Raw genomic sequence first — 57,671 nt, forward strand, 5'->3', positions numbered from 1 at the left:
CATCGCCGACGGCTCGATCATGCCGGAGATCACGACGGGCAACACGATGGCGCCCTGCGCGGTGATCGGCGAGCGCGCCTCCGCCTTCCTCCGAGAGGCCCACGGCCTCGCAGCAGACGCAAGCGCGTGAACACGTTCCAAGAGGTACCTTTCATGAATGTCCATGTTCCCGGGCTCTCCACGCCCGCCCAGAGCTTCATCGACGCGGCCCACGGGCTCTATATCGGCGGCGCCTGGACGCCCTGCGACAGCGGCGAGACGATCGACGTGCTCGATCCCGCGACCGGCGCGGTGATCGCCAGATCCGCGGCCGGCGGCGCCTCGGATGTCGACAAGGCGGTCGCCGCGGCGCGCCAGGCCTTCGAGTCCGGCCCCTGGGCCGCGATGACCGGCCTGCAGCGCGGGCGGCTGATCACCAAATTCGCCGAGCGGCTCGAAGAGCTGGCCGACGAACTGGCCGAGATCGAGGCCGTCGACTGCGGCAAGCCCGTCACCTACGCCAAGTATGTCGATGTCGGTCTGACCTCGACCATCTACCACTACTATTCCGGCTGGGCCTCCAAGGTCTCCGGCGAAACCGTCGGCGTGTCGATGCCGGGCGATTTCCATGCCTATACCCTGCGCGAGCCGGTGGGCGTCGTCGCCGCCATCGCGCCCTGGAACTTCCCGCTGGTGCTGACCGCCTACAAGCTGGCGCCGCTGCTGGCGGTCGGCTGCACGGCGATCATCAAGCCCTCGGAGCTGACCCCGCTCTCCACGCTGCGCCTGGCGCAGATCGCCGAGGAGGTGGGCTTCCCGCCGGGCGTCATCAATGTCGTGACGGGCTACGGGCACGAGGTCGGCCAGGCGCTGGCCGAGCATCCGGGCGTCGACAAGGTGGCCTTCACCGGTTCGCTGGAGACCGGGCGCAAGATCGTCCATGCCGCCACCGGCAATCTCAAGCGCGTGACGCTGGAGCTCGGCGGCAAATCCCCGATGATCGTCATGCCCGATGCCGATCTGGAGAAGACCATCCCCGGGCTCGCCCAGGCGATCTTCTTCCACCAGGGCCAGGTCTGCACCGCGGGCACCCGGCTCTATGTCCACAAGTCGATCCACGACCAGGTGCTCGAGGGCATCGCGGAATGCTCGAAGGGGCTGAAGATCGGCCACGGGCTCGACCCCGAGACGACGATGGGGCCGCTGATCTCCTCGAACCAGCTGCAGAAGGTCATGGGCTATCTCGACGAGGGCCGGGCCGAGGGCGCGGAGATGGTGACCGGCGGCGGGCGCATCGGCGAGGCGGGCTATTTCATGGAGCCCACCATCCTGGCCGGGACGACCGACGAGATGTCGGTGTCGCGCAACGAGATCTTCGGCCCGGTGCTGGCCGCGCAGGGCTTCGGCGACGACGATCTCGACGCCATCGCGGCGCGGGCGAATGACAGCGTCTACGGGCTCGCCGCCTCGATCTGGACCCGCGACATCTCGGCGGCGCACAAGCTGGCGAAGAAGGTCAAGGCAGGCTCGGTCTGGATCAACCAGCACAACTTCTACGACCCGGCGCTGCCCTTCGGCGGCTACAAGCAGTCCGGCTGGGGGCGCGAGGAGGGCGCCGAGGCGATCCGCACCTTCACCGAAGTGAAGGCGGTCTGCGCCGCCCTCTGACGCGCGGCCGGGGGCGCGGAACCAGGCGCCGCGCCCCCGGCAGGTTTTCCGTCCGGATGTCCGGACGGGCGGTAACGAGTTTCCAAGTCATCCAAGGACCGACATGACCCTTCGCAGTTCCCTCTTCCTGTCCGGCTTCGCCCTGCCGCTCCTGGCCGCGGGCAGCGCTTCGGCGCTCGATTGCACGGCCGGGGCCGCGGCCGCCCTGGCCGTGCCCGGCGTGACGGTCTCCGCCGCCGTCCCGGCCGGGGACGGCGCAGCGGCCTGCCTCGTCTCGGGCAGCGTCGCCACCAGCGGCGACGGCGCGCCCGACGGGTCGGCGCGCTTCCAGATCCGCCTGCCGGAGGACTGGAACGGCCGCTTCGCGATGATCGGCAATGGCGGGCTCGCCGGGACGGTCTCGGCCTCGGCCAACAAGGCCGACATCGCCTATGCCAATGGCACGGGCTATGTCACCGCGATGACCGATCTCGGCCACGAGGCCGAGAGCAGCCTCGACGCCCGCTTCGCGCTGAAGGAGGACGGCACCCCCGACGCGGCGGCGATCGCCGACTACTACTACCGCGCCAGCCATGCCGTGACCGGGGCCGCCAAGGCGATGGCCGCGGCCGCCTATGGCCGTGCGCCGGACCGCTCCTACCTGACCGGATGCTCGACCGGCGGGCGGATGGCGCAGGTGGCCGCGACCCGCTATCCCGGAGATTTCGACGGGGTGATCTCGGGCGCGCCCTTCATGGACATCTCCTCGATGCTGAAGATCCAGCATTTCCAGATCAACCAGCTCCTGGCCCCGGACGCGCAGCTGCTGCCCGCCAAGCTGCCCGCGATCCAGGCGGCGGTCATGGCGGCCTGCGACGCGGCCGACGGCGTGGAGGACGGGCTCGTCCAGGCGCCGGCCGCCTGCTCCTTCGAGCCCGAGAGCCTGATCTGCACCGGCGCCGAGAATGACAGCTGCCTGAGCGCGCCGCAGGCGAAGGCGCTGCGCGGCTATTTCACGGCGCTGCACACCGATGACGGGCAGCTGGTCTATCCGGGCTATGCGCCGGTGCTCTTCGATGGCGGCTTCTCGCTCTTCCAGGGCGGCCGCGAGGCGGCGGCGGATATCGCCGCGGCCGAGCCCTGGGGCAATGACGGCTTCGCGCCCGCGCCGCTGGAATGGGCCTTCTCGGACCATATCATCCAGTATCTCGTGAAGCAGGACGGCAGCTATAACGTCCGCGATCTGGGCATCTCGCCCGATGGCACGGTGCCGCGCGCGGTGGTCGAGGAGTTCGTCGCGATGACCCGGGACGGCAACGGCTCGGATCTGGCGGCCACGCAGGCTTATCTCGACGGCGGCGGCAAGATGATCTTCTACCATGGCTGGGGCGATCACGCGCTCTCGCCCTTCCGCACGACGCGGTTCCTCGACGACCTCGGCCGCCGCGAGGGCGGGCTCGATGCGCTCTCCGGCAAGGCGCGGCTCTTCATGGTGCCGGGCATGGGCCATTGCAGCGGCGGCACCGGGCCCGACCGGTTCAACACGCTCGCCGCGCTCGAGGCCTGGGTCGAGGAGGGCACCGCGCCCGCCACGCTGGCCGCCGAGAAGCGCGACGGCGAGGGGGCGGTGACCCGCTCCATGCCGCTCTGCCCCTATCCGGCCAAGGCGGTCTATTCCGGCGAGGGCGATGTGCTGGAGGCGGCGAACTGGAGCTGCACCGGCAACAGCGCGCTGCTGGAGATGGGCAGTGTCGGGATCGCGGCCGGGCTCCTGACCGGCGGAGAGCCGACCCAGTGAGGCGGCCCGGGGCAACCGGAACGGCGCGCCTGCCGCGCCCCGGCCCCCCGGCGGCGGGCCTGGCGCTCGCGGTCCTGGCGGCGCATCCGGCGGGGGCTCATGAGGCGGGCGGCGGCTTCATCCTGCTGATGCCGACCGGCGTCTGGACCTTCGGCGCGGCCCTCGCCGTGGCGGCGACCTTCCTGGCGCTGGCCTTCGCCCCGGACCGCTGGTTTGCCGCCAAGGCGCCCGTGCCGGAGACGGCCGCGGCGCCGCGCTTCGGGGCGGCGGATCTGCTCTCGCTCTGCTCGGCGGCCTTCACCGGCTTCCTGCTCTATGCCGCGCTGGCGGGGAAGGATGATCCGCTGTCGAACCCGGCGCCGCTCGCGGTCTGGACGCTCGGCTGGATCCTGATGACCCCGGCCTGCGCGCTCTTCGGCAATCTCTGGCGCGGGCTGAACCCCTGGACCGGGCTCCTGCGGCTCTGCGGCCTGGGCGCCCGGCCGCTGCTGCGCCTGCCTGCGCGGGCGGGCTTTTCCATCGCGGTGCTGCAGCTCGGCTATCTCGTCTGGATCGACCTCGTGTCGCTCCATGCCACCGATCCCGAGCATCTCTTCGCCGCCCTCCTGTGGTTCCTGGCGCTCAACGGCGCGGGCATGGCGGTCTTCGGCATTGCCGACTGGACCCGGCGGGCCGAGCCGCTGCATGTGGCCTTCCGGCTGCTATCGGCGCTCGCCCCGGTCGGGATCGCGCATGGCCGCCCGGTCTTCCGCCTGCCCGGGGCGGCGGCGACGGAACGCCCGCCGCTGGCCCCGGGCGAGGTGCTCTTCATCCTTGTCCTGCTGGCCTCCGGCACGTTCGACGGGCTCTCCTCGACCTTCCGCTGGCTCGGGCTGATCGGGGCGAACCCGCTGGAATTCCACGGGCGCTCGCAGGTGATGCTGCCGAATTCGACCGGGCTCGCCGCGGCGGTGGCCTGCCTGGCGGCGGTCTTCCTCGGCGCGCTGGCGCTCGGCAACTGGCTGGCGCGGACGCGGGCGCCCCTGGCCGAGCTGGCCGGGCGCTGCGCCTGGTCGCTGCTGCCGATCTACGTGGCCTACATGCTGTCGCATTTCGCGACGCGGCTGGTGATGGATCTGCAGTACCTGTGGAAGACCGCCTCCGACCCGCTGGGGCGCGGCTGGGACCTGTTCGGGACCGCCGGGCATGCCGCCAGCGCGTCGCTCTTCTCCACCAGCTCGGGCGTGGCCCTGATCTGGAGCCTGCAGGTCGCCGCGATCACCGCGGGACATGTAGCGGCGGTGCTGATGGCGCATGCTGCCGCGCTGCGCTGCTACGGCAGCGGACGGGACGCGCGGGCCGCGCAGCTGCCGCTGGCCGCGATGATGGTCGGCTATACCTGGCTGGGGCTCGCGCTGCTGGCGGCGCCCCGGATCTGACAGGCCGGAATTCGACAGACCGGACCCGCGGGTCCGCAAGGCAAGGACGACGACATGGACGACATTCAGAGGATCGACATTGCAGTGGTGGGCGCGGGCCTCGGCGGCGCGGCGGCCGCGGCGCTTCTGGCCAGGGCCGGGTTCTCGGTGCACAGCTTCGAGCAGGCCCCCGAATTCACCCGCCTCGGCGCCGGCATCCATATCGGCCCGAACGTCATGAAGATCTTCCGCCATCTCGGGCTCGAGGACCGGCTGGCCGCAATCGGCTCGCATCCCGGCCACTGGTTCTCGCGCGACGGCATGACCGGCGAGTACCTCTCCGAGATCCCGCTGGGCGAATTCGCGCTGAAGGAATACGGCGCGCCCTACATCACCATCCACCGCGGCGACATGCATGCCGTCCAGATCGCGGCGCTCGATGCCTCGCGGGTGCATTTCGGCCATCGCCTGACCGGGCTCGAGGACCGCGGAACCGACGTGCTGCTGTCCTTCGAGAACGGCCGCCAGGTGGCTGCCAGCCTGGTCATCGGCGCGGACGGCATCAATTCGATGATCCGCGAGACGCTGCTCGGCCCCGAGAAGCCGCGCTATTCCGGCTGGGTCGGGCACCGCGCGCTGGTCGACATGGAGAAGCTGCGCGGCTCTGGGCTCGCGCATGAGCGCTGCGTCAAGTGGTGGTGGGAGAAGTCGCGCCACATCATGGCCTATGCGACCAAGAATGACGGCTCGGAATACTACTACGTGACGGGCGTGCCGGAGGCCTCCTGGGATCACGCCGGCAGCTTCGCCGAGAGCTCGCGCGAGGAGATGGAGGCGGCCTTCGGCGGCTCGCACTCGATGGTCCAGGCGCTGATCGACGCGACCGGCGCGGTCACCAAATGGCCGTTCTGGAACCGCGATCCGATGGGGCTGTGGTCGCGCGGGCGGCTGGTGATGATCGGCGATGCCTGCCACCCGATGCGGCCGCACATGGCGCAGGGCGCCTGCATGGCGATCGAGGATGCCGCCATCCTCGTGCGCTGCCTCGAGCTGACCGGGATGGAGGACTACGCCACGGCCTTCGGCCTCTACGAGCGCGCCCGCAAGGACCGCGCGACCAAGGTGCAGACGATCTCCAACGCCAATACCTGGCTGAAGGAGCCCGAGGACCCGGCCTGGGTCTATGCCTACGACCCCTTCGCCGTCGAGCTGGCCTAGAAGGCGCGTCGCCGGTCTTTTCCGCGCGGGCGGCGTCAGGCCGGTCCCTGCGGCCGGACGCTGACGGGCGCGGGGCAGGGAGGCCGGGCGCCCCGGCCGGAGGCCCGGTCCGCACTGGCGCCCGTGCAGGGGCCGCCCTCGCTGGCGGTCCGCGTTCCGGATGGCGCCGTCGCGGTGCATTCTCGCCGACGGCCCTGCGCGGCCGCTGGAGTGCACAGAGCTGCCGCGCGGATTGGCCCGGAACCGCGCCCGGCGGATGCGGCGCCGCCCGGGCGGGGCGGCGCCCATGGGATCAGCGCAGGCGCTGCGGTGTCGCCTCGGGCGGGATCAGCGGCACGTAGCGCTCGCCGCCGAGCTGCGCGGCATGCTCGCGCCGCGCCGCGCCGAGCAGCTCGGGATCGGTCAGCGCCCGGACCGCGGAGGCCGCCAGCACCTTGCCCGCCTGCAGCATGCCCTTATGGGCGTAGCCGCTCGTGCCCTGGCTGACCATCTGCCAGGTATGGGGCGGCGTGCCATAGGCTTCGGTCGCGACATAGACCTGCCCCGTCGGCACCAGCCAGCTGACATCGCCGACATCGGTGGAGCCGTGCAGGAAGGCGGGCTCCTCCTCGAACGGGTTCAGCTCCTCCGAGAGGATCTTGCCGCGCTTCGCGATGCGGGTCCGGACCTCGGGCGCGAAGGTCTCCTGGATGCGGGCGGCGAAGTCCTTCTCGCTGTTGGAGAAGGCGGCGGTGCCCAGCTGCTCGAACTGGGCATGCATCATCCGCGCCAGCGTCACGTTCGGCACGAGATCGGCAGAGGCGGCGTCGAAGGTGATCTCCAGCTCCGTGCCGGTCATCAGCGCGGCGCCGCGGGCGACGTCCTTCACCCGCTCGGTGATCTCGCGGACCTGGTCCATGCGCGGCGCCCGCACCTTGTAGAGCACCTGCGCCTGCGCCTGCACCACGTTCGGCGCGCGCCCGCCGGCATCGGTGATCGCGTAGTGGATGCGCCCGTCCTGGATGATGTGCTCGCGCAGGTAGTTGGCGCCGACATTGGTCAGCTCCACCGCGTCGAGCGCCGAACGGCCCAGATGCGGTTCGAACCCGGCATGGGCGCTGGTGCCGCGGAAGGTGAAGTAGAGCTGGTTCGTCGCCAGCATCCGCGCGTTATAGGCCAGGTTCTCGTCCCAGGGATGCCAGGTGAAGGCCGCGTCGACCCCGTCGAAGAGCCCGGCGCGCGCCATGTAGGCCTTGCCGCCGCCGCCCTCCTCGGCCGGGCAGCCGTAGAAGCGGATCGTGCCCCCGAGCCCCAGCGCGTCCTTGCAGGCCTTCAGCGCCAGGATGCCCGCCAGCGCGCCGGTCCCCAGGAGGTTGTGGCCGCAGCCATGGCCGTTGCCGCCGGGCTCGACCGGCGCGTGCCGGGCGACGCCGCCCTGCTGGCTGAGGCCGGTCAGCGCGTCGAACTCGCCCAGGATGGCGACCACCGGTTCGCCCGCGCCGTAGCTGGCGACGAAGGCCGTGTCGATGCCCCCGGCCTTGCGCGCAACCTCGAAGCCGGCCTCTTCCAGCGTGTCGGCCAGCAGGGCGGCCGAGCGGGTCTCCTCGTAGCGGATCTCGGCGAAGGACCAGATCCGGTCCGAGATCGCGGTCAGGGCGGCGGCATTCCCGGCGACGCTGCGCTCGATGATGTCGATATAGGTCATGTCAGGCAGCTTGCTCCGTGCCGGTCTTTGCGTGGATGGCGGGGAAGGTCGCCGCGATTGCCAGGATCACCAGCGCGCAGGCGACGATGACGCTGAAGGCGATGCCGTAATTCTGTCCGGTCGCGGCCAGCACCCAGCCGATCAGCATCGGCGAGGCGAAGGAGCCGAGCTGCGCCAGGGAGTTGATCAGCCCGGTCGCCGTGCCGACGGAATTCGACGGGAAATGCTTCATGATGGTGGTGAAGACGCTGATCGAGATGGCGTTGAGGAAGACATTCGATACGGTCAGGTAGGCGAAGGCCACCGGGATCGCTTCGGCCTGCGCCATCAGGTAGATGCAGACCGCCGAAACCGCCGCGCCGATGCAGATCAGGTACTTCTCCTTCTGGTGGAAGACCCGGTCGAGCAGCCAGCCGCAGGCCAGGAAGGAGACGAAGCCCATGGTCGGCGGGATCATCGAATAGACGCCCATCTCCATCATGCTCATGCCCTTCACCTTCACCCAGTAGGAGGGCAGCCAGGACTGCAGGCCCCAGAAGACGATATTGGTGAAGAAGTAGCAGCCGGCGATCTTCCAGGTCAGCATGTTGCCCAGCAGCGCCTTGATCCGCTGCTTCTCGGACTGCTTCGGCGCGCCGTCGCGGGCCGCCAGCGTCTGCGCGCGCGGCGGCATGATGCAGTAGAGCGAGATCGACATCACGATGCCGACGAGGCCCAGCACGGCGAACATCATCCGCCAGCTATGCAGGGCGATGAGGCCGGTGATGACGACGGAGCCGAGCGCGAAGCCGACCGAGGCGCCCGATTGCAGCACGGATTTGGCACGCGCCATTTTCGATTTCTCGAAATTCTCGGTGATCGCGACCGAGCCCCCGGCCGGGAAGACCGCCTCGCCCGCGCCGGTGAGGGCGCGGGCCACGGCCAGCCCGGCGGCAGTGCCGACGAAGCCGCAGGCGACGGTGCCGAGCGACCAGACCGCGACGGCCGAGGACAGGACCCGGCGCGATCCCAGCCGGTCGACGAGATAGCCGCCGACGAGCTGCGTCATGGAATAGGCGAGGAAGAAGGCGGAGATGATCATCCCCTGGCGGTCCGGGGGAATGCCGAACTCTTCGCTGATCGGGATGATCGCGATGTTGATGGCGGTCTTGTCGAGGAAGCCGACGACCCAGCAGAGGAACAGCATTCCTATGATGACGTGGCGGCGCTTGATTTTAGAGAGCATGAGCGACCCTGTTGCGTTGGTTTTCCCTGCTCTGTGACGGTTTTCCAGGGCAAGCTATGGAGCTTTCTCCATAATGATGCATAAAGTTATGGGGAACCACACATGGCCCGATAATGCAGACCGATTTCCTCTCCCATCCGCTGCTGCGCGATCTCGCGCCTGCCGCGGGGCTGGCAATGACCCATCGCGACGTCGCGGCCCGCGCCGATCCGGCCGTCGCGATCACCGCCTCCGGGGCCGATGGCGGCGGCTGGCGCGTCCTTGCCGATCACTCCTACCACTCTGGAAGGGCGACGGAATTCAGCTTTGAGGCCACCGATCCCGCGGCGGTCTGCGCGGCGATCGAGGCGGCGGTGCAGGCCGCCGTCATCGACCATCAGGGGCGGATGCTCTCGATGCTCGCCACGATCAATGCCGAGGTCATCAACTCGCTCGACGGGACCGAGATCGTGCGCAACGTGCTCGGCGAGGTGCGCCATGTGCTCGGGGCCTGCGACTCAGGGGTGCTGCGGCTGCTTGATGAAAAAAGCGGCTATCTGGAACCCGTCGCGCGGGAGGGGCTGCCCGAGGACTACCGCCAGTACCGGCTGCTGCCCGGCGAGTCGATCTCGGGCGAGGTCTTCTCGACCCAGCGCCCGGCGCTGGTGAACGGCCGCGGTGCGATCATCGCCGCCCATCGCGTCATGCGGCCGGAAAGCCAGTCCTTCATGGACCGCTCCGAGATCGCCAATGCGCTGATGTGCGTCCCCGTCGTGACCGAGGGCCGGTGCCTCGGCACGCTGACCACGCTCAGCTTCTCGCCCGGGGGCAGGTTCGCGCCCTTCGACCTGGCGATCCTCAAGGCGCTGGCCGCGCAGATCGCCATCGGCTACCGCCGCTCGCAGAGCTACCAGGAGGCGCTGGCCACGGCCCGCCGGCTGGAGGAGGCGCGCCAGGCGCTGACGCGCAAGAACCGCGATCTCGACCGCGCGGTGTCGCTGCACGAGACGCTGCTGCGCATCTTCGCCGCGGAAACCGGGCTGGCGGCGCAGCTCGATGCGGTGGCCGAGCTCTACAGGGCGGCGTTCCGCTTCGAGAGCGTCCTCGGCCATGCGCATCGCAGCGGCGGCTGGTCCGACGCGGACGAGGAGGGCGCGCTGGTCCAGACGGTCGAGGCGGCCGGGCTGGCCGTCGGCCGCTTCCTCGTGCGCAGCGAGGGCGATGCGGGCGTGCTGCGCAGCCTCTTCGGCACGGTGGCCGCCTTCACCGCGCTGGAATTCATGCGCAACCTGTCGCAGCTCGACCTGCTCAACGCCCGCAAGAGCGACTGGTTCGACGCGCTGGCCGCCAGCGGCGAGCGGCCCCGGCCCCAGTTCGGCTTCTCGCCCGAGCGCCATGTCCAGGTGATCGCCGCGGCGCTGCCCGGGGACCGCTCGATGCTCGGCCCCTACCGCGTGCTCTCCGGCCTCCAGGCGGCGCTGCCGGCGCGCAACGCGCTGGCCTTCCACCGCGATGACCGGCTGGTGCTGGCGCTCTCGGCCCCGACGATGGCGGCGCTGGAGCGCAATCTCGCCGCAGCCGCACGCGCCGCGGCGGAGATGGACCTGCAGATGGGCGCCAGCGCTGCGCGCGATGACTGGGCGACGCTGGGCGAGGCGCTCGACGCGGCGTCTCAGGCGGCCGCGGCCCAGGCGCGGCGCGGCCGGGCGGGGCTCCTGCGCCATGGCGACATGGGGATCGAGCAGCTTTTCGCCGGCCGCAGCCGCCGCGAGATCCTGGCCTTCAGCCGCCAGGTGATCGCGCCGCTGGCCGAGCCGAAGCATCGCCAGCTGCACGAGACGCTGCAGCGCTATGTCGCCGAGGGGAAATCCGCCTCGCGGACGGCGCAGGCGCTGAACATCCATCCCAACACGCTCTACCAGCGGCTGCAGCGGATCGAGACGCTGCTGCGGCGCAGCCTGTCGGACCCGGCGGACTACACCTTGCTCAGCCTCGCCTGCCAGCTCGAGGCCGATTACGCCGCGCCGCCGACCGAGGACTGAACCGGCGCCCCTCGGGCGCCGGGCTCTCCGGCAAGTCCTGCTGCGGTGTCCGGCGGGCTTCCGGCCTGGCGAGGCTCCGGCCCGGCGCGCGGCGGCTGTTCCCCCGTGGCGGTCCCCGCGGTGTTCGGGAAGTTCGCGGCGGCGACCGCAACTCCGGCGTCCCGCCCCGGACGGATGTGCCGACGGGCCCCGGGGAGGAAGGCTGATCCGGACCTGCCCCTGTCTCCGATCCGGGCTTTGCCGCGATCCGCATCGCAGGGCCTTGCCCGTGTTTGCCGGGCGGAAGCGCCGCCGGTCCATGGGGAGCGGTGAGCCCGCGCCGTCGTCAGCCGGGGCCGCTGGAAGCCGGGATCATCCGGTCGGCGGGCACGTCGCGCGACCGGCCGGACAATGACAGGCGGATGGCGCGCGGGGCCGCTCCGTCGGATGGGCTCCGGCTCTGCCGCAAGATGTCAGGCGTCGCCGGCCGGCCGGACAGGCGCCGTTCCCGAGCAGGCCGCCCCCGGAACGCGCATCCGCCGGGCCCATGGAGCAAGCCGGATGCAGGGACGGGAGCGCTCGGCGATGCGCCGGTGCCCGGCTCAGGCCGCCGCGTCCCGTGCCCGCAAGTCGGCCAGCAGGTCCGGCCCCGTCGGCTCCCAGCCGAGCCGGTCGCGGGTCCAGGCGCTGCTGGCAGGCATGTCGAGCCGGGCGAAGCCCGCGAACCAGCCCATCTGCGCATCGGCCTCGGCGGCTGCGAGCGAGACCAGCGGCAGGCCCAGCCTTTCGGCCAGCGCCCCGGCCACTGCGCGCATCGGCACGCCCTCCTCGGCGACGGCGTGATAGCGCGTGCCGGGCGCGCCCTGGTCGAAGGCCATCGCGTAGAGCCGCGCGACATCCGAGACATGGGCCGCGGGCCAGCGGTTCGTCCCCTCGCCGATATAACCGACGGCCCCCGCCTGCCGGGCGATGTCGGCAAAATAGCTGATCAGCCCCTGCCGGTTGACGTCATGCACCTGGGGCAGGCGCATGACCTTTGCGTTCACGCCCTGCTCGAGCAGTTTACCGGCCGCAATCTCGGTTGCCACGCGCGGATTGGGATGGGCCGTGTTGCAGACCGCCTCCGTCGCGGGCCGGCCGTCCCCGGCATCGCCCATGCCGGTGCCCGAGGTGACCATCAGCGGCCGGTCCGAGCCCCTGAGCACCTCGCCCATGGCCGCGATCACCCTTGCGTCCTTTTCGCAATTTGCCGCGAAATTCGAGAAATCATGGTCGAAGGCGGTGTGGATCACCGCGTCGCACTCTGCCGCGCCGCGCGCGACCGTGCCGGGATCCTCGAGCGTCGCGCGAAAGGGCACGCCCCCCGCGGCGGCGATCGCGGCGGCGCCCGCATCCGAGCGGGTCATGCCGAGCACCTCATGGCCGCGGGCCAGCAGTTCCGGCAGGATCCGGGTGCCCAGGAAGCCGGTGGCACCTGTCAGGAAGATACGCATCTGGGACTCTCCTTGATTGTCCGCAGAGGGATATCGGCCTAAGCTCTATCCTGTTAAATGAGTGACTTTATCGTGGTATAGAAACCAACAGGATCGCCATGCCGAAAGACGATAACGGGCTGGGCCAGTTCCTGCGCGACCGCCGCACGCGGCTCGACCCGGCGAGCTTCGGCTTCGCCGCCGGGCGCAGGCGCACCCCCGGGCTGCGCCGCGAAGAGGTCGCGCTGCGCGCCAATATCAGCCCGACCTGGTACACTTGGCTGGAACAGGGGCGCGGCGGGGCACCCTCGGCCGATGTGATCGACCGCATCGCCCGCGGGCTGATGCTGACCGGACCCGAGCGCGAGCACCTGCATGTGCTGGCCTTCGGCCATCCGCCCGAGGCGCGCTACCAAGCCGAGGACGGCATCACCCCGCGGCTGCAGCGGGTGCTCGACGCGATCCCGGGCGGACCCGCGATCGTCATCAACGCGACCTGGGACGTCCTTGCCTGGAACCGGGCGGCCGCGCGGCTGCTGACGGATTACGCTAAGGTGCCGGAGGCAGAGCGCAACGTGCTGCGGCTGGTCTTCTCGCGTGCCGGGCAGGCCGCCAACGGCGCCGACTGGATGGACGTCGCGCGCTATCTCGTCGGCACGTTCCGGGCCGGCGTGGCGCGGGCCGGGGCCGGGACGGACGTCGCGCGGCTGGTCGAGGACCTCTCGGAGCTCAGCCCGGTCTTCCGCGATCTCTGGGCCGAGAACGCCGTGGCCGCGCGCGGCGACGGCATCAAGCGGCTGCATCATGCCGATCTGGGGTTGATCGAGATGGAGTTCTCCACCTTCACGGTCGACGGGCGTGCCGATCTGAGCCTGCTGGTCTACACGCCCGCCAATCCCGGCACCGCCGCGCGCATCCGCAGCTATCTCGCTGCGCGCTGAACGCGGGCGGCTGCCGCCGAAGCCGCAGCGCCGACAGGCAAAGCGCATTCCGGCAGCAAGGCCGTCCGGGGGCCGGGCCGCCGTCACACGGGGTCCGTGCCCCGCCGATCTGCCTGCGTCTGTCTCTGGCCGGGCTCGTCGCGGATATAAGCGCTCGCGGCTTCACCGGCGCGCCTGCGGCTGCGATCGGATGGCGGCATGGCTCCCTGCGAGTCCTTCTCCTTGTGCGCAGCGCCCGCCGGCATCAAGGAGCGCATCTCGTGCAGATGGCGTTCTGCGCGCATCCTGCCGAGCGCTCTGGCGGCGATCGTTCCGAAGAAAAGGGCTTGGCTGGTCAAGAAGCAGGGGAGGGCCGGTCGCGGCAGCCAGCCGGGCGGGGTCTTCGGTTTCCAGCTTCTGCTGGGTCATGATGCTGGTCGGCGCGGCGCTGTCCCGAGCGCGCTGCCAAGCGGGGATTTGGACCTGCCGAGATCGTTGCCGAAATACGGGCGCAGTCGATGCCGATCTCCTTGTCGGCCGTTCCGGCGGTCGCGGTTCGGGCCTGTCATGCAGGACAGCGCGGGACCGGGACTGCGCCCGCAGGTTGCAGCAAGCGTCGGCTATCCCGGGAGGATGAGGCATGGCGGGGGGGGGGCGATCGGCATGATGAAGGCCGGAACGGCAAGCACCAATCAACACGTGGCGACGTCGGCTTCTTTCCCGGCCCGGTGCATGCCGCCGCCTGCAAATGCCGCGTCAGCCGCTGTCCGGCCCGTCGAAACGGCCTTCATTGCGGATGAGAGCGGCAAGGAGCCGGTCGGCACCGCCATGCAGAGGCGCAGGTCGGCATCGTCCTGTTGGGCAGGACGAAGACGGTAGGCGAAGGGAGGGCGCCGCGCTCCGCGGGAACCGGAACCGGCCAGGTTGCCCCCTGCGGCACGCCGCAGCAAGGCGTCGGAGTTCCGCCTCTGAACCGCTCTGCGCATGCCGGAACGCAGAGCCGCGCGGCCCTTCGTGTTCGACACTGGGCGCCGACGCCGCAGTCGAGCTCAGCCGTGGTGCAACAGAGAAAGAACAGTTCCAGCTGTCGAAGCTTGTCCCCAGCCGGATCTGCCTGTTGCCCGGCGCGCCCGGGCTGTTCCTGCTGCGAGAGGATGCTGGAGGCGCCCGGCGCGGGGACCTCGCCAGCCGGGCAGGCCGCCTGCAGCCCATGCATTTTCCCGCGCCGGTTTTCCGGCGGGACTGGGAGGAGGATCACTCGGCGGCGCGATCACCTGCGGATGGTGGCCGCGCGGCGTCCCGATCGCACATGTCGCGTCAGGGCCGGGGCGCGAGGGGCAGAGCAGCACGACCGCCATCTTCGCACGGGCTTCCAGCCAGATGGCGGTCGCCATCCTCGGCCCTGGCTTTCGGAACCCGACCAGCGCCGGGCGAGTGGCCATGAAAAGCCGGCTGCGGTGCGAATTGCCGGGAAATCGCCCTGTTGCCTGCGGCACGGCCCTATTCCAATCGGTTGCCCCGGGCGATGACGTTAGGCTATGGAATGTCCCGCACCTTTCGCGGCTCTCTTTTTAACCGCCAGCGCAAAGCCGGAGGACGAATATCCTGATCGCGCCCTTGCGCGGAAGGATGCGGTCCATGGGCGGAGACCGAAATCTGATCGGAGGGACATGGCCGGAGGCATCTGCCACTGGTCCGGGTCGGCGCATGCCGACAGTCTCTGCTGCGCCTGTCGCCTTGCAGGGACAGGCGCAAGGGAGGGAGCGGCATCTTCAAGGCGGCCCTCTGCCAAGGCAGGTCTAGCCGGCCTCGCGCATGCCCTCGGAGGCAGGCGCCGCGCCGCTTCCCAGCTCGAAGATCCGGATCGCCTCGGCAAGGCTCTGGGCCTCGCCCTGCAGCGATGCGACGGCCGCGTTGGTCTCCTCGAAGATGGCGGCGTTCTGCTGCGTGGTCCTGTCCAGCTCCGACGTGGCCGTGGTGATCTCGCCGATTCCGCCTGACAGCTCGGAGGCGGATTGCGCCATGGCGCGGATCATCTCCGCCACCGTCGTGATCCCCTGGACGATCTCGGTCAGGGCCGCGCCGGAAGCATCGACCATCTCGACGCCCTGGCGGACATTGCTGTCCGATGTCTGCACGATCCCGGCGATTTCGCGGGCCGCCTCTGACGAGCGCTGCGCCAGGCCCCGGACCTCGGAGGCGACGACGGCGAAGCCGCGCCCGGCTTCCCCGGCCCGTGCCGCCTCCACGCCGGCATTCAGCGCCAGCAGGTTGGTCTGGAAAGCGATGTCGTCGATGACCTGCAGCACCTTGGCGATCGCCGCCGAGGATCTCTGGATCTCGGCCATCGCGCCGACGGTCCGGGTCACCACGTCCTGGCCCTGCGCGGCCTTGACCGAGATCGTCTCGATCGTGCCTCCGGCATCCTTGGCGGCGGCGGCCGCCTGGGTCACGGTGGCCGACATCTCCTCCAGTGCGGCGGAGGTCTCTTCCAGCATGGCCGCGTTCCGCTCGGTCCGGCGGGCGAGGTCGTCGGCCGTGGCCGCGATTTCGCGCGCCGAGCCGTCCACCGACCCGGAGGTGGACGCGATGCCCGAGAGCGTCTCGCGCAGGGTGTCGTTGGTCCGGTCGACGGCTTCGGCGATTTCGCGGAAGACGCCGGAGAAATGCCCGGGCATCCGGTAGGTCAGATTGCGCCCGGCCAGATGTTCTAGCGCGGCCGTCACTGCGCCCAGGCCCTCGTCGGCCGCCTCGCCGACCCGGTTCGTGCCGCGGCAGATCTCGGCCAGCAGGCCGGTCTTGCCCTCGAGGTCGATGCGCTGGGAGAAGTCGCCCTCGGCGCAGGCCGAGACCACGCGCCCGATCTCCTCGGCCACCGCGCGGTCGGCCGCCGCCTGCTGCTGCTGCTCGGCGCGCTCCCGCTCCGCCCGCTGCGCATCCTCGGCGGCGCGCTGCCGCTCCTTCTCCGCGATCTCCGCGCGGGTCGCAGCCTCGCGCTGTTCGGCCTCCCGGGCGGCCTCCTCCGTTGCCTTCTGCCGTTCGAGCACGTCGCGGAAGGTCACCAGCGTGTCGCGCAGATCGCCCAGTTCGTCCCGGCTCTCCCAGGCGGGCAGCGGCGCCGAGAGGTCGCCCTCGGACAGGGTCCGGATGCTGCCGGTCACGTCTTCCAGCCGGGTCACGAAGCGCCGTTTGACGAGGAAGAAGGCGGCAAGCGCGAAGACCACCTGAAGGAGCGCCGCCACCGCCACGCCAGAGGTCGTCGTCGCCTTGGCACTGGCGAGCATCGACAGACCGGTATTCATTTCCTCGTGGAGATCTGCCGCGAGCCTGGCGGATTCGGCCCGGAACTCGGCATAGACGGCGTCGAAGCGCTCGGCAGCCTCGCCGCTCTGCGCCGCCACGAGCCGGGCCGTCTCGTAGCGTTCGGTCGCAGTGCGTCCGAACAGCGCCATGTCGGCGAGGAGCTCCGCGAGCCCGGCGGGCGGAGACGCGCCGCCAAGCGTTCCTGCAAGCTCCGCCGCCCGTTCGATGTCGCCCACGGCCATCGAGAAATCCTCGCCCGCGTCGCCGCCCAGCACCTCTTCGACTTTCAGGTGGCCCAGGGTGACGAGGAACAGCGCCTGCCCGATCGTCTTCTGCGCCAGGGTGCTGTCGACGGCGGGCAGGGCCGAGATCGAGGTGAAGGCGTCCGTGATCCGGTCGAACAGCGCGTCGAAGGTCTCGTCCGCGCCGGAGCCCGCCCCCTGGCGGTTCGCGGCTCCGTCGATCCGCTCCCGGGCCTGTTCGCGCAGGGCATCCAGCTTGCCGTCCAGGGTCTCCATATCGGCCTTGATGGTGCTGGCGCGCGGCGGCGGCAGGACCAGGCCGTCGGCTTCGCCCCCGTTGATCATCGCATGCAGCAGGGTGTCGCCCAGCTCGAACGCGGCCCAGATCTCGGCATCGCCGTTCTCGCTGTCGCCGCCCAGGAATTCCTCGAGATGCAGATGCGCCTTGGCGATGGCCTGCTCGATCCGCATCGCCGTCTCGATCTGCGGCGCCAGCCTGCTGCCGACATGGTCGCCGACCGCCGAGAGCCGTCCCGACTCCCAGATGGAGAAGGCTCCGCTGAGGATCGTGATGCCGAGAAACAGCCCGAATCCGAGCTTTACCTGGCTTGAAATTCTTGCACTCGCCATACTTACCGCCCTGCAGTCCTGTCCGGAACGTCGCCGCAAAGGGTGAAGATTCATTTTCCCGCGCCGGCCCGGCCGGTCCGGGGGAACGGAAAACGCTGATAAATTGATGTATTTCACGGCGCCGGGACTGGCGGACGCTGGCGCGGGACGGGCGGAACGCGCTGAGAGAAGGCTCTTGGGCGCCGTTGGAGATCAAGGCCCGGCACGGGCGGAAGGTCGCTGGCAAGCACTCGCAGATGGAGGCGGCGGCCGTCGCCGGAGAAGCGGCCAGCGGGACCCTCCTGCTGGCCGCTGGGTGGAGATGACGGTGACGGCCCTGGCGGCGCCGTCTTGCGGCTGCGGAGCCTTCGATGCCCGGACCGAGGGGGCGATGTCCGCCAGATCGGCGATCTCCCGGCGGGGCTTTCGGCGGCTCGGCCTTCCGGTGCTGGCGGGCGGCAACGCTCGGAGTTCGGCAATGGATGGCGGTCGGGACCGAGCCTTTACTCCGTGGGGCAGATCGCAGCAGCCCGCGGAGCGGCAGGCCGCGCCAAGGTCGGCAAGCCATCTTCCGCGGGGGCCATGCCAATCCCGTGGCCGCGCGCCGAGTGCACCGTTTCCGCGCCGGTCCGCCTTGGGCGCAGGGGAGTTGCAGGCGCGGGGCCGAAGGGCAGTTTCCGGCCCGAGGTGAGGCGATCCCGGGCCGGCGGGGGCCGGGGACAAGAGCGCCGCTGTGCCATGCTCCCCCGGTGCCTCTCCCGAGCCTGGCCGCGCCGCCTGGCCTTGGCTGCACCGGCGCCGGGCGGTTCCGTCCTTGTTCCCTTTCCGTCCCGCGGCGAGGAGGCGGGCGGGTCAGCTGTCCTCGGGCATGGCGGGGCCCGCCTGGCTCGGGCTGCGGCCTGTCCATCTGCGATAGGCGCGCCAGAAGGCCGTGCCATCGGCATAGCCGAGCGCCTCGGCCACGGTCTCGACGCGCGTCCGGCCGTCGCCGAGAAGCTGCTCCGCCCGCTCCTGCCGCACGGCCTGCAGCAGGCCGCTGAGCGTCGCGCCCTCCGCCGCAAGCTGCCGCTGCAGCGACCGCCGGGAGGTCCGCAGCAGCCCCGCCATCATGTCGAGATCGATCGGCCGCGCGCCGAGATTGAGCGCGATCAGCGCGCGGACCTGCTCGTGCACCGAGAGATCGCGATGCGCCTCGCCGAGCAGCCCCGCGAGATGCCGGTCGATCAGCTCCAGCATGTCGGGATCCTCCTCGCGGCGCTGCCGCGCGGCCTCCCGCCCGTCGAGGACCAGCATGTTCGCGGGGCGGGAGAACAGCACCGGCGCGTCGAACCAGCGCTCGACCTCGCCCTGCGCCGCGGGGGCGGGGTGGGAGAAATGCACCTCGAGCGGGCGCCAGCGCAGGTCGAAGCCCTTGCGGATCAGGCTGCATATGCCGGCCAGGGTGAATTCGCTGTCCTGCCGCGCGGGCGCCACCTGCGGCGCGGTGATCATGTAGCGCAGGCACAGATCGCCCTCCGCCTCCTCGAGGCTCACGAGCGTGCCGCTCTGCAGTGCCGCGCTGAACCGCACCAGGCTGTCGAGGCCGCGGCGGATGGTGGCGCATTGCGCGGCGCGCAGCCCCATCGGCCCGAAACTGCCCGGCCGCACCTGCGCCCCCAGCCGCAGTCCCAGATCGGGATCGCCCAGATGCGCCGCCGCATCTTCGAAGAGGCCCAGATAGGCGGGCAGGGGCACGGGGGCATAGCGGTCCTGCAGCACCCGCGAATCGATGCCGTGGCGCTGCAGAAGATTTCGCAAACCGCCCATATCATCATCGAAGAGCGCGAAAATCGGCTCAAGAATTATCGCCCTGACGGACAGGAATTCCGGCAGCGGTCCGGTTCCGGTCGACATTCTGCACGGATCCCCGTTCTGAAGCGCCATCTGGCGCAGACTATCGGATTCATGGCGCGGGCTGCAATGGCCCGGACGGCCCCCCCTGGCGCTAACCGAGTCCCATTCACGGCAAACGTGCAACAGGGACAACAGAACATGACCGACATGACCGGCGAGAGCCGACTCCAGGGCAATTCCATAGGCCTTGCCCATATCGTCTTCTTCGTGGTGGCCGCCGCGGCGCCGATGACCGCGGTGGTGGGGGCCACGCCCCCGGCCTTCGCCTTCGGCAATGACGCGGGCGTTCCGGGCGCCTTCGTGCTGGCAGGCGCGCTCTACCTGCTCTTCTCCGTCGGCTACACGGCGATGACGCCCCATGTCACCGGCGCGGGCGGGTTCTTCAGCTACATCTCGCGCGGCTTCGGCGGCGCCGCCGGGATCGCCGGGGCGGTGATGGCGCTCATGGCCTATTTCGCCATCCAGATCGGCATCTACGCGCTCTTCGCCGTCTTCATGTCGGCGACGATGGCGCCCCTGGGGCTCGACCTGCCCTGGTGGGGCTGGGCGCTGGCGGTGCTGGCGGCGGTGGTCTTCTTCGGGCGGCGCAACATCGCGATCTCCGGCCGCATCCTCGGCGCCTGCATGCTGGCCGAGCTGGCGATCCTGCTGCTGCTCGACGGCGCGATCATTCTCAATGGCGGCGGCCCCGAGGGGATGAGCCTGGCGGGCTTCCGCCCCTCGGAGGTCTTCGCCCCCGGGCTCGGCGTCTCGATGGTCTTCGTGCTCGGCGCCTATGTCGGCTTCGAGGCCACCGCGATCTTCGCCGAGGAAGCCCACCGCCCCGAACGCACCATCCCGCGCGCGACCTATGTCGCGGTGCTGCTGATCACCGGCTTCTACGCGCTCTCGACCTGGGCGATCTCGCAGCATTACGGCCCCTCGGGCGTCCGCGCGGCGGCCGGGGCATCGCTCGAGGGCTTCTATTTCGACGCGGCGGCCGAGCTTCTGGGCCCGTGGTCGGTGCAGGTGATGAACCTCCTGCTGCTGACTAGCCTCTTCGCCTGCCTGCTGTCCTTCCACAACACGCTGAACCGCTACTTCTACACGCTGGCGGCCGAGAGCCTGCTGTGGCGGAAGATGGCGCATGTCCATCCCGCGCACGGCTCGCCGCATGTCGCGGGGCTGGTCCAGGCCGGGCTGGTGGCGGCGATCCTGGCCACCTTCGCCCTCGGGCGCGCCGATCCCTACACGGTGGTCTTCTCCTGGATGGCCGGGCTGGCGGTGCTGGCGATCCTCGCCACGCAGATCCTCGTCTCGGCCTCGGTCATCCGATTCTTCCTCCGGGACCGCCGCGGCCGCTCGCCCCTCGTGGTGCTCGCCGCCCCGGCGCTGGCAACGGCCGGGCTGGCTGCCGCCTTCGCGCTGGTGGGCGCCAATATCTCGATGCTCACCGGTAGCGACAGCGCCATCGTCCTGGCCTTCCCGCTCCTCGTGATTGCCACCGGCCTGGCCGGCGGGCTCGCCGCGCTGGCGATCCGGCGCCGCGATCCGGCGCTCTATGCCGGGCTCGGCCGCGGCCTCGACTGACCCTCTTCCCGACATTCCGACCCAGAAGGACCAAGCAGATGAAAGACCTGCAGACCCGCTCCGCCCTGCCGAAGATCGACTTCCTCTACCTCTCCGAAGAGGACATGATCCGCGCCGGCGTCACCGACATGCCCGCCTGCGTCGACTGCATGGAGGAGATGTTCGCGCTTCTCCATCACGGCGACTACCGCATGGCCGGCCCGAACAGCGACAGCCATGGCGCGATGGTGACCTTCCCCGAGAACTCGCCGTTTCCGTCCATGCCGAAACCCACCGCCGACCGCCGCTTCATGGCGATGCCCGCTTATCTGGGCGGCAGCTTCGGCACCGCCGGGGTGAAATGGTACGGCTCGAACATCGCCAACCGCGACAAGGGCCTGCCGCGCTCGATCCTGATGTTCACGCTGAACGACGCCGATACCGGCGCGCCCCTGGCCTACATGTCGGCGAACCTGCTCTCGGCCTACCGCACCGGCGCGGTCCCGGGCGTCGGCGCGCGGCACCTAGCGCGGAAGGACTCGCGCGTCGTCGGCATCTTCGGCCCGGGCGTCATGGCGCGCACCGCGCTGGCCGCCTTCATCGCCGCCTGTCCCGGGATCGACACGGTGAAGGTCAAGGGCCGCGGCCAGAAGAGCCTCGACGCATTCATCGCCTGGGTGCGGCAGACCTACCCGCAGGTGACGACCATCGAGGTGGTGGACGATATCGAGCAGGTCGTGCGCGGCTCCGACATCGTGACCTACTGCGCTTCGGCCGAGGTCGGCAGGCCCGGGGACTACCCGCTGGTCAAGCGCGACTGGGTCGCTCCCGGCACGTTCCTTGCCATGCCCGCCGCGACGAATTTCGACGCCGGAATGGAGGCGCCCGGGATCCGCAAGGTGCTCGACAATACCGGGCTCTACGAGGCCTGGTACGAGGAGGTGCCGAAGCCCGCGCATGTCCATATCCCGCTGATCGGGGTGAAATTCATGGACATGATCGCCGCCGGAGCGATGGACCGCTCCGCGCTAGAGGATCTGGGCGCGATCGTCGCCGGCGCCGCGCCCGGCCGCCAGAGCGAGGACGAGATCGTCATGATGTCGGTCGGCGGCATGCCGGTCGAGGATGTCGCCTGGGGCACGGTCCTCTACCGCAATGCGCTCGAGCGCGGCATCGGCGTGCCGCTCAACCTCTGGAGCGAACCGGCCCTGCGCTGACCCGTCCCGCCCCGGCGAAGGCCGGGGCCTCCCCCTCTCCGACAGAGACATCCCCAGCAGAGACCTCCCATGACGCAAATCACCAAGATCAAGACCGGCTCGAAATTCGAGGACTACGCCAGCTATTCGCGCATCGTCGCAGTGGATGACTGGATCTTCGTGTCGAACACCGCCGGACGGAACCCCGAGACCAAGGAGATCCCCGAGGACGTCGGCGATCAGACGCATCAGGTCTTCGCCAATATCGAACGCGCGCTGGCCGCGGTCGACAGCTGTCTCGGCGATGCCGTCGCCAGCCGCATCTTCATCCAGGACCCGGCCGATACCGAAACGGTCATGACCATCGTCGGGCAGAAGTTCCGCGGCATCGACCCCGCGGCCACGGTGACCTGCCCGCCGCTCGGATCGGAGATCTACAAGGTCGAGATCGAGGTCACGGCCTATCGCGGTGCCGCTCGGGCCGCGGCGGACCGCCGGACCCTCACCCTCTGAGCGCAGCCGAGGAGCATCGAGATGGCCCCGAAAATCGCCCCCGTAAAGACCAGCCCGGACCTGCCCGGCCAGAGCGAGACCGTCGTGATCGGCGGCGGCATCGTCGGGCTGGCGGCCGCGCTGGTGCTGGCCGAGCGCGGCATTCCCGTCACCGTGCTGGAAAAGGGCCGGATCGCGGGCGAGCAGAGCTCGCGCAATCTCGGCTGGGTGCGCAAGACCTCCCGCGCGCCCGCCGACGTGCCGCTGGCGCTGGCGGCCGACCGGCTCTGGGCCGGGCTGCCCGCGCGGACCGGACGCGATGCCGGCTACCGCCAGGCCGGGATCATGTTCCTCGCCCGCAGCGGCGCCGAGCTCGCGGCGCAGGAAAGCTGGCTCGGCTCGGTGGCGGGGCTCGGCCTTGGATCGCGGATGCTCTCCGCCGCGGAGATCGGCGCCCTGGTCCCGGGCGGGACGGGAGGCTGGGCCGGGGGCGTGATGACGCCCTCTGACGGGCGCGCCGAACCGGCGCTCGCCGCCAGCGCGCTCGCCGCGGCCGCAATCGCGAAAGGCGCGCGGATCGTGGAGGGCTGCGCCGTGCGCGGCCTGCAGACCTCCGCCGGACGGGTCAGCGGCGTGATCACCGAGCGGGGCGAGGTCGCTTGCAGCCAGGTTCTGCTGGCCGGCGGGCTCTGGTCGCGGCGGTTCCTCGGCAATCTCGGCATCCCGCTGCCCGTGCTGCCTCTGACCTGCTCGGTCTTCCGCACCGCGCCGATGGAGGGCCCGTCGGAGATCGCCGTCGGCGGGCCGGATTTCTCCTTCCGCAAGCATGTCGATGGCGGCTATGTCATCACCCAGCGCGGCGCGCTCTCCTGTCCGCTGGTGCTCGACCACCTGCTGGTCGGCCCGCGCTACCTGCATCTGCTGCGCGACCAGCGCGGGCTCCTGCGCATCACCGTCAACCGCCAGAGCCTGGCCGATCTGCGGCTGAAGCGGCGCTGGCGGACGGACCGGCCCTCGCCCTTCGAGACCGTCCGGGTGATGGACCCGCCGACGCTCCCGGCGCTTAACCGCGAGGCGCTGGCCAATCTCTCCGCCGCCTGGCCCGCATTCGCCGGGGCGCGGATCGAGGAGGCCTGGGCGGGCACGATGGACATCACCCCGGACTCCAATCCGGTCATCGGCCCGGCTGCGAAGCTCCCCGGGCTGACGCTCGCGACCGGCTTCTCCGGGCACGGTTTCGGCACTGCCCCGGCGGCGGGCCAGCTGGCCGCCGACCTGATGACCGGCGCGGTGCCGCTGGTCGATCCCGCGCCCTACAGGCCGGACCGGTTCTGACCGCCGGGCGCCGGGTCGAGCGCGTCATGCCCCGCGGTGGCGAGGCGCAGCAGGTCGCGCGGCAGGGTCTCTCCGGCCTTGTCGAGCTCGACGGCAAGGGTGACCAGGCGGCGGCCCCAGATCGCGGGCCAGGGGCGCCGCGCCGCCGGGGCGGGACTGCGCGACAGGCGGCGGATGTCGCGGGCCAGTGTCCCGCGGGTGCGGGCGATCAGGTGCCGCCCCGGGCGCGGCACGGCCATGTAGCAGGCGGCGAGCGCAAGGGTGCCTGCGGCCATGGAGAGGCCCGCGACCAGCACATCCGCCGCCGGGGCGGCCGCGGCACCGGCCTGGCTGGCCAGCATGAAGCACATGTTGGCATCGAGCGCATAGGGCGCGCTGCGCGGCGTCGCGCGGGCCAGCGCCCCGAACGCGATGAAGGGCAGGATGGTCAGGACCAGCGCCGCCCAGCCGTCTGCATGGGGCTGGATGCCCAGCCGGTAGGCCGTGCCCGCCGCGGCGCCCAGCAGCACGCCGGCCGCGAGCTTCGGCGCAAGCACATGCGGCAGCGGCACCGAGCCCAGAACCAGCGCGAAGATCGCCATCGAGAAGGCGGTCAGCTCGGCGGCAAAGCTGCCGGTGAGGATCAGCATAGCCGATCCCGCCAGGCTCGCGAGCCCGGCCAACAGCGCGGCGCGCAGCGCCATGGCGGGATTGCCCGGCGGCGCGATCCGCGGCAGGGCGCGGCCAGAGGGCGCAAGCGACTGCAGCTCTGCATCCGCACGGGCCAGCGCCGCCCGCGCCGCCGCGAGCCGCGCGAGCGGGCCGGAGGCGGGCAGTGGCACCGGCGCGCCCGCCATCAGGCGCTGCGCGTCGGCGCGCGCGCCGGGATCGGCCTCCAGCGCGCCGGCCGCCTCGAGGAGCGCCAGCCCGGCCGCGAGGCCGGCATCGAGCGCCGCCATCCGCCGGTAGCCGTCGCGCGATCCGGCCGCGACCAGCCGCGCCCTGGCCTCGAGCGCCGCCCCGGCATGGACCGCCTCCGCCACCGCCGCGTCGCGCGCCTCGGGCGTGGCCGCACTGCCCAGCAGCAGATCGGCTGCCGCCTCGAAGCGCCGGACCAGCGCGGCGCCCTCGGAGCGGAAGCCGGGCGTGTCGGCGCGGGGGGTGAAGAGCCCGACGATGACCGCGACGGCGATGCCGCCGATCAGCGTGCAGGCCAGCCGGTCCAGCGCCAGATGCAGCCCGCCCGCGGGGTCGAGCATGGCCGGAAGGACCACGACCGCGACGGTGATGGCGCTCATCAGCGGCAGGTAGCTCGACACGCCCTGGCGCAGATGCATCAGCGCCGCGCCGGCCGCGAGCAGCAGCGCCATGCCGAGCGCCGTGGCCCAGGGCGCGGGCGAGACCGCGAGCAGCGCCAGCCCGGCGGCGCCGCCGATCACCGTGCCGAGCAGACGCCAGAGCGCCCGCTCGAAGATCACGCCGCGCCAGGGCTGGGCGACGACCCAGACCGGCATCGCGGCCCAGAAGGCATGCTCGATGCCGAGCGCCGTTGCCGCCGCGAAGGCCGTCCAGGCCGCCAGGCCAAGCCGGAAGGCCTGCCCGAAATCCGTTCCCGTCATCTGCCGTCCGTGCCTTTCGTGTCCTTGCTGCCTCCCTGTTTCGCGTTGTCCGGCCGGCCGGGTCAGTCCTGCGGGCCGAGCGGGTCCATATTCGCGTCGAGCCGCGACAGGAGCCTGAGCGCGGCGTCGATCTCCTCCTCGGGGACGCCTGCGAATATCTCGTCGCGGAGCTCGCCCAGCCGCCCGGCCAGCAGGCCGAGGAAGGCATGGCCCTCCGCGGTGACCGATACCAGCTTCGCCCGCCGGTCGGCCGGGTCCTCGCTGCGCCGGACGAAGCCCTGGGCGACGAGCGTGTCGAGCACGCGCACCAGCGTCGGCCCCTCGATGTCGAGCACCCCGGCCAGCTCCTTCTGGCGGTAGGGGCGGTCCTGGCGGGCCAGGAAGCGCAGCGGCAGCGTGGAGGCATAGCTCAGCCCGTGGCCGGCGAAGACCCCGTCCATGATCCTGCGGTAGCGCCGCGAGACCGTGATGAGCTGGAGGCCCAGATCCTCCCGCTTTCCCGGGCGGGGCATGGCCGTTCTCCTTTTCGATAGGTCGCCTATCTAAATCCGCCTTGGCGCGCGGGCAAGCCCTGCCTGCGGGCGAAACCTGCCGGCATCCCTGAGTTCGCCGGAAAAACGTCTATTTGTCAGTTGGTTGCCTCGCATCTCCCGCTGGGCCCGCAAATTTGCACAGGGCGATGTGAATAAATAGCATTGCTAATAGATAGCTAAGCTATTTAATTATCGCCAACGGTATGCGCCGGGATACAGCCGCAACTGCCAGGATCCCGCGCCGTCATTGCAGGAAAGGGATGTCCCATGTCCAAGGACGCATTCGACTACATCATCATCGGCGCGGGCTCCGCGGGCTGCGTGATCGCCTACAACATCCTCTCGCGCGGCCGCGGCAGCGTGCTGCTGCTCGAGGCCGGGGGCAGTGACGGCAACCTCTTCATCAAGGCGCCGGGCGGCATGGCCAAGGTGATCCCGACGAAGTCCTGGGCCTACATGTCCGACCCCGAGGCGCCGACCGGCAACCGGCCGATGACGGTGCTGCAGGGCAAGGTGCTGGGCGGCTCCTCCTCGATCAACGGCATGGTCTATGTCCGCGGGCACAAGGCCGATTACGATGCCTGGGAAGAGGAATACGGCGCCACCGGCTGGAACGGCGGCGAGATGCTGCGCTATTTCCGCAAGGCGGAGAACAACGAGGCAATGGCCGACGGCTACCACGGCAACGAGGGCAGGCTGCATGTCAGCGAGAACCGCTACCGCCACCCGCTGAGCGACGCTTTCGTGCGGGCGGGCCAGCAGGCCGGCTACGACTACATCGTCGACCATAACGGCGCCCAGATGGAAGGCGTCGGCTTCTACCAGACCACCACCCACAGGGGCGAGCGCGCCTCGACCTCGCGCAGCTATCTTGCGGCGGTCCGCAGCGACCGCAACCTGAAGCTCGAGCTCGACGCCATGGTCGAGCGGATCGAGATCGAGGACGGCCGAGCCACTGGCGTCACCTATCTCAAGGGCGGCCGCCGGACCGTCACCGCGCGCAAGGAGGTGATCGTCACCGCGGGCGCCATCGGCTCGGCCAAGCTGCTGCAGCTGTCGGGGGTCGGGCCGGGCGCGGTGCTGCAGCGCGCGGGCGTCGCGCAGAAGGCCGAGCTGCCGGTCGGCCGCAAATTCCACGACCACCTGCACCTGTCGATCAACGCTGCCATCAAGCAGCCGATCTCGCTCTATGGCGAGGACCGCGGATTGAAGGCGCTGCGCCATGGTCTCGAATGGACCCTGCTGCGCTCGGGCGTGCTGACCTCGCCCATCCTCGAGGCCTTCGCCTTCGCCGATACCTGCGGCCAGGGGCGGCCGGACGTGCAGTTCCACTTCCTGCCGATCCTCGACACCTGGGACGACCCGGACCTCGTGCAGCAGGGCCAGCGCCACGGCATCACCATCAAGGCCGGGCACCTGCAGCCGAAATCCCGCGGCGAGGTGGAGATCCGCTCGGCCGATCCGGCCGCGATGCCGGGGATCCGCGCCGCCTACCTGGAGGACGAGCGCGACGTCCAGGGCCAGATCCGCGCCGCGCAGCTGGCGCTGAAATTCTTCGCCCAGCCCGCGCTGAAGGCGCATGTCGCCGATCTCTTCTCGCCCGCGGTGGAAGCCGATGACCTGGCGGGGCTCGAGGCCTTCGTGCGCAAGGGCGTGAAGACGGTCTACCATCCGGTCGGCACCTGCCGCATCGGCCGGGATGCCCTGACCTCGGTGGTCGATCCCGAGCTGCGCGTCCACGGCATCGCGGGGCTGCGCGTCGCCGACAGCTCGGTCATGCCGCATATCCCCTCGGGCAATACCAACGCCCCCACCATCGCCATCGCCGAGAAGGCGAGCGACCTGATCTGCGGCCTGCCGAACGCCGCGGCCGCCTGAACGACTCAAGACCCAAGGACCTGTCATCATGGCAAAAGCATCCCTTCTCCCCGCGGTCGAGGCCTTCCTCGCCCGCAGCCAGGGCCATTTCATCAATGGCCGCGCCGTGCCCGGCTCTGCCACCGACCGCGAGGAGATCCGCAACCCGGCAACCGGCGCGCTGGTCGGCACCGTCGCCCGCGCCGCGCCCGGCGAGGTCGAAGAGGCGATCGCCACGGCGCATGCCGCCTTCAAGGGCAGCTGGGCAGAGACCCCGCCCGCGCAGAAGGAGCGCATCCTCTTCCGCTTCGCCGACCTGATCGAGGCGCATGGCGAGGAGATCGCCCAGCTCGAGACGCTGCAATCAGGCAAGCTGATCGGCCTGTCGCGGATGATCGAGGTCGGCTGGGCGGCGCAGTTCCTGCGCTACTACGCGGGCTGGGCGACCAAGATCGCGGGCGAGACGCTGCAGCCCTCGCTGCCCTCGATGGGCGGCGAGCGCTACACCGCGATGACCCGGCGCGAGCCGCTGGGCGTGGTCTTCGGCATCATCCCCTGGAACTTCCCGGTGATGATCCCGGTCTGGAAATTCGGCGCGGCGCTGGCGACCGGCAACACGGTGCTGCTGAAATCCGCCTCGCCGACGCCGTTTTCGCTGCTGCGCGTCGCGGAGCTGGGCAAGGAGGCCGGGCTGCCCGACGGCGTGCTCAATGTCGTCAACGGGCCGGGCAGGCTGGGCGACCAGATCATCCCCGACAGCCGCATCGCCAAAGTGTCGCTGACCGGCTCGGTGCGCACCGGGCAGATCATCGCGCGCGAGGCGATGGCGGCGAACCTGAAGCCCGTCACGCTGGAGCTTGGCGGCAAGAACGCGGCGGGCTTCCTGCCCGACATGTCCGTCGCCGAGATCGTCGACGGCATCTTCGAGGCGGGCTTCCTGCATACCGGGCAGATCTGCGCCTCGGCAGAGCGCTTCCTGGTCCATCGCAGCCAGATCGACGCGGTGTCGGAGGCGGTCCGCGACCGGCTGGAGCAGATCGCGCCGGGCGATCCGATGGACGAGACGGCGGCCTTCGGCCCGGTGGCGACGGGTCCGCAATTCGAGAAGTGCCTCGAGGCCTTCGAGACGGCGCGCGCCGAGGGCGACGAGATCGTCACCGGCGGCGCCGCCTTCGACCGGCCCGGCTATTTCGTGAAGCCGACGATCATCCGGCCGAAATCGCTGGAGAGCGCCTCCTGGCGCGAGGAGGTCTTCGGCCCGGTCGGAACGCTGGCGGCCTATGACACCGAAGAGGAGATGGTCGCCTGCATGAACGGCACGCCCTACGGGCTGACCGCCTCGGTCTGGACGCATGACCTGTCGAAGGCGCTGCGGCTGGTGCCGCAGATCGAGGCCGGGACGGTCTGGGTCAACATGCACACGGTCGTCGACCCGGCCGTGCCCTTCGGCGGCGCCAAGGGCTCGGGCATCGGCCGGGAATTCGGCTCGGCCTTCATCGACGACTATACCGAGCTGAAATCGGTGATGATCCGCTACTGACCCGCCCGGCCGGGACCTCGCCACTGGCGGGGCCCCGGCTGGCCAAGGCGGCAGGCGCGCGGCGTCTTCCCCCTGCGCCGGAGCCCGCGCGGCGCCATGGACCCGGACAGGCGCCGCGCGGGCTCTGCCGCCGCAGGGCGGAGATCTCCGTTTGCATCTGGAAGCCTCGCGTCGGTGGACAGTCGTGATCTGCGCGCAGGAGCGTGGCGCAGTGCCTGCCTTTCGTCCGCGACCATCCCTGGGCGGGACTCGCACGCAGCCGAAGACGGACTCCGGGGCGGCGGCGTGGAGGAAAGCGTTCCGGGGCTGGCCGGGGCGGCCCCCGGAATTGATCGGGCCTATACGGCCCCGGGACCAATATCCCGGACTTGCCCCCTGGAAGGCTGCTGAAGAAGACGTCCGGGGCAATGTCGTAGCGGAAATCGTTCCGAAGTCTATCGAGACAGCCGCTATTCTCGGGAAGATTTGGCAACTTCGGGGACTATGCCCCGGCTTTGCCCTCGCCCCCAGCCACCGAACTGATTTTTCAGCACCCTGCTGGCTCCGCGACCGGACTGGCCCTCTCCAACAGGCTGCTGAAAAAGGAGTCGAGGGAGTCGTCGCGGAGGAATTCGTTCCGGATCTTGTCAGGTGGTTTCCTCGGAAAAGGGCAAGTCCAGCCGCTTTCGGGACGATTGTTCCAGTTTCGCCTCATGCTTCTCGGACAAAGGGACTTTTCAGCATCCTGCCAAAGCGAGCTAGAGCCCATCTAGCACCCTGCCCATGACGGCCGCCGTGTCGCTCCAGCGGGGCAGGGCGCGGCCCCGGGCGGCGGCGCGCGCGGCCAGCTTCTCGCGTCCGGCCGTGTCCTCCAGGAGACGGCGCAAGGCCGAGGCGAAGGCGGCGGGATCGTCCGGCGGGGCCAGCAGGGCCGCGTCCCCGACCGTCCCGGGCACCGCCCCCGTATCGCAAGTGACAATCGGCAGGCCGTGGCAGAGCGCCTCGGCCAGTGCCATGCCGTAGCCCTCGTAGCGCGTGGCCAGGGCGAAGATCCGGGCGCGGCGGTACGCGGCCTCGAGGTCGTCATCCGGCAGCTCTCCGGCCAGTTCCACCCGCCCGGCGAGGCCGAGAGTGCGGATCAGCTCCGCCAGCGCGCCGGCGATGGCGGGGTCGTGGGTCTTGCCGACGATCCGCGCGCTCCAGTCCAGATCGGCAATGGATGCGAGGGCGCGGATCAGCACGTCATGGCCCTTGCGCCGGGCCAGCAGCCCGACCGAGAGGATGCGCGGACCGGCCTCGATCCGCGCCAGCCCGCGCGGCCCGTCATGGCCCGGCAGCGCGACGGTGATCCGCGCAGGATCGGCGCCGAGGCGCTGATAGACCTCGCGGGTGTGCGGGCTCGTCACCACGACATGGGCGGCATGGGCCAGATTGGCGGTCTCCTGCGCCAAAAGGTGCCGGGCCAGCGGCGCGGGCAGGCCGTGCTCCAGACCCATCGGGTGGTGCAGCATGGCGACGACCGGGCAGGCGAGCCCGGCCAGAAGCGGGGTCGGCAGCGCGCCGAAGACCAGCCCGTCGAGGATCAGCGGGTTCTCCGCCGGCAGGGCGCCGAGGCTCCGCGCGATGCGGTCGAGGTCCTGCGCCGAAGGCTCGGGCCCGGCCTCGGGCAGGCGCAGGTGGCGGACCTCGCGTCCGGCGGCCTGCAGCTCCTCGAGCAGCCGCCGCTCGTATATGAAGCCGCCGGTCTTCTGCCGGTGGTCCCCGGGGATGGCGAAGGCGCAGGGTCTCATCGGGCAAGCTGCTCCGGCGCCGTGCGGGCCAGGACGGCGCGCTCTGCCGCGGCGACGGCGCCATGGCAGGCCAGCGCGGCGATGCCGGTCAGGGCGATCGCGCTCCAGAGCATGCGGTAATCCGAGGTCGAGGCGGTCATCGCCATCAGCGCGCCGATGCCGCGCCCGGTGGCAAGCCATTCGGCGGTGGTGACGGCGAGGATCGCCGCCGGGACCGCCATCCGCGCCGAGGCGAAGAAGGCGGGCAGCATCGCGGGCAGCTCGGCGCCGAGGAGCCGCCGCACGGGGCCCGCGGAATAGCTGTCGAAGATATCCAGCACGGCGCGCGGCGCGCGGGCCAGCCCCTGGCGGCAGGCGACGAGCGTGGGGAAGAAGATCATCACGGCGACCACGGCGATCGTGCCCGCGGCGCCGCGGCCAAGCGCCCAGACGATCAGCGGCGCGGTGGCGATGATCGGGACCGCGCGCAGCGTCACCGCGGCGGGCAGGATCCAGGCGGCGAGCCGCGGCCAGAGCGCCAGCGCCGCGGCAAGGCCCGCCCCGGCCAGCAGTCCCGCGAGGTAGCCGGGCAGGGCCATCGCCAGGGTCTGGCCCATCGCGGCGCCGAGCACCTCGCGGTGCTCCGCCGCGCCCGGACCGGCGACGAGGTAGTCCCAGACATCGCCCGGCCGCTTGGCGAAGAAGCGCGGCAGCCCGAACAGCGCCATCGACCCCGCCCAGGCGGCAAGAATGAGCAGGGCGGTCAGCAGGGCCTCGGCCAGCGCAGCGGCGCGGCGTCGGCGCGCGGGCTCTGCCGGGGCGGCCAGCAGGATCTCGGGCGGCGCCAGGTCCAGCCGCTTTCCGGCCGCGCCGATCGCCCGGAAGGCGGCGGTCGAGGCCAGCGCGGCGATCAGCGCGATGCTCCAGGTCGCGGGCAGGTCGAGGCTGCGCAGCGCGCGCAGGGTGAGGACGCCCAGCCCCTGCTCGGCGCCGGTGAACTCTCCCACCATGGCGCCCAGGAAGGCGGCTGGGGCGGCGATCTGCAGCCCGGCGGCCAGGTAGGGCAGCGCGGCGGGCAGGCGGACATGCCACAGGATGGCGGGCGCGCCGCGGCCGTAGCTGCGCAGCAGGTCGGACCAGCTCTGCGGCATCGCGCGCAGCCCGGCGAGCACCGGGCGGAAGGTCGTGTAGTAGACCGCCAGCGCCGCCAGCGTCACCTGCGGTCCGGTACCGGGCCCGTAGAGGATGCGCAGCACCGGGCCGGTCGCCACCAGCGGCAGGCAGAAGACCAGCAGCGCCGCAACCGACAGCATCCGCTCGCTCCGCGGCACCAGAACGGCGGCCAGCGCCAGCGCGACGCCCGCGAGATTGCCCCAGAGGAACCCCTGCGCCGCCGCCGCGCCGGTGGTGCAGAAGGCGCGCCACAGCAGGCCTGCATGCCCGGCAATATAGAGCGCGATCTGGCTCGGCGCGGCGATGACGAAGGCCCCGGCAGTGGCGCGGGCGGCAAGCTCCCAGAGGACGAGGACGGCCAGGATCCGGGCGCCGCCGCCGGCGATGCGGATCATTCGGCGGCCAGCCGGTCCGGCGGCGGCGCGGCGCGCAGCGCGGCCCGGACCTCGTCGCAGAGATCGCGGAACCCCGCCGAGCCGGTGACGCTGGGGTCGCGCGGCCGCGGCAGGGGAGTGGCGATGTCGGCGATGACGCGGGCCGGGCGCGGGCTCAGCACCAGCACGCGGTCGGAAAGCCGCACGGCCTCGGCGACGGAATGGGTGACAAGCAGCACGCTGGCGCCCGCCGCCTCCCAGATCGGGGCCAGCTCGGTGTTCAGCCGCTCGCGGGTCAGCTCGTCCAGCGCGCCGAAGGGCTCGTCGAGCAGGAGCAGCTCCGGCGATCCGGCCAGCGCCCGGGCGATGGCCGCGCGCTGGCGCATGCCGCCCGAAAGCTGCGCCGGGCGGTGACGCTCGAACCCCGCCAGCCCGACCAGCCGGATCAGCGCGGCATCGGCCTCCGGGTCCTTCGGGCGGCGCGCCAGCGACCGGCCGAGCGCGACATTGCCGCGGACCGTCCGCCAGGGCAGCAGCGCGGCATCCTGGAAGGCGATCGCCAGCCCGGCGCGGCGGCGCAGCGCGTCCGGGCTCTCGCTGCCGATCGCGATGCGCCCTGCGCTCGGCTGGTCGAGCCCGGCAATCAGCCGCAGCAGCGTGGACTTGCCGCAGCCCGAGGGCCCGACCAGCGCTGTCGCCGTGCCGCCCGCCAGCACCAGATCGGTCGCGGCCACGGCCTCCACCGCCTGCGGCTGGGTGCCGAAGCTGCGGGTCACGCCCTCGAGCCGGATATCCGGCCGCGGGCTCACGCCGGCCGTCCCGGCCTAGCCACGCAGCTCCTCCAGGATGGAACGGTCCCAGAGCTCGGGTCCGACCGGCTTGCCCAGCCGCGCCAGCGTCTCGACATTGGCCGCGACGGTCTCCTCGGTGAACCAGCCGAAGCCGTTCGCGTCGGTCAGCTCCGAGAACATCAGCGGCACCTGCCGCTCGGCCTGCAGCGCCTGCACCTGAGGGTCGAGCCCGGCATCGGGGAACATCCGCATGGTCAGCGCGGCGGCGGCGCCCGGATCGGCGTGGTAGTCGGTCCAGCCGCGGATTTCGCCCTTCATCAGCGCGACCAGCTCCTTGCGGCGCGCGGCCAGGCTGTCCTCGGTGGCGATATAGGTCTGGGAATGCACGGCATATCCGTGATCGGCCAGCAGCATCACCACGTTCCCGACGCCGCGGATCTCCATCGCCACCGGCAGGTCGGTCGCCCAGCACAGCAGGCAGTCGACCTGTCCCTGCACCAGCGGTGCGGCGTCGTACTGGGTCGGCACCACCTCGATCTCCGAGACGTCGATGCCGTTGATCCCGCAGAGCGCCTCCAGCACCGGCATGTTCGCCAGCGCCATGCCGATCCGCTTGCCGGGCAGGTCGGCGGGCGTCTCGACCGGGTTGCCGGGCAGCGAGGCGATGGCGAAGGGGTTCTTCTGCATCGCCACGCCGATGATCTTGAAGGGCGCGCCCTGGCCGACCGCCGCCGCGGTGTAGTCGGCGGCCGAGATCCCCACCAGCGCGGTGCCCGCCACGACGGGCGGCTCGACCGGCGCGTTCGGCCCGCCGGGCAGGAGCGAAACGTCAAGATCCTCCTCCGCCCAGTAGCCCTGGTCGAGCGCGATGTAGCTGCCGCCGAACTGCACCGAATGCAGCCAGGACAGCTGCAGCCGCACCGGGGTCGCGGCGCGTGCGGGCAGGGCGGGCAGAAGTACGGTGCTGCCGAGGGCCAGCGCCCCCCCGAGGAACCGGCGCCGGGCCGGGATGAAACGTGTCATGCGGAACTCCCCCTGTTTTTCCGGAGTCTAGGCGGTTTCGCCGGGCTGGCAACGGGACAGCCGCTTTTGCCGGCCTCCCGGGGGCGCAGGACGAAGAAGGCGCCCGGAAAGGCGGCGGCCAGCGCGGCAAGGCCGAAGGCGATGCCCGCGGCGATCCCGGCGGCGGGCTCCGCACCCGCCAGCGGAAAGAGCGCCGCGGCCGCGCCCTCGCGCCAGCCCCAGCCCGCGACCGAGGCGGGCAGCAGCATCGCGGTCAGGATCGCGGGCACGATCAGCGCGGCCATGGCGGGCGGAAGTGCCGTGCCTGTGGCGCGCGCCGCGGCGGCGAAGCCTGCAACGGTCAGCCCGGCAATGGCAAGCGACAGCGCGGCCTGGGCGGGAAGATGCGCGACGAGCGCCGCCCGCGCCGCAAGGCTCCAGGCGCCGCGGCGGCGGGCGAAGAGCGCGAGGCCGGCGAGCGCGAGGAGCAGCGCGAAGACCGCGGCAGCGGCGGCGATGGCCGGCGGCAGGGGATGCGGCGCGAACATGAGGCCGAGACCGAAGACCGCCGCCATGCCCGCCTGGCCCGCGGCGCGCTCCAGCACCACCGCCTGGGCTGCCGGAAGGAGCGCGCCGCCCTGCCGCGAGCGCTGCGCCCGGGCGGCATCGCCGAGCACGCCGCCCGGCAGGGTCTGGTTGACGAACTGCGCCATGAAGTACTCGCGGCAGGCCCCGCCCGCGCTCAGCGGCAGGCCGAGCGCCCCGGCGGCGATCCGCCAGCGCAGCGCCGAGAGCAGCGTGACCAGCACCAGCAGCAGCACCGCCGCGGCCATCCAGCCGGGCGAGAGCGACCCGAGCCGCGCGGCGATCTTCTGCGGGCCTGCCGCCCAGAGGCAGAGGCCGATCAGCAAGAGCGGCAGGAGGAGGCGCAGCGCCCTCACGAGCCGCCGTCCCCGCCCGCGCCGGTGGCGGCGAGGAACCGGTCGCGGAAGGCCGCCATCGGCCAGGCGGGCAGGTCCGGCGCGGGTTCCGGGCCGGGGGTCCAGCCCCAGCCGTCGAAAAGCGCCAGCACCTCCGGCGGCCCGATCAGGTGCACCGGCACGTCCGGCCCGCGGCCCTGGGCGACGAAACCGGCCGGCTGGTGGTCGCCCAGCACGATCAGCAGCGGCACCCGCGCGCGCGGCAGCGCCGCCCAGGACAGGACCGCCTGCAGCGCGTAGTCGAGCGCCCTGCCGTAATGGTCGCGCACCCGGTCGCGATCGGCCCAGACCTCGCGCGGCGCGGGGCCCGCCGCGGCCATCGCGGCGAAGGCGCGGCCGTCGCCGACCGCCTCCCAGGGCAGCATCTCTGCCACCGGCGTCCAGGGTGCGTGGCTGGAGATCAGCGCGATTTCGGCCATCAGCGGCCGGTCCCGCGGCGCCAGCCGGTCGAAGGCCGCCAGCGTGTACTGGTCGGGCATCGTCACCCAGTCGAAGGGCGGCCCGGCATAGCCCAGATCGGCCGCCGCCAGCACCTTGTCGAAGCCCAGCTCCGGTCCCTCGGGCCAGGGCATCGTGATCGCCGGCGCCACCGCCAGCGTGGCATAGCCCGCCTCCCGCGCGAGGTCGAAAAGCGTCAGCCGCGGGCTCTTGAGAAGCGCGCCGTAGCGCAGCTGCCCGCTCAGCGTCAGCCCGGAGGCCAGGGTGCCATGCGCCAGCCAGCTCTGCCCGCCCTGGACCGGCGAGGCCAGCCAGCCCGAGCGGATCTGCAGCCCCGCGGCCTGCAGCGCGGCGGCGCCCGCGGCCATTGTCCGGCGGTGGCGCGCGGCATAGAGCGGGTTGTCGAAGGCGGCGCGGCCGTAGCTCTCGACGAAGACGACGGCCACGTCGCGGCCCGCGAGCCCCCCAAAGGCGCCGTCGCGCGCCTGCCACGGATCGGCCGCGGCGGCGGCGCGGAATTCGGACAGGGCCGCGCGCGAGCGGCGCGCATCCCGCAGATGGGCGGCGGCGAGGCGGGTGGAGAAGGCGGTGCCGGGCGGGTCGGCAGGGGCCCCGCGGAGGTCGATGACGCAGAGCGCGGCGGCGGCAAGGGCGGCGGCACCGGCGGCTGCGCGCGCGCGGCCGGGCAGGGAGCGCCCGGCCCGCGCCCAGCAGCGCAGCCCGGCCGAGAGCCCGATCCCGAGGAGAAGCAGCGCGGCGAGCGCGGCAATGGCGGCAAGTGCGGCGCCGGCCGCGCCGATGCTGCCCGCCAGCAGCTGCAGCCCGGCCGTCACCAGATGTAGATCCGCGACCGGATCGAAGCTGCGCGCGAAGGCGGCGAAGGTGGCGATATCCGCCAGCTTGAGGGCCACCAGCAGGACCAGCCCTGCGGCCAGCGCGGAGGCGGCGCGGCGGCTGCCGGTCGCGAGCAGCCCGAGGAGCAGGACCGGCAGCTCCAGCGGCAGGACGCGCAGTGCCTGCCAGCCCAGGGCCGAGGGATGGTTCGGCAGGACGAGGACTGCGCCCGCCAGGATCGCCGCAACGGCAAGGGCGGCGGCGCGGCTCTTCATCGCCGCCGGGCCAGCAAGAGGATGTCGGCGGCGAAGGACCAGGCCAGCAGCGCCAGCGCGACTGCGGCGGCCGCGTCCGACCAGGGCGGCGCCGCGGCGGGGGCCAGCAGCGCCACCAGCGTGCCCAGCTGGAGGACGCAGACCGCCTTGCGCCGGAGCCGCTGGGGCAGCGGCGCGGCCAGCCAGGGCAGCGCCAGGGCGGCGGCGGCGAAGAGGTAGCGCATCCCCCCGAGCAGCAGGATCCAGGCCCCGGCCGCGCCGGTCCGCCAAGCGACGGCGGCCAGCAGCAGGCCGAAAAGCGCATCCGCCTCCATGTCGAAGCGCGCCCCCCAGGGCCCGGCCAGCCCGCTGCGCCGCGCGGCCGCGCCATCCGCGCCGTCAAGCGCCAGCGCCGCGGCGGCGAGGCCGAAGATCGCCCAGCCGGTGCCGCCCTCGGACAGGTCCGGACGGGTCAGCGGCAGGAGCAGCAGCATCGCCAGCGCCAGCCGCGCCAGGGTCAGCGCATTGGCGGGGCCGAGCCGCGGCGCCTGCCAGCCCAGCCGCAGGAAATGCCCGCAGATCGCGGCGGCCAGCGCGAATCCCGCGGCGGGCAGCAGCACCCATTCCCCCGCCAGCAGCGCGGAGACCGCGCAGAGCCCGAGCGCATAGAGCGCCGATAGCAGCGCCAGCATGGCCGACGGGCCGCCGGTGATCCGGCTCGGAGAAGGGTCGGGGCTGTACATCTCTGACTAGATATTCGCGTTTTTCCGGCCGTCGAGCGCAACTTTTATTTTGCGGCGCAGGCCCGCTGGCCTAGGATTTCCGCGACGCAGGAGGACGCCGCATGCCGCCGATGCCGCCCGATTCAGCAGCGCCGCGCCACGCGCGGATCACCCGCGCGCTGCACTGGCTGACCGTGATCCTCGTGCTCAGCACCATTCCCGCCGGGCTGGTGATGGTGCAGGAGGGGCTGCCGCGGCCGCTGCAGGACAGCCTGTTCCTCTGGCACAAGAATATCGGCCCGGTGATCCTGATCCTGGTGATCCTGCGCATCGCGGCGCGCCAGGTCTATCCGCCGCCGCCCGAGCCCGCCTCGCTGCCGCGCATCCTGGTGGTCGCCTCGGCCACGGTGCACTGGCTGCTCTATCTTTGCCTCGTGGTGATGGCGGTTTCCGGCATCGTCCGGGTGCAGGCCGGCGGCTATCCGATCGAGCTCTGGGACGGGCTGATCGGCGGCATGATCGGCAAGGACGAGGCGCTGGCCAAGACGGCCATGGCGGTCCATGCCCAGGTGCGGATCGTGCTGATCGTGCTGATCCTCGGCCATGCCGGCGCCGCGACGGTCCACGGGCTGGTGCTGCGCGACGGCATCTTCCGGCGGATGTGGCCGCCCGTCTGAGACAGCGGCCGTGCCGTGACCGTCCGGGAGCATCCGGGCCGGATGCCAGCCGCTCCCGTGGAGGTCACCCTCGCCCGGACGGCATCGGTTTCCGTCCGGACCGCCTGCCTTGCCATTCCCGCAGGTCAGCGGCTGCGTGGCAAGGAGCGTTCTTCCGGCATTGCCCATGGCGGGACCGCCGGCCCGAGGCGAGGCAAGCGCTCCCCGTCGCGTGCGGATGACCCGGCGTTCCCGGAGCCGCCGGATCGGAGCGCCTGGCTTTTTCCGGGCTCCTAGCCGTGCCGCCGCGGTTGCCGGGCAACCCGGCTCAGCCCGGCGCCGCTCTTGCGGCGGTGTCGTCGGGGGGGGACGACATGCGCCATCTGCGCGCTCTCCGGACCGGACAAGCCGATACGGCCGAGTCCGATCGCCTTGCCCGGCGGCCGACATGGTGTTCCGCGACGAGCGTAACCGCAACCGCCGTTTCCGGGCGCAGGACGGCGCCGCGGCCGATCCGTGGCCAGGCGCCGAAGAACGCCCGGCAGGGCAGCGGCACGACTTCGCTGCCGATGCCGCCAGGCGCATCCCCGGCGCGACGACGGCGTCCTGCAGCTCGAAGCCGCCGGACAGCTCGGGCGGGGGGCGGCCAGTGCCGCGAGCAGCCTGCCGGCCGGAAAGTGCATCGCGCTTGGGCAGGAAGCCCGAAATCCAGCGCTCGCGTCCGCTCCGGCTCCCGGCGGGCAGCGCGGTCCAGGCCTCCCCTTCCGGCCCGGCCCCGGCGGCGCGCCCAGATGCGGGCATATTGGCAGGCACCCGCCGCCCAACTGGGATTCGCGCGCATCCTGCGGCCGGCTTCCGGGGTGCGAGATCTGCGGTCGGCGTCCCGACCTTCGGCCCGGCGCCCCGCTGGCCACCATCAGGCCGGCGGGGCGCAGTCGCCGCTCTGGCCGCCCGGCTCGCCGGGACGATCCGAGCTGGGTGATGGCCGAGGTCCGGGAACCGCCGGCCGGGTTGTGCCGGTGGCATGGCCGGCCATCCTGCGGATGGTGACGGCAGGGTCGTCGAAGACGCAGTGCCGCCAGTCGGGCCTCGTGCGCCCGGCCGGGGCCCTCCATCGGGCAGCCATGCCGGGCCGCGACCTGGTTGCCGTGGTCCGTGCCCCGAGGGCCGCGCTCATCGTCCGCTCGCCGGTGCCCGCGATGTCATGGCCGCGCCCGGCCGCGGGCTCTGCAGGCTCACGGTGGTCCGGCAGGCACATGCCGGTCTCGAGCGCGGCGGACCTGCGACCGCGCGTTCCGTGCGCGATCCCGGCCCGCTGGCCTCGGGCCTGGCCCGGCGGCTGCCGGCCAGGGCGCTGGTGCCGACCGGGCGCGGGGCGCGGGCAAGGGCGCCCGCAAGCTCCCGGCGCTGGCCTTCGCCGCATCTGGGGAGGGGCGGCCGCGCTTTGCGCCGTCCGGGGACGGGCCGGCACGGCAGCGGGCGCCCCGCCGTTGCGCGCCTCTCCGCGACGGTGCCCGCCGGGCAGGGGCAGAGCTCGCTCCTTGCGGGGCAACCGGGCCAGGGCCGCGATCTGGCGGCCCCGCGCGCTGTCTCGACGGCGGCTTGCATGCAGACCCCAGGCCGCAGACAGGGGCTGCGCTCCCGCAGGCCCGGCCGGGGTGCGGACGGGCGGTCAGGCGGATTTCAGCGCCGCGCGTTCGGAGGCCGCGTCCTCGCGTTCCGAGATCGGCGGGTGCCCGAAGGTGCGGCGGTAGTCCCGGCTGAACTGCGTGGGGCTCTCATAGCCCACCGCGCGGCAAATCTCGGCCACCCCGTCCTGCGTCTCGCGCAGGCGGCGGCGCGCCTCGTACATCCGCATCGACTTCTGGAACTGCAGCGGCGTGGTCCCGGCCACCGCCTTGAAATGCGCGTGGAAGGCCGAGGCCCCCATCGCGGCGCACTGGGCCAGTTCCGCCATCTGGATGGTCTCGTTCCAATGCGCCTTGATATGCGCGATCGCCCGGGTCACCCGGCTGGCATGGCTGCCCGCGCGGGAGAGGTTGCGCAGCATCCCGCCGGCCTCGGCCATCTGCACCCGGAAATGCAGCTCCGCCTTCAGCAGCGGCAGCAGGACGCGGCGGTGCTCCGGATGGCCGGCCAGATCGAGGATGCGCCGCATCCCCTCGAGCACGTCGCGCTCGGGCGTGCCGCGCGCCACCGCATCCGCCCGCGCCCGGTCGAGGAGATGCGGCTCGATCTCCCCCTGCTGGGCGCGCAGGATCGGAAAATCCACCGCGCAGTCGAGCGACAGGAACGGGCCTTCGCCGATCGCGGCGGGCAGGTAGAGGTCGTGCGAGACGACCAGCAGGTCGCCGGGCCCGAAGAGGACGTCCCGGTCGCCATAGCGGATCCGCTTCTGCCCGGAGAGGACCAGCGACATCACCGGGCAGAGATGGACCGGACGCATCGGAACGGTTCCCGGCTCGCGGGTGATCGTCACCCCTTCGAGGCCAGTCGGGCAGAACTCCACGGCTGGCCCATGCCCCTGGAGGAGCGTCTGAACCTGCATGGATAGATATGAAAGGATCGGCTGCATGGAGCGGATCATACCAGATATCTCCGCCGCGTCATGATTAATTTAATGGAGGAATGGATATCTCGCGATGTCGCGCTGGATCCCGGCTGCCGACGCTCAAAGGCTGTAGAACAGCCAAATAGCTCACAAAAAATGCAGTTCTTCGGCGACTCATGAGGCGGCTGTGAAGATTCGCTGAGTCGGATTCCATCCGGTAGAATGGAGGAATAGATATATAAAGTTGCTCAAGATCTGCATCTATTCCGCATCTTTTTTCAGCATCAGTCGTTCAGGGCGGCGCAGGATCGGGCAAGTGGAGAGCTGCCGCGCGAAATCTGTGCCGCGGGCGGGAAAAGCTGTGGCCAAGCCGCGCGCCATTCTCCCAATACCGTTTGCAGGCAAATGTTCTGCCGCGGTCCTGCCTGCCGGCGGGCGCGGCGGGCAGAGACCGGCGCTGTCCGCCTCCCGGGCTGCCCGGCCATGCCGACGGATCCCAGTGCGCGGTCAACGCGCCATTGACGAAACAACAGGAGACACGAATGAAGACGCTGCTGAGCACGACATTTCTCGCCCTGGCCGCCGCGATGGCCGCGCAATCGGCTGACGCCCGCAACATCACGCTCTGCGGCGCGAGCCCGGGCGGGCTCTGGACGCTGATCGGCGCGGGGCTCGATGCCGCCGTGCGCGCCGAGGATCCGGATTCGACCGTGACCTACCAGACCTCCTCGGGCGGGTTCGCGAATATCGCCCAGCTGGCCTCGGGCACCTGCGACCTGGCCATCGCCCATGTCGGCGAGGCGCAGATCGCGATGAAGGGCGCCGCGCCCTTCACCGCGCCGATGACGGAATTCGGGGCGGTCGCGCTGCTCTACGACCGGGCGCCGATGCATTTCCTGATCGCGAAGGCGACCGCGGACGAATACGGGCTGTCCTCGATCTCCGATCTGGGCGCGGGCGAGGTCCCGCTCGACATCGTGTCGAACCGCAAGGGCATCCTGCCCTCGATCCTGCTGGAGGCGTCGCTGGAGAAGGTCGGCGAAAGCTACGGCAAGCTCGAGGATGACGGCGGCTCGGTCCAGTACGAGGGCAGCGGCGAAGCGCAGAGCATCATGAGCGACGGGCGCGCCGACATGTGGGTGAACGCGACCTTCATCGGCACCAGCGCGGTGCAGGCAATCGCCCAGGCCCGCGAGATGACCCTGCTTTCGGTGCCCGACGAAGTGATATCCGAGATGGCGGAAGAATACGGCTCGCAGCCGGTGACGATCGAGGCCGGCGCCTATCCCTGGCTCGACCATGACGTGAAGACCTTCGGCGCGCGGGCGACGCTGCTGGCCTCGAAGACGGCAGATCCCGAGCTGGTCGCACTGGTGGCCACGGCGATCCGCGACCATGCCGGCGAGATCGCCGGGGTGCACAAGGCGCTCGGCGGCTTCACCGCCGAGTTCGCGGCCTCGCTCGACGCCGTGCCCTACCTGCCCGGCGCCGCAGAGATCTACGGCAAGTAACCGGCAGCTGGCCTGCGTCCCCCGCGCGGGGGCGCAGGCCCATTTCCCTTGGCGTCGACACGCCCGGCCGACCGCCCTCCGACCACAAGCGAGCGCCCCATGAAGACCCTCTCCCTTCTCTTCAACACCTGTCCCCGCCGCGAACCGCAGGGCTGGCTCAGATGGCCGATGCTGGTCTACGGGGCCGGGGTGGCGCTCTGGGTGCTGTCGGCGGCGACCTGGATGCGGGTGGATTCGCTGGCGGTCACCATCATCTTCCTGTCGCTGATCCTGGCGCCGTCCTTCCTCGTCGTCGGCGGCAGCGCGGGCGCCTCGCGCACGCGGCCCTCCTGGTTCGACTGGGTGCTGAGCGCCTCGGCAGCGGCCACCGCGGTCTATTTCATCGCCCATATCGAGGACACGGCCGAGCGGATCTCGCTTCTCAGCCCGCTGGCCTGGCACCAGTTCCTCTTTGCCGCGGCGATCATCCTGCTGACGCTGGAGGTCACCCGCCGCACGGTGGGGCTATTCCTGATGCTGCTGGTCATGGGCTTCATCGCCTACAACCTCCTGGGCCACCTGATCGTCGGCGCCATGGGCCATGGCTACATCTCGCTGTCGCATTTCGTCGATATCAGCGTCTACACCTCGGACGGGCTCTTCGGCACGCCGGTGCAGGTGGCGGCGACCTATGCCTTCCTCTTCGTGCTCTTCGGCACGATCCTCGAACGCGCGGGCGGCGGCGCCTTCTTCTTCGGCCTCTCCGCCGCGCTGACCGGCCGCGCGCCGGGCGGGCCCGCCAAGATCGCCGTCTTCTCCTCGGCGCTCTTCGGCACCATGTCGGGCAGCCCGACCTCGGACGTGGTCGCCACCGGCTCGATCACCATCCCGATGATGAAGAAGCTCGGCTACCGCCCCGAGATGGCGGCGGGCACCGAGGTCGCGGCCTCGACCGGCGGCAGCCTGCTTCCCCCCGTGATGGGCTCGGCCGCCTTCATCATGGCCGAGGTGACGGGCATCGACTATGTCTCGATCTGCCTTGCGGCCATCGTGCCGGCGCTGGTCTACTACGCCGCGATCTACATGCAGGTGCACATGCGGGCCCGCACGCTGAAGCTCGCCCCGCTCGATCCGGCCGAGGTGCCGCGGGCGCGCGACGTGCTGCGCAGCGGCTGGCCCTACCTGATCCCGCTCGCCGGCATGACCGTGATGCTCGCCGCGCACTATTCGGCGACGCTGACCGCGGTCGTGGCCTCGGCGCTGACCTGGCTCGTCGCCCTCCTGCGGCGCGACACGCGGCTGGGCCTCGTCCGCACGCTCGAAGTGCTGGCCGAAAGCACGACGCGGATGATCGGCGTGACCGGCGCCTGTGCCGCGGCCGGGCTGGTGGTCGGCGGCATCACCATGACCGGGCTGGCCTCGAAATTCTCGATCCTGGCCTTCTCGCTGGTCGGCGAGAACGACTTCCTGATCCTCGTGCTCTCGGCGCTGGTCACGATCATCCTCGGTCTCGGCATGCCCACCCCGTCGGCCTATGTGCTGGCGGCCGTGCTGGTGGCGCCGACGCTGGTCAACGACCTCGGCCTGCCGCTCCTGGCGGTGCACATGTTCATTCTCTACTACGCCGTGCTCTCGGCTATGACGCCGCCCGTGGCCGTGGCCTCCTTCGCCGCCGCCGCCATCGCGGATGCGAACCCGGTCAAGATCTCGCTCGAAGCGATGCAGCTGGCCGTGGCCGCCTTCGTCATGCCCTTCGCCTTCATCGCCAATCCCGGGATGCTGCAGCCGCTGGCCTCCTTCGGCGACGCGATCGCGGCGGCCGGCGTAGTGGCAGGGGCGATCTCGATCGCCGCCTCGCTGGAAATCACCCGGCATGTCCACCGCCCGAGCGGGCTGGCCATGCTGGCCGGCGGGCTCCTGCTGCTGACGCCCTGGAGCTGGGCCAAGATCGCCGGGCTCGTGCTGCTGGCGGCCGCCTGGGCGCATAGCCGCCGCTCCGCCCGATCCACCGTGCCGGCCTGAGCCCGCACAAGACCCCATTCGACTGACCTTAAGGACCCACCATGCTCTTCGACATGCGCAACCTGGAAAAACTCATCGACCTGTGGTTCGAGGAGGACTCCAACTACTTCGACCTGACCGCCAAGATCATGGTCGACGACGATGCCGTCGCCACCTTCGCGATGAATGCCCGCGAGCCGATCATCCTCTCGGGCCTGCCGATGGCCGAGAAGATCTTCAAGCGGCTCGACCCGGACTGCAGCTTCGAGGCGCTCTACCGCGACGGCGACAGCATTCCGGCCGGCACCGCCTTCGCCAAGGTCACGGGCAACGCCCAGGCGCTGCTGACTGCCGAGCGCATCGCGCTGAACCTGATGCAGCGGATGTGCGGCATCGCCGGGCTCACCGCGCAGTACGTCAAGGAGATCGAGGGCACCGGCGCCTTCCTCGTCGACACCCGCAAGACCACGCCCGGCCTGCGCATGCTGGAGAAATACGCCGTGACCTGCGGCGGCGGGCGCAACCACCGGCTGGGGCTCGATAACGGCATCATGCTGAAGGACAACCACATCGCGGTGGCGGGCTCGATCGCCGCGGCGGTGGCCCGCGCCAAGGCCCATGCGCCGGTGCTGACCAAGATCGAGGTGGAATGCGACCGGCTCGACCAGGTGAAGGAAGCGCTCGAGGCCGGGGCGGACGTCATCATGCTCGACAACATGTCGAACGAGGACATGCGCGAGGCGGTCAGCTTCGTCGCCGGGCGCGTGCCGCTCGAATGCTCCGGCGGGGTCCGGCTGGAGACGATCCGCGGCAAGGCCGAGACCGGCGTCGATTTCGTCTCGGTCGGGCGCATCACCCAGTCCGCGCATTGCGTGGATATCGGTCTCGACGACCTCTGAGACGCGACGCGACGACGGATCATGCAGAGGAAGGAAATGCAGAATGTCTCTTGAAGGTACCCTATTTCTTGTCGTCGGGCCCAGCGGCGTCGGCAAGGACACGCTGCTGGAGGGCACGCAGGAGCAGCTTGGCGAATTTTCCTTCTTCCGCTTCTGCCGCCGCTTCGTCACGCGCCCCGAAGACGCCGGCGGAGAGGACTACATCTCCGTCAGCGACGAGGCCTTCGACCGGCTGGCCGAGACCGGGGCGCTGTTCCATCACTGGCAGGCGCACGGGCTGCGCTACGGCATCCCCGCCGATGTGCGCGAGGATCTGGCGGCCGGGCGCCATGTCATCATCAATGTCTCGCGCCGGGAACTGCCGCGGCTGGCGGCGCTCTGGCGCGAGGTGGTGGTGCTGTCGGTCGAGGCCTCGCCCGAGAGCATCCTCGCCCGGCTGAAGACCCGCGGACGGGAAAGCGCGGATGCGATCGCCGCCCGGGCCGCGCGCGAAGTGGCAATGCCGGAGCTCGACTGCACGGTTCTGGCGATCCGCAACGACACGACCGTCGAGGCGGGGATCGCCGCCATGGTGCGGGCGATCGTCGGCAATGCCGGCCAGCATTTCACCGCGCAGTCGGCCGACATGGTGGTCGCGCAGGGCAGCCTCTGCATGGTCAACCACAACCATCCCGTGGCCGAGATCCTGCGCTCCCAGGGCAGCCGGGTGGAGATCGTCAACCGCGCGGGCGTTTCGGTCGTGGCGGAGCTCGCCTATACGATGAATGACGATGTCCGCGACGATTTCTGCCTGCTCGACCACAATCTGGCGCGCAAGCTCGACATCGCTGCCGATCCAGTGCTGCGGCTGCGCCCCGCGCCCTCGCCGCAGAGCCGCGACAACCTGCGCAAGAAGATCCGCGGCGAGGCACTGAACGCCGCCGAGATGGATCTGGTGGTCGAGGACATGGTCCGCGGCCGCTACAGCCAGGCGGAACTGGCTGCCTTCCTGGTCTGCTCCGCCCATTCGCTGGAGGCCGAAGAGGTGGTCGCCCTGGCCAAGGCGCGCGCGACGCGCACCGAGAATGTCCACTGGGCGGCGCCGATCGTCGTCGACAAGCATTCGATGGGCGGCATCCCGGGCAACCGGATCAGCCCGATCATCATCCCGATCGTCACCGCCGCGGGGCTGCTGATGCCCAAGACCTCGTCGCGGGCGATCACCTCCGCCTCCGGCACCGCCGACGCGATGGAGGTCATGGCGCGGGTCGACCTGACCCCCGACGAGCTGCGCAAGGTCGTGGCCGAGGTCGGCGGCTGCATCGCCTGGAACGGCAATCTCACGCATTCGCCCGTGGATGACGTGATGAACGCGATCAACCGCCCGCTCGGGCTGAAATCCGAGCGGCTCGACGTTTCCTCCATCCTGTCGAAGAAGCTCGCGGCCGGTTCGAGCCATGTGCTGATCGACATGCCCGTCGGCCCCGAGGCCAAGACGCGCGACATGGCCGAGGCGGACGAGCTGGAGCGGCTCTTCGTGACCGCCGCGGGCGAGCTCGGCATGCAGGCACGGGTGATGAAGGTCGACGGCACGCGTCCGGTCGGGCGCGGCATCGGCCCGGCGCTGGAGATGCGCGACGCGATGGCCGTGCTGCGCTGCGAGGACTGGGCGCCGCGGGACCTGCGCGACAAGGCGCTCTACTACGCCGCGATCATCATCGAATGGGCCGGGGCCTGTCCGGCCGGGCAGGGGCCCGCGATGGCGCGGGAGCTGCTGGTCTCGGGCAAGGCGCTGGCCAAGTTCCAGGACATCATCCGCGCGCAGGGGCAGCATTGCAGCGAGCCGCCGCTGCCCGAACCGCTGACCCACGAGATCCTCGCCGCGGGGCAGGGCGCCTTTCCGGGCTTCGGGGTCTGGGCGGTCTCGGCGATCGCCCGGGCGGCGGGGGCGCCGCTGGTGCCGACCGCCGGGGTCGACCTGCTGGTCGCGCCGCAGCAGAGCGTCAGTCACGGCCAGCCGATCCTGCGGATCCATGCCGCCACGAGCTATGCGCTGCAGCTGGCCATCTCGACTGCGGGGCGCGCGATCCGCGAGGGCCGGCTGATCCTCTCGCCCGGCCTTGCCATCCTGCCGTCGGAACCGCGGGCGCAGCTGATCGGAAGCTGACGCCGCGGCCCGGCGCCGGGATGCCTGCGCCGCGACACGCTGCCGCCCCCCTCAGACGCCCCGCCCGGACGCGCCCTTCCCGGCATCCCGCCGGGCGGAGGCCGGCCGGTCCCGGTCCGCCGCCCGGGGAACGGGAGCGGGAACCCGGTCGCCTGCCGGCGGGCGGCGCGACGGGGGCAGGGCGTGCCGGAGCGGGCAGATGCACGCCGCGCTTGCACAAATTCAGTTACACTGTTAACGATAATCCGTTCCGGGCTGGAAGGTGTCCGCCGACGCCCGGGCCGCGTGCGAGTGCTTGCCGTCAGTGTGGCTGCACGGCCGGGACGGGTTCGCGAGGCCGTCCCCCCGGAAGGTCCCGCATCATCCCTGACATCGTCCCGGCCGTGTAACGGCATGCCGCCCGTCCGAAGATCCGCCGGATCCGGCACTCTTTGCTTGCCGGGAATTTTCTCAACATGATAATACAATATGACTCGGCTTCGATTGCCGGGCCGGGACCGGATGGCTCATGCCCGCGCGGAACCGGGGGCACGGCCGGAACAGAGTGGATCGACCTGAGCCCTTCCCAGGAATTGGCGATCTTGCTGGACTCCGTTCCGGCCGTGCTTGGCCGCGCGGGAGAATTTAACTTGTTTACCGCGTTAGCGCCAGCACTCTCATAGGTTGCATTCGGGCCAGGACGACTCGTCGCAGGCGGGCGCGCCGGGGCCCCGTGTCGCGACTGCGAATAAGATGCATTTTAAGTTGTTGTTTATGCTTGACGATTTGCCGATTTGCCGTCATCTGGCCGGTATCGGGGAGTAGCGACCGCCGCCCGGCGGAGGCACGTCAACATTCTCGCGGCGATACCGCGTGGCGTGTCTGATCTTCGGATTTTGCGAGACCGTGGCGAGGCGACTCTGCGGGCGGGGTCGGTCCATCGCCCGGATCAGCCCTGAGGATTACCAGCATGTCTCCGATGTCCATCGGCGTTCTCGCCGTCTCCATGTCCGTCGACGCCTTCATCGCGTCCCTGGGAAAAGGCACCTCCGCCCCGCGCCCCGACCTTGCGACCACGCTGCGCACCGGGGCGATCTTCGGCGTGGTGGAGGCGGTGACGCCGCTTCTCGGCTGGCTCGCGGGGGTCGCGGCGTCGCAATATGTCGCCGCCGTCGACCACTGGATCGCCTTCGCCCTTCTCGGCGGCGTCGGGCTCCACATGGTGCTCCAGGCCTGGACGCGCCGCGAGGAAGCCCCGCGCGCCAGCTCCTTCTGGGCCACGGTCGCCACCGCGATCGGCACGTCGATCGACGCGATGGCCGTCGGCGTGTCCCTCGCCTTCCTGCAGGTGAACATCGTCCTGATTGCCCTGGCCATCGGCGCCACGACGATGGTGATGAGTTCCACGGGACTGCTTCTCGGACGCTTCATCGGCGCGCGGTTCGGCCGGATCGCCGAGACCCTCGGCGGGGTGGCCCTTTTCGCCATCGGCGCGATGATCCTGAAGGAGCATCTCGCCGCGGGATGAGCCTGGCGCGCCGCGGCGCCGGCCGTCGCGAGGCCAGCGGATCGGAGGCCGGGCCCGGCCTCCGGCGGCACCGGTCGGCGGAAAGGCCGGCGTCGCGACAGCACCGGCGGCTGCTCGATAGGGGGGCGGGACCGGCACCCGCCGGGGCTGCGTGAAGACCCGTCCCCAGTGCTGACCGCGCGGGTGCTGCAGAGCGCGGCATGGCTTGTTCCAGCGCAGGCAGGCGCCGGTCGCCGGGGACGTCTTTCGCGGACTGGCGGGGACTTGGCTGCGCCAAGATCGGCTGGCGAGGGGCGTCCGGTTCGCGGCAATCACGGTCGCCCGGCCGGCCAGACATCAGCTGTCCATCGCCGATGCTCCCGAGGACAGGCGCGAGTAGACGCCATCCGCTGCGGCGGCATCGTCGAGGGCCGCGGGGGCCCGGCGTGGCGCTGCGCCTTCCCAGGCTGCTGTCGCTGGCGCGCCACCCGTGCATCCGGCCGTCCGATCCGATGCATGGCCGCGAAGGACGGCCAGCTCTGTCCTGCGGCCCAAGCGCTCGCCCTCGCGTCGCCGCGGGGCCCGGCCGGATGGGGATAACCGCCACGGAGACGGCCCGAGGGGCGCTGCCGGCCCGGCTGAAGGGGAGCCGGGCGGCAGATGGCATGGGCATGGCGGGGCAGAACGGTCCGCAGGTACCGGGACCAACCGGCCGCTCGGGACGCCTGGCCCAACAGGCCGATGGCGACGGACGGAGGGCCGTTGCTTCGAGGCGCCGGACTGGCTTGTGCCCACAGGTCGGGCCGTTCGGCGCGACGGCGCGCGGCCTTGCCGGTTCATGGACGCGCGCATCTGTCCTCTGCGGCAGGCCGCGGTTCCCGTTGCGCCAGGCCGCGCAGCCCGGCCACGGGAACCGCTGCCTGCCGCAGATCGGTTGCCGGACGCTGCGCGGGCGAGGACCGGGGCGCGCTCGCCGCGACGGCCGGATGGGCCGCTTCCCGCGTCGCAGCGGTGGGCCGCCGAGTCGCGCTGCTGCGGCGCCGCGCCGGAGGAATGCCGGCCGCCGGTTGTCCGCGCCGGTTCGGGAAGCCTCCGCGTCGGTCGGTCAGGCTGCTGTAATTGCGCGCTAAAGTTCCGCAAGGATTGGCACTGGACCGCCGCCATGCCCCGGCCGTCCAGCGGGCGAGGGGTGATGAAAACCACCATGGCGAATTCCTAAGAATACCTTAACCTTCCCTTAGGTAATCAACTGGGAGGAGCGAAGACATGCACAAGGCAATTTCGGTCATTCTTGCACTCATGCTCGGTGCTGCAACGGCCATGGCCGCGGCTCCGGACTGGCTTCCCGACCTCGGCGATGCCCCGGCGGAAAACTGCAACCCGAAGGTGAACCCCAACTGCTGACGCCGCGCGAGCGGCCTGCATTTTCATAGAAGTTATTTCTCATGGCTGACATTTACGACGTGATGTGGCCGCCCGGCGTGCCGCTGGATTTGTGGAATCTGCCGACCTCGATGGGCAGCGCGCCCGTCCTGCCCTTCATGAACATTTCCATCGCCCGGGATTTCATCGTGGCGGCGCTGATCGGCGGCGGCATCCTGATCGCCTTCGGATGGAAGCGCTTCAACATCTCCGCCTACAGCGCGGCGGGCGAAGAGAATCGGGTCCTGTCGGCGCTCTCGCCGATGCGGATGCGCGGCCAGAAGGCGACGACCTGGGCCTATACTGCCTATGTCTGCATGATGCTGGGGCTCTACATCTCGCTGACCTTCTTCGGCAAGCTGATCCTGACCCTCTCCAACAGCCTGCCGATCGCCGGGATCCAGGTCAATGCGGACACGCTCGATTTCGACACGCCGGCCTGGCCGCTGGCGCTGGCGCTCGGCTTCGCCGGGCTCGCGCCGATCTTCGGCCCGGTCGCCGCCATCGAGGTCTGGATGCGCACCGTGATCCACAACCGCTTCGGGATCCCGTCGCGGCTGGAGGACCACACCGAGAAGCTGGTCATCGCGGTCCGCGAAATCGTCAAGACGCGCGACCTTGCCAGCCCCTATCCCTCCGAGAAGCCGAAGGCCTGGCTCGAGGACCATCTGCGCTCGGAAGTCGATGACAGGCGCATCTTCCGCCTCCGCGAGGAGCTCCGCTACTTCCTGCACTGGAACAGCCAGTCCTTCGGCTGGCCGCGCATGTCCGAGCGCCGCGACCTGGAGCAGCTGAAGGGCGAGATCGTGCAGGAGGCGCGCGACTGCCTGGAGGAATTCGAGGACATCATCACCGATCCCCTGGCCGGCCCCGCCCCGGCCGAGCAGGCGATGGCGGAGCCCGCCGCCCGCTACGTGCCGCAGGCCGGGCCGGATGCCGATCCCAATGGCGCCCGCACCCAGGTCCAGCAGCGCAAGAAGCTGGAACAGCGCTTCGACCGCACCGTGGCGCGGATGGAGACGCTGCGCGACGAGCTGGCGACGATCCTGTCGCTGAGCGCCGAGCGCGACAGCGATTTCGCCAGCATCAGCCACGGGCCGATCCACGGCGAGCCGGACCTGCGCACGCTCCTTTGGCAGGTGTTCCCGGAGACCTATGTCGCCTCGCCCGTGCTCGGCCTGCTGTGGTTCTCGCCGCTCGTCTTCCTCAGCCTCGCGCTGCTGGTGCAGTTCGGCCATGTCGCCCCCCTGGCCAGCGTGCCGCTCTCGACCACCACGACGCTGATGTCGGCCGGGCTCTACCTGCTCGACTACCTGGCGGTGATCGCCATCCCGGCTATGGCGGTGTTCTTCTGGCGCTACCGGATGATCGACACCGCGCGCTGGCTCGAGATGCCGCGCGCCGTCCGGATCATGATCGCGACCGCGATTGCCGTCCTTGTCTCGGCCGCCGCCTCTGTCGCGCTGGCCGTGTTCTGGAATGCGCTGATCAGCGCCAATGGCGAACAGCTGCGCCAGCGGCTCTTCGACGTCAAATTCCCCAATGCGCTCTTCCATGCCTCGATGGCGGTCGTCAGCGCCTGGATCGTCTGCTGCGCGCTGGTCGGCGAGGAAATCGCCCGCTGGAGCCGCGCGCGCCTGTCCGCGGGCCCGGGCGGCGGACATGCCGAACCCGGAGCGGCGCCCTGGGTCGGTTTCTGCCGCCTCGGGCTCGGCCTGCTCGCGGCCGCCGGCACCTTCGCGCTCGTCGTCGCGCATCGGGCCTTCTGGCGCTACACCTCTGCCAGTGCCTGCGCGGACGAGCCCATGTGGGGCCTGGAGTACTTCCGCTGCCAGCTGGAACTGATCGGGCCCGAGCTCGTGATCTTCCCGCCCATCGCGCTGCTTGCCTGCACGTCGCTGATGCGCTTCTCGTTTCCCGAAGGCCATCACCGCGGCGCGCCTGCGCTGGCGGCGACGCTTGCCGTGGCCGTTCTTGCCGCGATGCCGGGCCAGGCGCAGGCGCAGGCGGCCCTGCCCGTCGAGCCCGACCAGGTGGTCGTGGGCTTCCGCGCCGATGCAGAACCCTTCGTCTTCCGCATCGAGATCGAAGGCGAGACGATGTACACGGGATACCTGGCCGATCTCTGCTACGGGATCTTCGCCAATTCCCGCTACGAAGTGCTGCCGGTCGAGATCACCGCGGCCGACCGCTTCGAGACCCTGCTGAAGCCCGAAGACCTCGCCGCCGCCCCCCGCGCGCTGCCGAGCGCCGCGGCATGGCGCGGCATGAGCCGGGAAAAGCGGCTGGCATACGGGGTCGACGTCTTGTGCGATCCGATCACGCTGCGCTACGAGGATGTCGCCTCCGCAGAGGGCGAGAGCCGCGGCAACCTGCGGAGCTCGGGCATCTTCTCGCCGATCCTCTTCGCCTCCGGCGTCTCCTATCTGGAGACGAACAAGTCCCAGGCCGGCGACGCCGATCCGTTGCGGAAGGGGGCCGGGCACGCCTATGGCAACCGGGCTAAGCCTGTGCTGATCGGCTATGTCGAAAGCTCCACCGCCGCCGAGGTGGCCGAAGAGCTCTGCACGATCGACTATTTCGGCATCCGCACCCGGGCAGAGGCGCGGCTGAGTACGCGGTCCAAGACAGCGGAAAAGGCGAAGGCGACACTGGACAAGGGGGCCGGGAATTGCGATGCGCCGCGCTTTGCCGCCGGGTCCGATCCTGCGCCGCTCTGCGACCCTGCGGATCTGGCCTATGACGCCGCCGCCGAAAGCCTCTACCGTTTCTGCGTGACGAGGAGCCATCGCGAGCTGATCGACTGGTTCTGCAGCCCCGGGGTCTCGGCCTATCACCATGTGTATCTCGGCGACCGCGACCTGATCCACGGCAAGCTGGCGACCTGGGAGGAGCATCAGGGAGAGTGCGGCAGCACCGAGATCGTGCCCACCACCGCGTATTTCACCTACGAGCCCTATGCGCTCGTGGTGACGCGGACCCGGCCGGAGCTGGTCCGCCATGTCCAGCGGCGGGTCTACGAGTTCTTCTCGGACAAGGACGGGGCCGTCGGCCAGTTCGTCGAGCATTTCCCCGGCCAGCGCATGTCGCCGGCGCTCGCCTATCTCCACCTGATCAATGCCGTGTCCCGGCCCAATCTCTTCAAGCACGCGGAGATGCCGGAGAGGGACAGCGGCGAAGAGGTGGCGCAAAAGTAGGGCGGACTGCTGGGCATTGGCAGGCTCCCGAAGAAGTCTGTTTGGCCGCGGAGTTCGTGAAAAATTCTGAAAAATTGTCTTCAGATCGGGCGGGATCGACGGATTCGGGGAGCGGCACGGAGAAGATTCGGAACAGTTTCCTCCGCGGCGACACTCTGGAATCCTTTTTCAGCGGCCAGCTAGCGGCCGGTCAGGCGCCGGGCCTGCTCCGCCGCATCCCCCGGCGATCCCGAGGGGGCCAGAGAGCTCCGGTCCTGCCCGGAGAAGGACCTGTGCCGCTCGGACCTGTGCCGCTTTTCCGGCACGTTTCCGGGCCGCGGCGATGCCGGCTCCCTGCGTGATGATCGCCTTCCGGGCCCTGTCCCCTGCCGGACCCGGAGACGGCCCGCTTCTTCGCTGGACCGGGCAATTCCAGGGCGGCAGGACGGGCCGGACCGGAAAGCCCGCCTGCCGCAGCGCGGGGCGTTGAACGGCCGGCGCTGCCGGAACGGACCGGCCGCCCGCTAGCCGCGCAGCCATCCGCCTGCGAAATCGACCTCTTCGACGCCGGCAAGCGCTCTGACCCGGTTCAGTTCAGTCTCCAGCGCCAGCGCGCGCGCCTTGCCCATGCGCAGCCCCGGCTCCGGCCAGAAGGCGCGGACCGCCAGCCTGCCTTCCGTGCGCTTTGCGTCGAGCCGCCCGATGATCCTGTCGCCCTGCAGGACGGGGAACACGTAGTAGCCGTATTGCCGCCGGGCCTCGGGGACGAAGATCTCGATCCGGTAGCGGAAGCCGAAGAGCCGTTCTGCGCGGCTGCGGTCCCGCAGCGCGGGATCGAAGGGCGACAGGAGCCGCACCCGCGACGAGGGCGCGGGCAGCGCGGACGCGGCCTCGAGCGCGTCCGTCGTCGTGAAGCTGCGGCGGCGGCCGCCATCTGCCATGCCGATCTCCGCCTCGAGAATGCGTCCCGTTGCGAGCGCCTCGGCGCACCAGGCTTTCGCCTCGTCCCGCGTGGCGATGTCGAAGAAGGCGGCCAGCTCGCCGCTGGTGCCGAAGCCCAGGCGCGCGAGCGCCGCCGACATGGCCCAGTCGACGATCTCGGCGGTGTCGCGGCGGCGCTCCAGATGCGCGGCCGGTATCACGCGATCGGACAGGTCGTAGAATTTCCGGAACCCCTCGCGGCGGGAAACCGCGAGCTGCCCCGAGCGCCACAGGAATTCGAGCGCCGTCTTGGAGGGATGCCAGTCCCACCAGCCGGAGGAGGACCGGGCCTCGTCGCCGCCGACATCGCGCGAGCAGGCGGCGCCGTGATCGGAGATATGGCGGCGCACGGCATCGAGCTCCGCCTCCCAGCCGTCGCGGCGCGCCCCCGGCCAGCGCGCCCGCATCCGCGCCTCGTCGCGGGCGAATTTCAGCCGCCACATCGGATAGAACTGCATCGGGATCACCGCGGCGTCATGCGTCCAGTGCTCGAAGGCGGTGCGATGGCGCGCTACCAGATGCTCGAGCGCCGCCGGGCGGTAGCTGCCGCGGCGCGACCACAGGATCAGGTCATGGGCGCGGGCGAGCGTGTTGACGCTGTCGACCTGGACGAAGCCGAGCGCGTCCAGCACCCCGTCGAGATCGCCGCCGCGGCCGGGCCCGCTCCCGGGGCGCAGGAGCAGGTGCCGGTCGAGGAACAGGCGCCGAGCGGTCTGGTTGTCGAGAAAGGGGCGCGTCATCTGGCGCGATATCTCCGGCAGGGCGCTGATCCGCGGCGATGCTGCAAGGCCGCGTTGTCACGGGATGCGCGCGGGGAAGGGACCGCTCGATTTCCCGAGGGGCGTGGTCACGGAGCGGCGAAGGTGAGCAGAAGGTTGTTGGCCGGCATCGCGTCGGTCGCGACCGGCGAGAGCCCGGCCGCGCGGGCCGCCCCGGACACGGCCTCGACCGGCTTGTAGCCGATCGCCGGATCGCGGGCGCGCAGGGCGGCGTCGAAATCCCGGTCGCCCTCCGAGGCGTAGACGGCGCCGCGCAGGAACGGGCCGTAGACGATCATCCGGCCGCCGCCCTCCAGCGCCGCGCGTGCGCCCTCGAACAGGGGCGGCAGGGCGGTCCCGGGGACGAGATGCAGCAGGTTGATCGCCAGCACCGCCTGCACGGAGCGGGGCGGGACGGGCCACGGCGCCGCGATGTCGATGGCAAGCGGCGCGTCCAGGTTCGCCAGGCCGCTCGCCCGGCGCCAGGCCGCGATGCTGTCGCGCTGGCCGGGATCGACGTCGGAGGGGGTCCAGCTCAGCGCCGGAAAGGCCGCGGCAAAGGCCGCGGCGTGCTGCCCGGTCCCGCTCGCCACTTCCAGGACGCGCCCCTGCGAGGGCAGCCTCGCCTGCAGGGCCGCGATGAGGGGCCCTGCATTGCGCAGGGCTGCCGGGGCGGTGCGGCGGCCATCGGTAGCTTCGGCCGCCTCTTGAACAATATGCCGTGCCATGACCGGAAGCTGCCAGCCGGAGACGTCGGCGTCCAGCCATCCGGCGGCCGTCCGGCAAGATTTCTTCCGGCTCGCCCGGCCGATTATCGAGGGGCGCCGGGGATGCGCGGCTTCCGCCGCCCGCTACGCAGCGTCCTTCCAGCTGACCGGGGTGATGTAGACCATGCGGTCATTGGCGCTGACCATGGCTTCGCCGTCCTGGATATTGACCTGCAGCTTCATCGAGCGGCTTGCCAGCTCCGCCAGTTCGCTGGTCGCTTTCTCGGGGAGATTGAAGACCTGGAGGTTGCCGAACCGGCTGGTGCCTGTCGCGACCTTGTCCCACCACAGATCGGCGGTCCGCCCGCCATAGGCATAGATGACCACCTTCCCGGCCTTGGCGCAGGACTGGCGGATGACCTTGTCGCTGGGCAATCCCAGCGCGACCCACAGCTCCAGCTCGCCGCTCAGGCTCTTCTGCCAGATGTCGGGCTCGTCGTCGGTCGACAGCCCCTTGGTCAGCTCCAGGCTCTCGCCGGCATTGAGGGCGAAGGCGAGCAGGCGCACCATCAGCCGTTCGTCGGTCTCCGAGGGATGCTTGGCCACGGTCAGCTTGTGGGTTTCGTAATAGTGGCGATCCATGTCGGAAACGGAAAGCTCGACTTTGTAGACGGTAGATTTAAGCGCCATGGCTCGTCCCTCACTGGCAAGGATGGCGATGACTAGAGGTTCCGGCCGCCTTTGGAAAGCGGATTGCGCGGGTCTGCGGGCGCCGCGGACCGGCGAGGGCGGCCCTGGCGGGGGGCCCCGCGGCCGGCGACGGACCCGCGGCGCGGCCTCGATTGCGTCCCCGGCCGGGTCGCGCCGCCGGGGCGACGGAACCGGCATCGGGACGTCCGCGTCATGGCGCCGCCTCGGAGCCGGGCGGGCTGCGGGCAGCTCAGAAGAGCAGCGTCGCGATCAGCAGGCCCGCCCGGACCGAGACGACCGTGCAGATCAGCACCGGGATCAGGAAGGAATGGTTGACGATGAAGGCGCCGAGGCGGGTCGTGCCGGTCCGGTCGATCTTTACCGAAGCGAATTGCGCGCCGTTGACCGGCAGGAAGAGCACGCCGATCACCGCGGGCCAGAGCGCCACCAGGATCGCCGGGGGGATGCCGGCCGCGATGCCGAGCGGCATGACCGCGATTGTCGCGCTGGCCTGGCTGGCGGTGCTGGCCGACACTGCGAACAGCGCGCCCCCGAACATCGCGGTGCGCCCTCCGGTACCGGCGCCGATCAGCTCGGCATGGGCCGCGAGCAGCGTGCTGGCCATCCAGCCGATGCCGGACAGGGGGACGATCGCCGCCAGACCGACGGAGAAGTGCGGCGCGCGGGGGATTTCCTCGGCCCGCACCCTGCAGAGCGCCACGATTGCCGCGGCGGTCGCCAGCATCAGCATCTGGATGAGCTGCGCCATGTCGAGCGGCGCGGCCGCGCCCGCCGGGCCGACCATCGGCCGGATGCCGGAGAAGCCCGCGATCATGATCAGCGCGATGCCGGTGCCGAAGATCAGGACGGAACGCCACGCAGCGGGTCCGGGCGCAGCGGCGGAGG

At 71.0% G+C, this 57,671-nt stretch carries 39 protein-coding genes, 1 pseudogene and 1 riboswitch (1 of these 41 running past the window's edge); of the genes and pseudogenes, 21 read left to right on the top strand and 19 right to left on the bottom strand.

Annotated features, from left to right (window positions below; genetic code table 11):
* Position 1: 1 nt before the first annotated feature.
* The 5 genes from FGX59_RS38820 (at position 2) to FGX59_RS20840 (ending at position 6,039) form a co-directional block, all read left to right on the top strand.
* The gene (locus FGX59_RS38820; RefSeq protein ID WP_255471617.1) at positions 2 to 130 is read left to right on the top strand and encodes a hypothetical protein; all 129 of its coding nucleotides are present in this window, start codon (positions 2 to 4) and stop codon (positions 128 to 130) included.
* A 23-nt stretch (positions 131 to 153) separates the two neighbouring features.
* On the top strand, positions 154 to 1,647 hold the full coding sequence (locus tag FGX59_RS20825) for an aldehyde dehydrogenase (protein WP_138469053.1): 1,494 nt from the start codon (positions 154 to 156) through the stop codon (positions 1,645 to 1,647).
* A gap of 103 nt (positions 1,648 to 1,750) precedes the next feature.
* Positions 1,751 to 3,424, top strand: a complete 1,674-nt coding sequence (locus tag FGX59_RS20830; RefSeq protein WP_138469054.1) for a tannase/feruloyl esterase family alpha/beta hydrolase — start codon at positions 1,751 to 1,753, stop codon at positions 3,422 to 3,424.
* Entirely contained in the window at positions 3,421 to 4,842 is a 1,422-nt protein-coding gene (locus FGX59_RS20835; RefSeq protein WP_138469055.1) for a hypothetical protein, read from the top strand. The genes FGX59_RS20830 and FGX59_RS20835 overlap by 4 nt, the downstream gene beginning before the upstream one ends.
* A 54-nt stretch (positions 4,843 to 4,896) precedes the next feature.
* Complete coding sequence (locus tag FGX59_RS20840; protein ID WP_138469056.1) at positions 4,897 to 6,039, top strand: FAD-dependent monooxygenase; 1,143 nt, start codon at positions 4,897 to 4,899, stop codon at positions 6,037 to 6,039.
* 292 nt (positions 6,040 to 6,331) lie between these two features.
* On the opposite strand, the gene FGX59_RS20845 is transcribed toward FGX59_RS20840, so the two are convergent.
* Positions 6,332 to 7,723: an amidohydrolase gene (locus tag FGX59_RS20845; protein WP_138469057.1), complete on the bottom strand. Its 1,392-nt coding sequence runs from the start codon at positions 7,721 to 7,723 to the stop codon at positions 6,332 to 6,334.
* A 1-nt stretch (position 7,724) separates the two neighbouring features.
* Complete coding sequence (locus tag FGX59_RS20850; RefSeq protein WP_138469058.1) at positions 7,725 to 8,948, bottom strand: MFS transporter; 1,224 nt, start codon at positions 8,946 to 8,948, stop codon at positions 7,725 to 7,727.
* Between the two features lie 113 nt (positions 8,949 to 9,061).
* Here FGX59_RS20850 and FGX59_RS20855 point away from each other — a divergent pair, with 113 nt between their 5' ends.
* Positions 9,062 to 10,969, top strand: a complete 1,908-nt coding sequence (locus FGX59_RS20855; RefSeq protein ID WP_138469059.1) for a helix-turn-helix domain-containing protein — start codon at positions 9,062 to 9,064, stop codon at positions 10,967 to 10,969.
* A gap of 581 nt (positions 10,970 to 11,550) precedes the next feature.
* Here the strand turns inward: FGX59_RS20855 and FGX59_RS20860 are convergent.
* A complete protein-coding gene (locus FGX59_RS20860; RefSeq protein ID WP_138469060.1) occupies positions 11,551 to 12,441 on the bottom strand; it encodes an SDR family oxidoreductase in 891 nt (296 codons plus the stop codon).
* A gap of 98 nt (positions 12,442 to 12,539) precedes the next feature.
* Here FGX59_RS20860 and FGX59_RS20865 point away from each other — a divergent pair, with 98 nt between their 5' ends.
* The gene (locus FGX59_RS20865) at positions 12,540 to 13,361 is read left to right on the top strand and encodes a helix-turn-helix transcriptional regulator (protein WP_138469061.1); all 822 of its coding nucleotides are present in this window, start codon (positions 12,540 to 12,542) and stop codon (positions 13,359 to 13,361) included.
* Positions 13,362 to 15,139: 1,778 nt separating this feature from the next.
* Here the strand turns inward: FGX59_RS20865 and FGX59_RS20870 are convergent.
* Together FGX59_RS20870 and FGX59_RS20875 are read right to left on the bottom strand one after the other, a co-directional pair.
* Positions 15,140 to 17,515: a methyl-accepting chemotaxis protein gene (locus tag FGX59_RS20870; protein ID WP_171060750.1), complete on the bottom strand. Its 2,376-nt coding sequence runs from the start codon at positions 17,513 to 17,515 to the stop codon at positions 15,140 to 15,142.
* Between the two features lie 831 nt (positions 17,516 to 18,346).
* Positions 18,347 to 19,291, bottom strand: coding sequence for an AraC family transcriptional regulator (locus tag FGX59_RS20875; RefSeq protein ID WP_171060751.1), 945 nt, complete (start codon positions 19,289 to 19,291; stop codon positions 18,347 to 18,349).
* A 234-nt stretch (positions 19,292 to 19,525) separates the two neighbouring features.
* Between FGX59_RS20875 and FGX59_RS20880 the strand changes: the two genes are divergently transcribed.
* The 4 genes from FGX59_RS20880 to FGX59_RS20895 all read left to right on the top strand — a co-directional run bounded on the left by FGX59_RS20880 (position 19,526) and on the right by FGX59_RS20895 (position 23,958).
* Positions 19,526 to 20,956: an APC family permease gene (locus FGX59_RS20880; RefSeq protein WP_138469064.1), complete on the top strand. Its 1,431-nt coding sequence runs from the start codon at positions 19,526 to 19,528 to the stop codon at positions 20,954 to 20,956.
* A 38-nt stretch (positions 20,957 to 20,994) separates the two neighbouring features.
* Positions 20,995 to 22,152, top strand: coding sequence for a tyramine oxidase subunit B (locus FGX59_RS20885; protein WP_138469065.1), 1,158 nt, complete (start codon positions 20,995 to 20,997; stop codon positions 22,150 to 22,152).
* 69 nt (positions 22,153 to 22,221) lie between these two features.
* Positions 22,222 to 22,644, top strand: a complete 423-nt coding sequence (locus FGX59_RS20890; RefSeq protein WP_138469066.1) for a RidA family protein — start codon at positions 22,222 to 22,224, stop codon at positions 22,642 to 22,644.
* 21 nt (positions 22,645 to 22,665) lie between these two features.
* Complete coding sequence (locus FGX59_RS20895) at positions 22,666 to 23,958, top strand: FAD-binding oxidoreductase (RefSeq protein ID WP_138469067.1); 1,293 nt, start codon at positions 22,666 to 22,668, stop codon at positions 23,956 to 23,958.
* On the opposite strand, the gene FGX59_RS20900 is transcribed toward FGX59_RS20895, so the two are convergent.
* Positions 23,937 to 25,556, bottom strand: a complete 1,620-nt coding sequence (locus FGX59_RS20900) for an FUSC family protein (protein ID WP_138469068.1) — start codon at positions 25,554 to 25,556, stop codon at positions 23,937 to 23,939. The genes FGX59_RS20895 and FGX59_RS20900 overlap by 22 nt on opposite strands.
* Positions 25,557 to 25,618: 62 nt before the next feature.
* Complete coding sequence (locus tag FGX59_RS20905) at positions 25,619 to 26,068, bottom strand: MarR family winged helix-turn-helix transcriptional regulator (protein ID WP_138469069.1); 450 nt, start codon at positions 26,066 to 26,068, stop codon at positions 25,619 to 25,621.
* A 288-nt stretch (positions 26,069 to 26,356) separates the two neighbouring features.
* Between FGX59_RS20905 and FGX59_RS20910 the strand changes: the two genes are divergently transcribed.
* The gene (locus FGX59_RS20910) at positions 26,357 to 27,967 is read left to right on the top strand and encodes a GMC family oxidoreductase (RefSeq protein WP_138469070.1); all 1,611 of its coding nucleotides are present in this window, start codon (positions 26,357 to 26,359) and stop codon (positions 27,965 to 27,967) included.
* Positions 27,968 to 27,995: 28 nt separating this feature from the next.
* Entirely contained in the window at positions 27,996 to 29,486 is a 1,491-nt protein-coding gene (locus FGX59_RS20915) for an aldehyde dehydrogenase family protein (protein WP_138469071.1), read from the top strand.
* Positions 29,487 to 30,223: 737 nt separating this feature from the next.
* Here the strand turns inward: FGX59_RS20915 and FGX59_RS20920 are convergent.
* Genes FGX59_RS20920 through FGX59_RS20950 form a run of 7 tightly spaced genes read right to left on the bottom strand, consistent with a single transcriptional unit; the run spans position 30,224 to position 37,823 of the window.
* On the bottom strand, positions 30,224 to 31,255 hold the full coding sequence (locus FGX59_RS20920) for a glycosyltransferase family 4 protein (protein WP_138469072.1): 1,032 nt from the start codon (positions 31,253 to 31,255) through the stop codon (positions 30,224 to 30,226).
* The gene (locus tag FGX59_RS20925) at positions 31,252 to 32,802 is read right to left on the bottom strand and encodes an ABC transporter permease (protein WP_138469073.1); all 1,551 of its coding nucleotides are present in this window, start codon (positions 32,800 to 32,802) and stop codon (positions 31,252 to 31,254) included. The genes FGX59_RS20920 and FGX59_RS20925 overlap by 4 nt, the downstream gene beginning before the upstream one ends.
* Positions 32,799 to 33,590 carry an ABC transporter ATP-binding protein gene (locus FGX59_RS20930; protein WP_138469074.1) on the bottom strand — a complete coding sequence of 264 codons (792 nt, stop codon included), beginning with the start codon at positions 33,588 to 33,590 and terminating at the stop codon, positions 32,799 to 32,801. Before FGX59_RS20930 ends, FGX59_RS20925 begins: the two co-directional genes overlap by 4 nt.
* Positions 33,591 to 33,605: 15 nt before the next feature.
* Entirely contained in the window at positions 33,606 to 34,595 is a 990-nt protein-coding gene (locus FGX59_RS20935; RefSeq protein WP_138469075.1) for an ABC transporter substrate-binding protein, read from the bottom strand.
* The gene (locus tag FGX59_RS20940; protein ID WP_138469076.1) at positions 34,592 to 35,515 is read right to left on the bottom strand and encodes a lysylphosphatidylglycerol synthase transmembrane domain-containing protein; all 924 of its coding nucleotides are present in this window, start codon (positions 35,513 to 35,515) and stop codon (positions 34,592 to 34,594) included. Before FGX59_RS20940 ends, FGX59_RS20935 begins: the two co-directional genes overlap by 4 nt.
* Positions 35,512 to 37,101, bottom strand: coding sequence for a sulfatase-like hydrolase/transferase (locus FGX59_RS20945; RefSeq protein WP_138469077.1), 1,590 nt, complete (start codon positions 37,099 to 37,101; stop codon positions 35,512 to 35,514). The genes FGX59_RS20940 and FGX59_RS20945 overlap by 4 nt, the downstream gene beginning before the upstream one ends.
* The gene (locus FGX59_RS20950) at positions 37,098 to 37,823 is read right to left on the bottom strand and encodes a CDP-alcohol phosphatidyltransferase family protein (protein ID WP_138469078.1); all 726 of its coding nucleotides are present in this window, start codon (positions 37,821 to 37,823) and stop codon (positions 37,098 to 37,100) included. Before FGX59_RS20950 ends, FGX59_RS20945 begins: the two co-directional genes overlap by 4 nt.
* Before the next feature lie 101 nt (positions 37,824 to 37,924).
* Here FGX59_RS20950 and FGX59_RS20955 point away from each other — a divergent pair, with 101 nt between their 5' ends.
* Positions 37,925 to 38,479 (top strand): cytochrome b, encoded by a 555-nt coding sequence (locus tag FGX59_RS20955; protein ID WP_240722613.1) that lies wholly within the window; start codon positions 37,925 to 37,927, stop codon positions 38,477 to 38,479.
* A 1,651-nt stretch (positions 38,480 to 40,130) separates the two neighbouring features.
* On the opposite strand, the gene FGX59_RS20960 is transcribed toward FGX59_RS20955, so the two are convergent.
* The gene (locus tag FGX59_RS20960; protein ID WP_171060752.1) at positions 40,131 to 40,967 is read right to left on the bottom strand and encodes an AraC family transcriptional regulator; all 837 of its coding nucleotides are present in this window, start codon (positions 40,965 to 40,967) and stop codon (positions 40,131 to 40,133) included.
* A 584-nt stretch (positions 40,968 to 41,551) separates the two neighbouring features.
* Here FGX59_RS20960 and FGX59_RS20965 point away from each other — a divergent pair.
* The 7 genes from FGX59_RS20965 to FGX59_RS20990 all read left to right on the top strand — a co-directional run bounded on the left by FGX59_RS20965 (position 41,552) and on the right by FGX59_RS20990 (position 53,650).
* On the top strand, positions 41,552 to 42,520 hold the full coding sequence (locus FGX59_RS20965; protein ID WP_138469080.1) for a TAXI family TRAP transporter solute-binding subunit: 969 nt from the start codon (positions 41,552 to 41,554) through the stop codon (positions 42,518 to 42,520).
* 99 nt (positions 42,521 to 42,619) lie between these two features.
* On the top strand, positions 42,620 to 44,521 hold the full coding sequence (locus FGX59_RS20970) for a TRAP transporter fused permease subunit (protein WP_138469081.1): 1,902 nt from the start codon (positions 42,620 to 42,622) through the stop codon (positions 44,519 to 44,521).
* Between the two features lie 41 nt (positions 44,522 to 44,562).
* Entirely contained in the window at positions 44,563 to 45,399 is an 837-nt protein-coding gene (gene nadC / locus FGX59_RS20975; protein ID WP_138469082.1) for a carboxylating nicotinate-nucleotide diphosphorylase, read from the top strand.
* 43 nt (positions 45,400 to 45,442) lie between these two features.
* The gene (gene phnN / locus FGX59_RS20980) at positions 45,443 to 47,545 is read left to right on the top strand and encodes a phosphonate metabolism protein/1,5-bisphosphokinase (PRPP-forming) PhnN (RefSeq protein WP_138469083.1); all 2,103 of its coding nucleotides are present in this window, start codon (positions 45,443 to 45,445) and stop codon (positions 47,543 to 47,545) included.
* A 783-nt stretch (positions 47,546 to 48,328) separates the two neighbouring features.
* Positions 48,329 to 48,488, top strand: a riboswitch (yybP-ykoY riboswitch).
* Positions 48,489 to 48,494: 6 nt separating this feature from the next.
* On the top strand, positions 48,495 to 49,052 hold the full coding sequence (locus tag FGX59_RS20985; RefSeq protein ID WP_138469084.1) for a manganese efflux pump MntP family protein: 558 nt from the start codon (positions 48,495 to 48,497) through the stop codon (positions 49,050 to 49,052).
* Between the two features lie 1,245 nt (positions 49,053 to 50,297).
* Positions 50,298 to 50,435, top strand: coding sequence for a hypothetical protein (locus tag FGX59_RS37685; RefSeq protein WP_171060753.1), 138 nt, complete (start codon positions 50,298 to 50,300; stop codon positions 50,433 to 50,435).
* A gap of 41 nt (positions 50,436 to 50,476) precedes the next feature.
* Positions 50,477 to 53,650 (top strand): hypothetical protein, encoded by a 3,174-nt coding sequence (locus FGX59_RS20990; protein WP_138469085.1) that lies wholly within the window; start codon positions 50,477 to 50,479, stop codon positions 53,648 to 53,650.
* A gap of 503 nt (positions 53,651 to 54,153) precedes the next feature.
* Here FGX59_RS20990 and FGX59_RS20995 read toward each other — a convergent pair.
* The 4 genes and pseudogenes from FGX59_RS20995 to FGX59_RS39730 all read right to left on the bottom strand — a co-directional run.
* Positions 54,154 to 55,350: a winged helix-turn-helix domain-containing protein gene (locus tag FGX59_RS20995; protein WP_138469086.1), complete on the bottom strand. Its 1,197-nt coding sequence runs from the start codon at positions 55,348 to 55,350 to the stop codon at positions 54,154 to 54,156.
* Positions 55,351 to 55,457: 107 nt separating this feature from the next.
* Entirely contained in the window at positions 55,458 to 56,096 is a 639-nt protein-coding gene (locus tag FGX59_RS21000; protein ID WP_138469087.1) for a DUF938 domain-containing protein, read from the bottom strand.
* A gap of 123 nt (positions 56,097 to 56,219) precedes the next feature.
* The gene (locus tag FGX59_RS21005; RefSeq protein ID WP_138469088.1) at positions 56,220 to 56,765 is read right to left on the bottom strand and encodes a YaeQ family protein; all 546 of its coding nucleotides are present in this window, start codon (positions 56,763 to 56,765) and stop codon (positions 56,220 to 56,222) included.
* A 250-nt stretch (positions 56,766 to 57,015) separates the two neighbouring features.
* Positions 57,016 to 57,671 (bottom strand): annotated as a pseudogene (locus tag FGX59_RS39730) (anaerobic C4-dicarboxylate transporter family protein); it runs 608 nt beyond the window's last position.

The sequence above is a fragment of the Poseidonocella sp. HB161398 genome, from assembly GCF_005870025.1.
Classification (GTDB): domain Bacteria; phylum Pseudomonadota; class Alphaproteobacteria; order Rhodobacterales; family Rhodobacteraceae; genus Mangrovicoccus.

Coding starts and splice junctions, on each gene's coding strand:
- FGX59_RS21005 (WP_138469088.1), bottom strand. CDS start 56,765: ATGGCGCTTAAATCTACCGTCTACAAAGTCGAGCTTTCCGTTTCCGAC.
- FGX59_RS20925 (WP_138469073.1), bottom strand. CDS start 32,802: ATGATCCGCATCGCCGGCGGCGGCGCCCGGATCCTGGCCGTCCTCGTC.
- FGX59_RS20985 (WP_138469084.1), top strand. CDS start 48,495: ATGTCTCCGATGTCCATCGGCGTTCTCGCCGTCTCCATGTCCGTCGAC.
- FGX59_RS37685 (WP_171060753.1), top strand. CDS start 50,298: ATGCACAAGGCAATTTCGGTCATTCTTGCACTCATGCTCGGTGCTGCA.
- FGX59_RS21000 (WP_138469087.1), bottom strand. CDS start 56,096: ATGGCACGGCATATTGTTCAAGAGGCGGCCGAAGCTACCGATGGCCGC.
- FGX59_RS20990 (WP_138469085.1), top strand. CDS start 50,477: ATGGCTGACATTTACGACGTGATGTGGCCGCCCGGCGTGCCGCTGGAT.
- FGX59_RS20825 (WP_138469053.1), top strand. CDS start 154: ATGAATGTCCATGTTCCCGGGCTCTCCACGCCCGCCCAGAGCTTCATC.
- FGX59_RS20865 (WP_138469061.1), top strand. CDS start 12,540: ATGCCGAAAGACGATAACGGGCTGGGCCAGTTCCTGCGCGACCGCCGC.
- nadC (WP_138469082.1), top strand. CDS start 44,563: ATGCTCTTCGACATGCGCAACCTGGAAAAACTCATCGACCTGTGGTTC.
- FGX59_RS20895 (WP_138469067.1), top strand. CDS start 22,666: ATGGCCCCGAAAATCGCCCCCGTAAAGACCAGCCCGGACCTGCCCGGC.
- FGX59_RS20885 (WP_138469065.1), top strand. CDS start 20,995: ATGAAAGACCTGCAGACCCGCTCCGCCCTGCCGAAGATCGACTTCCTC.
- FGX59_RS20935 (WP_138469075.1), bottom strand. CDS start 34,595: ATGACACGTTTCATCCCGGCCCGGCGCCGGTTCCTCGGGGGGGCGCTG.
- FGX59_RS20890 (WP_138469066.1), top strand. CDS start 22,222: ATGACGCAAATCACCAAGATCAAGACCGGCTCGAAATTCGAGGACTAC.
- FGX59_RS20945 (WP_138469077.1), bottom strand. CDS start 37,101: ATGAAGAGCCGCGCCGCCGCCCTTGCCGTTGCGGCGATCCTGGCGGGC.
- FGX59_RS20840 (WP_138469056.1), top strand. CDS start 4,897: ATGGACGACATTCAGAGGATCGACATTGCAGTGGTGGGCGCGGGCCTC.
- FGX59_RS20995 (WP_138469086.1), bottom strand. CDS start 55,350: ATGACGCGCCCCTTTCTCGACAACCAGACCGCTCGGCGCCTGTTCCTC.
- FGX59_RS20955 (WP_240722613.1), top strand. CDS start 37,925: ATGCCGCCGATGCCGCCCGATTCAGCAGCGCCGCGCCACGCGCGGATC.
- FGX59_RS20860 (WP_138469060.1), bottom strand. CDS start 12,441: ATGCGTATCTTCCTGACAGGTGCCACCGGCTTCCTGGGCACCCGGATC.
- FGX59_RS20845 (WP_138469057.1), bottom strand. CDS start 7,723: ATGACCTATATCGACATCATCGAGCGCAGCGTCGCCGGGAATGCCGCC.
- FGX59_RS20880 (WP_138469064.1), top strand. CDS start 19,526: ATGACCGACATGACCGGCGAGAGCCGACTCCAGGGCAATTCCATAGGC.
- FGX59_RS20970 (WP_138469081.1), top strand. CDS start 42,620: ATGAAGACCCTCTCCCTTCTCTTCAACACCTGTCCCCGCCGCGAACCG.
- FGX59_RS20900 (WP_138469068.1), bottom strand. CDS start 25,556: ATGACGGGAACGGATTTCGGGCAGGCCTTCCGGCTTGGCCTGGCGGCC.
- FGX59_RS20855 (WP_138469059.1), top strand. CDS start 9,062: ATGCAGACCGATTTCCTCTCCCATCCGCTGCTGCGCGATCTCGCGCCT.
- FGX59_RS20915 (WP_138469071.1), top strand. CDS start 27,996: ATGGCAAAAGCATCCCTTCTCCCCGCGGTCGAGGCCTTCCTCGCCCGC.
- FGX59_RS20905 (WP_138469069.1), bottom strand. CDS start 26,068: ATGCCCCGCCCGGGAAAGCGGGAGGATCTGGGCCTCCAGCTCATCACG.
- FGX59_RS20920 (WP_138469072.1), bottom strand. CDS start 31,255: ATGAGACCCTGCGCCTTCGCCATCCCCGGGGACCACCGGCAGAAGACC.
- FGX59_RS20910 (WP_138469070.1), top strand. CDS start 26,357: ATGTCCAAGGACGCATTCGACTACATCATCATCGGCGCGGGCTCCGCG.
- FGX59_RS20850 (WP_138469058.1), bottom strand. CDS start 8,948: ATGCTCTCTAAAATCAAGCGCCGCCACGTCATCATAGGAATGCTGTTC.
- FGX59_RS20965 (WP_138469080.1), top strand. CDS start 41,552: ATGAAGACGCTGCTGAGCACGACATTTCTCGCCCTGGCCGCCGCGATG.
- FGX59_RS20950 (WP_138469078.1), bottom strand. CDS start 37,823: ATGTACAGCCCCGACCCTTCTCCGAGCCGGATCACCGGCGGCCCGTCG.
- FGX59_RS20830 (WP_138469054.1), top strand. CDS start 1,751: ATGACCCTTCGCAGTTCCCTCTTCCTGTCCGGCTTCGCCCTGCCGCTC.
- FGX59_RS20870 (WP_171060750.1), bottom strand. CDS start 17,515: ATGGCGAGTGCAAGAATTTCAAGCCAGGTAAAGCTCGGATTCGGGCTG.
- phnN (WP_138469083.1), top strand. CDS start 45,443: ATGTCTCTTGAAGGTACCCTATTTCTTGTCGTCGGGCCCAGCGGCGTC.